The 57,316-nt window shown below is 65.5% G+C and carries 49 protein-coding genes and 2 rRNA genes (2 of these 51 running past the window's edge); 31 read left to right on the top strand and 20 right to left on the bottom strand.

Going from position 1 to position 57,316, the window contains the following annotated elements; genetic code table 11:
- The 7 genes from K5607_RS01295 to lplT form a co-directional block, all read left to right on the top strand.
- A protein-coding gene (locus tag K5607_RS01295; protein WP_221047986.1) for an efflux RND transporter permease subunit crosses the window boundary here: on the top strand, positions 1–2,980 show its 3' portion. The gene continues 65 nt to the left of window position 1, outside the view; only the last 2,980 of its 3,045 coding nucleotides appear in the window; the start codon falls outside the window, past its left edge; the stop codon is at positions 2,978–2,980.
- Between the two features lie 181 nt (positions 2,981–3,161).
- Entirely contained in the window at positions 3,162–3,755 is a 594-nt protein-coding gene (locus K5607_RS01290) for a hypothetical protein (protein WP_054773965.1), read from the top strand.
- Between the two features lie 58 nt (positions 3,756–3,813).
- Positions 3,814–5,577: a multicopper oxidase domain-containing protein gene (locus K5607_RS01285; protein ID WP_246598926.1), complete on the top strand. Its 1,764-nt coding sequence runs from the start codon at positions 3,814–3,816 to the stop codon at positions 5,575–5,577.
- 1 nt (position 5,578) lies between these two features.
- On the top strand, positions 5,579–6,568 hold the full coding sequence (locus K5607_RS01280; RefSeq protein ID WP_221047985.1) for a cupredoxin domain-containing protein: 990 nt from the start codon (positions 5,579–5,581) through the stop codon (positions 6,566–6,568).
- A gap of 93 nt (positions 6,569–6,661) precedes the next feature.
- Complete coding sequence (locus K5607_RS01275; protein WP_221047984.1) at positions 6,662–7,081, top strand: YqaA family protein; 420 nt, start codon at positions 6,662–6,664, stop codon at positions 7,079–7,081.
- Between the two features lie 8 nt (positions 7,082–7,089).
- The gene (locus K5607_RS01270; RefSeq protein WP_054774834.1) at positions 7,090–7,440 is read left to right on the top strand and encodes a nucleotide pyrophosphohydrolase; all 351 of its coding nucleotides are present in this window, start codon (positions 7,090–7,092) and stop codon (positions 7,438–7,440) included.
- Between the two features lie 73 nt (positions 7,441–7,513).
- Complete coding sequence (gene lplT, locus K5607_RS01265; RefSeq protein ID WP_221047983.1) at positions 7,514–8,710, top strand: lysophospholipid transporter LplT; 1,197 nt, start codon at positions 7,514–7,516, stop codon at positions 8,708–8,710.
- Positions 8,711–8,719: 9 nt separating this feature from the next.
- Here lplT and K5607_RS01260 read toward each other — a convergent pair whose 3' ends face one another.
- Positions 8,720–9,658 (bottom strand): LysR family transcriptional regulator, encoded by a 939-nt coding sequence (locus K5607_RS01260; protein ID WP_054774023.1) that lies wholly within the window; start codon positions 9,656–9,658, stop codon positions 8,720–8,722.
- A 277-nt stretch (positions 9,659–9,935) separates the two neighbouring features.
- Here K5607_RS01260 and tkt point away from each other — a divergent pair, with 277 nt between their 5' ends.
- Genes tkt through ccmI form a run of 5 tightly spaced genes read left to right on the top strand, consistent with a single transcriptional unit; the run spans position 9,936 to position 15,121 of the window.
- Positions 9,936–11,948: a transketolase gene (tkt, locus tag K5607_RS01255; protein ID WP_221047982.1), complete on the top strand. Its 2,013-nt coding sequence runs from the start codon at positions 9,936–9,938 to the stop codon at positions 11,946–11,948.
- A 39-nt stretch (positions 11,949–11,987) separates the two neighbouring features.
- Positions 11,988–12,860, top strand: a complete 873-nt coding sequence (locus K5607_RS01250; RefSeq protein WP_054774022.1) for a phosphoribulokinase — start codon at positions 11,988–11,990, stop codon at positions 12,858–12,860.
- Positions 12,861–12,897: 37 nt separating this feature from the next.
- Complete coding sequence (locus K5607_RS01245) at positions 12,898–13,434, top strand: DsbE family thiol:disulfide interchange protein (RefSeq protein WP_054774021.1); 537 nt, start codon at positions 12,898–12,900, stop codon at positions 13,432–13,434.
- A 2-nt stretch (positions 13,435–13,436) separates the two neighbouring features.
- Positions 13,437–13,910, top strand: coding sequence for a cytochrome c-type biogenesis protein (locus K5607_RS01240; protein WP_221048862.1), 474 nt, complete (start codon positions 13,437–13,439; stop codon positions 13,908–13,910).
- Entirely contained in the window at positions 13,907–15,121 is a 1,215-nt protein-coding gene (ccmI, locus tag K5607_RS01235) for a c-type cytochrome biogenesis protein CcmI (protein ID WP_221047981.1), read from the top strand. Before K5607_RS01240 ends, ccmI begins: the two co-directional genes overlap by 4 nt.
- A 67-nt stretch (positions 15,122–15,188) precedes the next feature.
- Here the strand turns inward: ccmI and K5607_RS01230 are convergent, their stop codons facing one another.
- From K5607_RS01230 to K5607_RS01215, 4 genes are all read right to left on the bottom strand, one after another.
- Positions 15,189–16,046 (bottom strand): hypothetical protein, encoded by an 858-nt coding sequence (locus K5607_RS01230; RefSeq protein ID WP_221047980.1) that lies wholly within the window; start codon positions 16,044–16,046, stop codon positions 15,189–15,191.
- 80 nt (positions 16,047–16,126) lie between these two features.
- The gene (locus K5607_RS01225; protein WP_425515784.1) at positions 16,127–17,134 is read right to left on the bottom strand and encodes a phytanoyl-CoA dioxygenase family protein; all 1,008 of its coding nucleotides are present in this window, start codon (positions 17,132–17,134) and stop codon (positions 16,127–16,129) included.
- A 32-nt stretch (positions 17,135–17,166) separates the two neighbouring features.
- Positions 17,167–18,330 carry an NnrS family protein gene (locus K5607_RS01220; protein ID WP_221047979.1) on the bottom strand — a complete coding sequence of 388 codons (1,164 nt, stop codon included), beginning with the start codon at positions 18,328–18,330 and terminating at the stop codon, positions 17,167–17,169.
- A gap of 10 nt (positions 18,331–18,340) precedes the next feature.
- Positions 18,341–19,468 (bottom strand): glycosyltransferase family 4 protein, encoded by a 1,128-nt coding sequence (locus tag K5607_RS01215; RefSeq protein ID WP_221047978.1) that lies wholly within the window; start codon positions 19,466–19,468, stop codon positions 18,341–18,343.
- A gap of 100 nt (positions 19,469–19,568) precedes the next feature.
- Between K5607_RS01215 and K5607_RS01210 the strand changes: the two genes are divergently transcribed.
- From K5607_RS01210 to waaF, 10 genes are all read left to right on the top strand, one after another.
- Entirely contained in the window at positions 19,569–20,981 is a 1,413-nt protein-coding gene (locus K5607_RS01210; RefSeq protein WP_221047977.1) for a lipopolysaccharide kinase InaA family protein, read from the top strand.
- Entirely contained in the window at positions 20,978–21,904 is a 927-nt protein-coding gene (locus K5607_RS01205) for a glycosyltransferase family 2 protein (RefSeq protein WP_221047976.1), read from the top strand. Before K5607_RS01210 ends, K5607_RS01205 begins: the two co-directional genes overlap by 4 nt.
- Positions 21,905–21,956: 52 nt before the next feature.
- Positions 21,957–22,886, top strand: a complete 930-nt coding sequence (locus K5607_RS01200; protein ID WP_082411691.1) for a glycosyltransferase family 2 protein — start codon at positions 21,957–21,959, stop codon at positions 22,884–22,886.
- 43 nt (positions 22,887–22,929) lie between these two features.
- Positions 22,930–24,456, top strand: coding sequence for a hypothetical protein (locus tag K5607_RS01195; RefSeq protein ID WP_221047975.1), 1,527 nt, complete (start codon positions 22,930–22,932; stop codon positions 24,454–24,456).
- A gap of 147 nt (positions 24,457–24,603) precedes the next feature.
- Positions 24,604–25,386, top strand: coding sequence for a sulfite exporter TauE/SafE family protein (locus tag K5607_RS01190; protein ID WP_054774392.1), 783 nt, complete (start codon positions 24,604–24,606; stop codon positions 25,384–25,386).
- 93 nt (positions 25,387–25,479) lie between these two features.
- Positions 25,480–28,332 carry a bifunctional [glutamate--ammonia ligase]-adenylyl-L-tyrosine phosphorylase/[glutamate--ammonia-ligase] adenylyltransferase gene (gene glnE, locus K5607_RS01185; protein ID WP_221047974.1) on the top strand — a complete coding sequence of 951 codons (2,853 nt, stop codon included), beginning with the start codon at positions 25,480–25,482 and terminating at the stop codon, positions 28,330–28,332.
- Positions 28,333–28,380: 48 nt separating this feature from the next.
- Positions 28,381–29,301 carry a branched-chain amino acid transaminase gene (locus tag K5607_RS01180; RefSeq protein ID WP_221047973.1) on the top strand — a complete coding sequence of 307 codons (921 nt, stop codon included), beginning with the start codon at positions 28,381–28,383 and terminating at the stop codon, positions 29,299–29,301.
- Between the two features lie 31 nt (positions 29,302–29,332).
- Entirely contained in the window at positions 29,333–29,521 is a 189-nt protein-coding gene (locus K5607_RS01175) for a type II toxin-antitoxin system HicA family toxin (protein WP_054774492.1), read from the top strand.
- 10 nt (positions 29,522–29,531) lie between these two features.
- Positions 29,532–29,744, top strand: a complete 213-nt coding sequence (locus K5607_RS01170) for a type II toxin-antitoxin system HicB family antitoxin (RefSeq protein WP_054774491.1) — start codon at positions 29,532–29,534, stop codon at positions 29,742–29,744.
- 17 nt (positions 29,745–29,761) lie between these two features.
- A complete protein-coding gene (gene waaF, locus K5607_RS01165) occupies positions 29,762–30,799 on the top strand; it encodes a lipopolysaccharide heptosyltransferase II (RefSeq protein ID WP_221047972.1) in 1,038 nt (345 codons plus the stop codon).
- Between the two features lie 10 nt (positions 30,800–30,809).
- Here waaF and K5607_RS18160 read toward each other — a convergent pair whose 3' ends face one another.
- The 7 genes from K5607_RS18160 to K5607_RS01130 are packed head-to-tail and all read right to left on the bottom strand — an operon-like array spanning position 30,810 to position 38,205.
- On the bottom strand, positions 30,810–31,982 hold the full coding sequence (locus K5607_RS18160) for a fused response regulator/phosphatase (protein WP_221047971.1): 1,173 nt from the start codon (positions 31,980–31,982) through the stop codon (positions 30,810–30,812).
- 2 nt (positions 31,983–31,984) lie between these two features.
- Entirely contained in the window at positions 31,985–33,034 is a 1,050-nt protein-coding gene (gene cheB, locus K5607_RS01155) for a chemotaxis-specific protein-glutamate methyltransferase CheB (protein WP_221047970.1), read from the bottom strand.
- Positions 33,031–35,319 carry a hybrid sensor histidine kinase/response regulator gene (locus K5607_RS01150; protein ID WP_246598925.1) on the bottom strand — a complete coding sequence of 763 codons (2,289 nt, stop codon included), beginning with the start codon at positions 35,317–35,319 and terminating at the stop codon, positions 33,031–33,033. The genes cheB and K5607_RS01150 overlap by 4 nt, the downstream gene beginning before the upstream one ends.
- On the bottom strand, positions 35,316–35,990 hold the full coding sequence (locus K5607_RS01145) for a chemotaxis protein CheW (RefSeq protein WP_221047968.1): 675 nt from the start codon (positions 35,988–35,990) through the stop codon (positions 35,316–35,318). Before K5607_RS01145 ends, K5607_RS01150 begins: the two co-directional genes overlap by 4 nt.
- Entirely contained in the window at positions 35,990–37,264 is a 1,275-nt protein-coding gene (locus tag K5607_RS01140; protein WP_221047967.1) for a CheR family methyltransferase, read from the bottom strand. Before K5607_RS01140 ends, K5607_RS01145 begins: the two co-directional genes overlap by 1 nt.
- A complete protein-coding gene (locus K5607_RS01135; protein ID WP_221047966.1) occupies positions 37,261–37,713 on the bottom strand; it encodes a chemotaxis protein CheW in 453 nt (150 codons plus the stop codon). The genes K5607_RS01140 and K5607_RS01135 overlap by 4 nt, the downstream gene beginning before the upstream one ends.
- A gap of 6 nt (positions 37,714–37,719) precedes the next feature.
- The gene (locus K5607_RS01130; protein WP_082411765.1) at positions 37,720–38,205 is read right to left on the bottom strand and encodes an ATP-binding protein; all 486 of its coding nucleotides are present in this window, start codon (positions 38,203–38,205) and stop codon (positions 37,720–37,722) included.
- Positions 38,206–38,336: 131 nt separating this feature from the next.
- Between K5607_RS01130 and K5607_RS01125 the strand changes: the two genes are divergently transcribed.
- The 5 genes from K5607_RS01125 to K5607_RS01105 all read left to right on the top strand — a co-directional run bounded on the left by K5607_RS01125 (position 38,337) and on the right by K5607_RS01105 (position 44,538).
- Entirely contained in the window at positions 38,337–39,044 is a 708-nt protein-coding gene (locus K5607_RS01125; RefSeq protein WP_054774694.1) for a carbonic anhydrase, read from the top strand.
- Positions 39,045–39,057: 13 nt separating this feature from the next.
- A complete protein-coding gene (locus tag K5607_RS01120) occupies positions 39,058–40,782 on the top strand; it encodes a uracil-xanthine permease family protein (RefSeq protein WP_221047965.1) in 1,725 nt (574 codons plus the stop codon).
- Between the two features lie 70 nt (positions 40,783–40,852).
- Positions 40,853–41,179: an STAS domain-containing protein gene (locus K5607_RS01115; RefSeq protein ID WP_054775003.1), complete on the top strand. Its 327-nt coding sequence runs from the start codon at positions 40,853–40,855 to the stop codon at positions 41,177–41,179.
- Complete coding sequence (locus K5607_RS01110; RefSeq protein ID WP_221047964.1) at positions 41,180–42,499, top strand: ABC transporter substrate-binding protein; 1,320 nt, start codon at positions 41,180–41,182, stop codon at positions 42,497–42,499.
- 20 nt (positions 42,500–42,519) lie between these two features.
- A complete protein-coding gene (locus K5607_RS01105) occupies positions 42,520–44,538 on the top strand; it encodes a methyl-accepting chemotaxis protein (RefSeq protein WP_246598924.1) in 2,019 nt (672 codons plus the stop codon).
- On the opposite strand, the gene K5607_RS01100 is transcribed toward K5607_RS01105, so the two are convergent.
- From K5607_RS01100 to K5607_RS01085, 4 genes are read right to left on the bottom strand one after another with little or no spacing between them, the layout of a single operon-like run.
- Positions 44,531–45,715, bottom strand: a complete 1,185-nt coding sequence (locus tag K5607_RS01100; RefSeq protein WP_221047963.1) for an MFS transporter — start codon at positions 45,713–45,715, stop codon at positions 44,531–44,533. The two genes, K5607_RS01105 and K5607_RS01100, sit on opposite strands and share 8 nt — an antisense overlap.
- Positions 45,712–47,202: an ATP-binding protein gene (locus K5607_RS01095; protein WP_221047962.1), complete on the bottom strand. Its 1,491-nt coding sequence runs from the start codon at positions 47,200–47,202 to the stop codon at positions 45,712–45,714. The genes K5607_RS01100 and K5607_RS01095 overlap by 4 nt, the downstream gene beginning before the upstream one ends.
- Positions 47,199–48,815 (bottom strand): GMC family oxidoreductase, encoded by a 1,617-nt coding sequence (locus tag K5607_RS01090; RefSeq protein ID WP_221047961.1) that lies wholly within the window; start codon positions 48,813–48,815, stop codon positions 47,199–47,201. Before K5607_RS01090 ends, K5607_RS01095 begins: the two co-directional genes overlap by 4 nt.
- Entirely contained in the window at positions 48,812–49,261 is a 450-nt protein-coding gene (locus tag K5607_RS01085; RefSeq protein ID WP_221047960.1) for a sugar dehydrogenase complex small subunit, read from the bottom strand. Before K5607_RS01085 ends, K5607_RS01090 begins: the two co-directional genes overlap by 4 nt.
- Before the next feature lie 178 nt (positions 49,262–49,439).
- Here K5607_RS01085 and waaC point away from each other — a divergent pair, with 178 nt between their 5' ends.
- Positions 49,440–50,438, top strand: coding sequence for a lipopolysaccharide heptosyltransferase I (waaC, locus tag K5607_RS01080; protein WP_221047959.1), 999 nt, complete (start codon positions 49,440–49,442; stop codon positions 50,436–50,438).
- 12 nt (positions 50,439–50,450) lie between these two features.
- Here the strand turns inward: waaC and rpiA are convergent, their stop codons facing one another.
- Positions 50,451–51,113, bottom strand: coding sequence for a ribose-5-phosphate isomerase RpiA (gene rpiA, locus K5607_RS01075; RefSeq protein WP_221047958.1), 663 nt, complete (start codon positions 51,111–51,113; stop codon positions 50,451–50,453).
- A 170-nt stretch (positions 51,114–51,283) separates the two neighbouring features.
- Between rpiA and ilvA the strand changes: the two genes are divergently transcribed.
- Entirely contained in the window at positions 51,284–52,819 is a 1,536-nt protein-coding gene (gene ilvA / locus K5607_RS01070; RefSeq protein WP_054774040.1) for a threonine ammonia-lyase, biosynthetic, read from the top strand.
- Positions 52,820–53,003: 184 nt separating this feature from the next.
- Here ilvA and K5607_RS01065 read toward each other — a convergent pair whose 3' ends face one another.
- Positions 53,004–53,519: a hypothetical protein gene (locus K5607_RS01065; RefSeq protein ID WP_221047957.1), complete on the bottom strand. Its 516-nt coding sequence runs from the start codon at positions 53,517–53,519 to the stop codon at positions 53,004–53,006.
- 325 nt (positions 53,520–53,844) lie between these two features.
- On the opposite strand from K5607_RS01065, the gene K5607_RS01060 reads away from it, so the two are divergent.
- Positions 53,845–54,498, top strand: a complete 654-nt coding sequence (locus K5607_RS01060; protein WP_221047956.1) for a DedA family protein — start codon at positions 53,845–53,847, stop codon at positions 54,496–54,498.
- Positions 54,495–55,790 (top strand): phosphoribosylamine--glycine ligase, encoded by a 1,296-nt coding sequence (gene purD, locus K5607_RS01055; protein ID WP_221047955.1) that lies wholly within the window; start codon positions 54,495–54,497, stop codon positions 55,788–55,790. Before K5607_RS01060 ends, purD begins: the two co-directional genes overlap by 4 nt.
- A gap of 120 nt (positions 55,791–55,910) precedes the next feature.
- Here the strand turns inward: purD and rrf are convergent.
- Together rrf and K5607_RS01045 are read right to left on the bottom strand one after the other, a co-directional pair.
- Positions 55,911–56,025 (bottom strand): 5S ribosomal RNA (gene rrf, locus K5607_RS01050).
- Positions 56,026–56,151: 126 nt separating this feature from the next.
- A 23S ribosomal RNA gene (locus K5607_RS01045) occupies positions 56,152–57,316 on the bottom strand (it continues 1,728 nt past the right edge of the window).

Raw genomic sequence — 57,316 nt, 5'->3', positions numbered from 1 at the left:
GCTGGTCGGACTGATGAGCTTCCTGCGCCTGCCGGTGCGCGAATATCCCGACATCGACATGCCGGTGGTATCGGTGCGCACGGTGTTCAAGGGCGCCAGCGCCGAAGTGATGGAGGAACAGGTCACCCAGACCCTGGAAGACTCCCTTTCCGGCATCGAGGGCATCAAAACCCTCAAATCCAGCAGCCGCGAAGAGGTCAGCCAGATCACCATCGAATTCAACCTGGACCGCGACGCGGACGCCGCCGCCGCCGATGTGCGCGACCGGGTGGCGCGGGTGCGGGGACAGCTGCCGGACGACATCGAAGAACCCATCATCAGCAAAATCGACGCGGACGCCCAAGCCATGTTGTGGCTGGCCTTCTCCAGCGAACGCCATTCGTCTCTGGAGCTCACCGACTTCGCCGACCGCCACATCCAGGACCGCCTGCAAACCCTGCCCGGCGTCGCCAGCGTCATCATCGGCGGCGAGCGGCGCTACGCCATGCGCCTGTGGCTGGACCGGGAGCGCATGGCGGCGCGCGGCGTGACGGTGCAGGACGTGGAGCAGGCGCTACGCAGCCGCAACGCGGAATTTCCCGGCGGACGCATCGAAAGCCGCTGGCGCGAATTCACCGTGCTCAGCCAAACCGACCTGCGCTCGGCGGAAGAATTCAACGATCTCATCATCCGCACCGACAACGGCCAGCCGGTGCGGCTCAAGGACGTGGGCCGGGCGGAACTGGGCGCCGCCGACGACCGTAACGGCGTGCGAGTCAACGGCAGTCCGGCGGTGGGCCTGGGGGTGGTCAAACAGTCCACCGCCAACGCCCTCGGGGTAGCCAGGGCGGTGAAAGACGCCCTGCCCGAAATTCGCCGCAGCCTGCCGGAAGGCGCCACGCTGAAAACGGCGTTCGACAGCTCCCTGTTCATCGAGGAATCCATCAAGGGCGTGTACCACACCCTGGCGGAATCCCTGCTGCTGGTATCCCTGGTCACTTTCGCCTTTTTACGCTCCTGGCGCGCCACGCTGATCCCCTTCGTCACCATCCCCGTGTCCCTGGTGGGAGCGTTCATTTTCATTTACGCCTTGGACTTCAGCGTCAACACCCTCACCCTGCTGGCCCTCGTGCTGGCGATCGGCTTGGTGGTGGACGACGCCATCGTCATGCTGGAAAACATCCACCGCCGCATGGAAAGCGGGCTGGGGGCGATGGAGGCCGCTTTCGAGGGTAGCCGGGAAATCGCTTTCGCCGTCATCGCCATGACCGCCACCCTGGCGGCCGTGTTCGCGCCGCTGGCCTTCATGACCGGCAAGACCGGCCGGCTGTTTTCCGAGTTCGCCCTGGCGGTGAGCTGCGCCGTGCTGGTGTCCGGCTTCGTGGCGCTGACCCTGACCCCCATGATGTGCTCGCGCCTGTTGAAACCAGGCGCCGCCCGTCACGAAACAACGCATGAAAGCCCCATGACCGAGGCTTACGGCCGGCTGCTGCGGCGCGCCTTGCGCCGTCCCGCCTGGGTAGCCGCCGGTTTTGCCGCTATCGCCGGACTGGGCGGCTGGCTGCTGCTGACCCTGCCGGCGGAGCTGTCGCCCATCGAAGACCGCAGCAACTTTTTGGCCATGCTCAGCGCGCCGGAAGGCGCCACCCTGGAGTACACCGACGGCTACGCCCGCGAAATCGAAAAACTGGTGGCGCAAATACCGGAAGCGGCCACCTCCTTCCTGGTGCTGGCGCCGGGCCGGGAAAGGCCCAATCCGGTCAACTCGGCCCTGGCCTTCGTCACCCTACAGCCCTGGGACGAACGCGAGCGCAAGCAGCAAGCCATTACGGCGGAACTGCTGCCCAAGCTCCAGAGCTTGGCCGGCGTACGGGCGTTCGCCCTCAACCCGCCGTCCTTCGGCCAGAGCTCCCGCAACCTGCCGGTGCAATTCGTGCTGCAAGCCGGCAGCTACGCGGAGCTGCAACACGCCATGGAGCAGCTGGCCGCCAAGGCGGCGACGGTGCCCGGCCTCACCAACCTGGACAACGACCTCAAGCTGGACAAGCCGCAGCTCAACGTACGCGTCGATCGCGACAAAGCGCTGGATATCGGCGTGGACATGGACGCCATCGGCACCACCTTGCAAACCTTGCTGGGCGGCCACCAAGTGACCCGCTTCAAGCGCGAAGGCACGCTGTACGACGTCATTCTGCGAGTGGAAGACCAGGAGCGCAGCAACCCCGAGGATATCGGCTTGATTTACCTGCGCGGCGGCCAGGGACAACTGACCCAGTTGAGCAATCTGGTGAGCGTCGGCGAAGGCGTGGCCCCCAAGGAATTGAACCACTTCAACCGGCTGCGTTCCGCCACCCTGAGCGCCAATATCGCGCCCGGCTTTACCTTGGGCCAATCCCTGGCCGCGTTGCACCAAGCCGCGCAGGAAGTGCTGCCGCCCGCCGTCACCACCGATTTGGACGGCCAGTCGCGCGAGTTCCAGGAATCCAGTTCGGCCATGTACCTGATGTTCTGGGCCGCCCTGGTGTTCATTTACCTGATGTTGGCGGCCCAATTCGAGAGCTTTCTCGACCCCCTCATCATCATGCTTACCGTGCCGCTGTCCATCGCCGGCGCCATGCTGTCGCTCAAGCTGACCGGCGGCACCATCAACGTCTATAGCCAGGTGGGCATGGTCATGCTGGTGGGATTGATCACCAAAAACGGCATACTCATCGTGGAGTTCGCCAACCAGCTGCGCGCCCGGGAGGGGCTGGACGCGGCCGCCGCCGTGGTGCGGTCGGCCATGTTGCGGCTGCGCCCCATCCTCATGACCTCCCTCACCATGATCCTGGGCGCCGTGCCGCTGGCTCTAGCCAGCGGCGCCGGCGCGGAAGGACGCCAGCAAATCGGCTGGGTAATCGTCGGCGGGCTGCTGCTGGGAACCGTATTAACCATGTTCGTCATTCCCGTCGTTTACAGCGTCCTGACAACGCGGCGCAGGCCAAGCGCCGCGCCGGGTTAACCACTTCCCTTGACGGGGAATGCTGTGCTAAAGTCCAAAGTCCGCACTTGGCGCTTTTTTCGGCGAGCCCACAGTTCTTTCTCGCAAGCTCCCGGAACATTTAGGGCGCATCGGTGGGGCCTGGGTGGCCTTGTCTTAAGGCGCCATCATAATTACACCTATCAATAGAGTGGGAAGAGATATGCGTAAAACCAAAACGTTCAAAAATACCCTTCTGGCTTTGGGCCTCACCGTTTCCGCCGTCCTGCCTTTCTCCAGCGCTTGGGCGCACGGCGGCGGCGCCGCGCAGGAATTCGACACCTGCCGTATCGAGGTGGGCGGCCACTGGGTGCACTTCACCGCTTACCAGCCGAACCTGAGCGGCATGGAAGAGTTCTGCGGCAACTTGCCCAGCCCCGGCCAATCCAACCTGGTAATCGACTACGAAGGCAAAGCCCTGCGCCAGATGGAAGTGGAATTCGAGCTGACCAAGGAGCCGGAAGGCACCTCCCTGGTGAAGGTTCCCATGGACAAGCACTCCAACGGCGTAATCACCACGCCGTATAACTTCCAGGCGCCCGGCAAGTACCTGGCCCACATCACCCTGGTCAACGAAGGCCAGCGTATCGACGCCCACTTGCCCATCGTGGTCGGCACCGGCCGCGACAGCGGCGGCGTCAACACCTACCTGATCGCCGCTGTAGTGCTGACGGCGCTCGGCTACGTGCTGTACCTGTCCAATGCCGGCTTCAAAGGCCTGATCGACAAGCTGCTGGGCCGCGCCAAGGAGTTCTGATCTCAATCGGCTCGGAAGCCTTCAGACAAATGACGTTGTAGCGGAATAGAGGCCGATGATGGTAAAGCAATCCTGGGGTTTTGTAGCGGCGGCGATGCTGGTGTCCATGCCGCAAGCGTGGGCGGCGGTGAGCCTGCCGCCCACGGTGAAAGTGGACGTGGGCGAAACCGAGCCCTTCTGCAACAGCGGCGCGCCGTCGGCATGGCGCGACGCGCAGACCGTGGAAGGCGTCGAAATACAGGAATCCCGGGTTTGCGACCCGGACAACCCGTCCGAAATCGCGGCCTTCGTCAAAGGCACCAACAACGTGTCCATGGAAACCCTCATGGACACCAAGCTGGCGCCCGACGCCGTCACCATGTCCAACGATACGGACGGCGACGGCGACCCCGACCTCATCGTCATCAAACTGGAAGTCATGGAGCTGAACGGCCGTTCTCCGGATTTCCCCGGCGTGGTGCCGACTTTCGACATCGCGCCGGGCATCCAGCCCGGCTTCTGGGTCTTCACACCGAAGTCCCGCGACATGTCCACGCGCGGCTTCGCCAGCCTGGACGCAAACGCCCTGCTGCGCCTGCCCTCCCCCGCCATCCGCGTGGAACAGGGCGACACGGTATGGCTGGTGTTGGAAAACACCCACTATTTCCCCCACTCCATCCATTTGCATGGCGTGGACCACCCCTTCATGGACCACGGCGGCGGCGGCAACGACGGCGTCGGCCAGACGGCCGAAATGGACGTCATGCCCGGCCAGACCAAGACCTACGTCATCAAGCCGCGTCAACCGGGCACCATGTACTACCACTGCCACGTGCAGCCCCACACCCATATCCCCATGGGCCTGGGCGGCATGTTCATCGTGGAGGAAAACCGCCCCAACAACTGGGTGCAAACATTCAACGTGGGTAATGGCCAAGTGCGCCATCCCTCCAAGGCGGTATCGGAAAAGTACGCGCAGGAATACGACCTGCACTACCAATCGGCGGACAAGGAACTGCACCAGATCATCCAGCAGTACAACGATCCGCGCCTGATCGCCCAGCAGATGAACCAGAAGTACGACATCACCGACGCCAAGGACGACTATTACATGCTCAACGGCCGCGCCTTCCCCTACGCATTGCGGGAGTCGCTCATCACCGTCGCGCCCAACCAGAAAGTGAAGCTGCGCGTGCTCAACGGCCACACCGAGACCATGGCGCTGCACATCCACGGCCACAAAGCCGTCATCACCGACTACGACGGCGTGCCGCACAATCCGGCCGCGCGCATCCAGCGGGACGTTTACGACCTGGCCCCGGCCCAGCGCCTGGACCTGGAACTGAACACCACCAACGACGGCCTCAACAGCTTCGGCTCCGGCGTGTGGATGTTCCACGACCACGTGGAAAACGCCTTCACCACCGACGGCCAGGGCGAAGGCGGCAGCATCAGCCTGGTGGTCTACAAGGATTTCCTGGACAAGGAAGGCACGCCGCAACTGCACGGCATGGACATCACGCCTTATTTCAGCAAGAAGTTCTGGAAGCGGGAAATTCCCGTCTGGCAGCACCTGAGCGTGGGCGAATCCCTCGGCCAAGCCAAGCTGGAAGGCGCCAAGGCGCAAGCCGCGCCGGCAAGCAAATCCACCCCGGCAGCGGCTAAACCGGCCGGCAAAGCCAAACCCGCCGCCGAAGCGGCGGACAACAGCTCGCCTTCGACCTTCGGCAACCTGCTCAAAGGCCTACTCTTGGGCGCGGTAGGTTACGCCGCGTATCTCAATCGCCGCAAATTGGCCGCGGCGGCGGCCCAACTGATGGCCCAGGCAAAGGGAGGCAAATAACATGATTCGACAAGCAACGGTCGGACTGGCCCTGTCCCTCGCCCTGGTCGCCCAGGCGCCGGCGAAGGAAGCCAAGCAGGAAGTCCAACTCACCGAACACGACGCCCTCATGGATCATGGCGACGGCCACCTGATGGACATGGAAGGCGGCATGATCATGGGGCAAAACAAGGACAAGCTGCCCGGCGGCTGCGATAAAGTCGCGGAAGACAAGGAAATCACCGTCAAGGCCGGCCGCAAATACTCCAAGCCCGGCTTCGTCTTCGGCTTCGACCAGAACCAATTCCAGTTCAAGCCCTGTACGCGCCTGAAGGTCAACTTCGTCAACGAAGACAACGTCCGCCACCAGTGGATGATGCACGGCCTGCCCAAGTACATTTACCAGAAAGGCATGTTCCACCTGGAGATCACCGGCCCGGCGAAAATCACCGGCACCCTGATCCTGCCCAAGGAAGACAAGACCTACCTGGTGCACTGCGATATCGCCCAGCACATGGAAAAGGGCATGAAGGCTCAGCTCAAAGTCGGCAAAGGCAGCGGCGAACTGCCCAGCATCCCGGGCCTGACCGCCAATGCGCTGCCGGACAACTACAAAGCCGACGCCCCGGCGCCGGTGCCCGCCACCGTGCTGGCGGAACAGGCGGACGCCCTGGCCGCGGCCATCAAGGCCAAGGGCGGCGATTCTGAATCCGCCCCCGGCGCCAAGAAAAGCAGCGGCGCGTCGGCCGCCGCGCCCAAGCAGAGCGGCAAGTCCGCCGACCAGGCGGCGCCCGCCGCCGGCTCCGGCGCTTGGCTGTCCGGCACCACCATCCTCGGCATCGCCATCGGCCTGTTCGGCGCGCCCTACGCTTGGGCGCGCATCCAGGCCCGTAGCCGGGGCAAGGACGTGGGCAGCTATGTGGCCGCCGCCTTCGAACTGTTGAAGGAAGCGGTGGGAACAGTGATGGACTTGGCCTTCGGCCTGGTCAGGAAATTCACCGCCAAGAAATAATGGCCGCCTGAGCCGCAAACGACAAAGCCCTCGAGCGCAAACTCGGGGGCTTTGTCGTTTTGGCCGGCAGCGCCCTTCCCGGTACGCACAGCAATGGACGACGTCAGCTCAGCCCTGGGCGGTTTATTCGCCAGCGCCTTTATCTCCGCCACCCTGGCCCCCGGCGGATCGGAAGCGGTGCTGGCCTATTTGGCGACGCAGGCCGCCTATTCGGACACCCTGCTGCTGGGCGTCGCCACAACCGGCAACACCCTGGGCGCGGTAACCACCTGGCTGATGGGCTACGCCGCAGCGCTGGGCTGGCTGCGCCGCCACGCCCCGCCCAAACAGGCAACCTTGGCGCGCATGGAGCGTTACGGCACCCCGCTATTGCTATTATCCTGGCTGCCGGTGGTGGGCGACGGCTTCTGCCTCGCGGCCGGCTGGGCGCGTTTGCCCTTTTTGCCTTGCCTGGCCGCCATGGCCGCCGGCAAAGCGGCGCGCTATGCTGCCGTACTCTGGTTGATTGACTGAGAGCGCCCATGGACATCCCCGCCCTGCAGCACCAGCTACGCCAATTCGCCGACGAACGGGATTGGCAACAATTCCACAGCCCGAAAAACCTCGCCATCGCCTTGTCGGTGGAAGCGGCCGAGCTGCTGGAACGTTTTCAATGGTTAACGGACGAACAGTCGCGCCGGCTGGCCGAAACGCCGCCGGACTACGAAGCCGTAAGGCAAGAAATGGCCGACGTGCTGATCTACCTGCTGCGGCTGGCGGACCAGTTGGGCGTGGATCTGGAACCGGCGGTGCGGGACAAAATGCGCCAAAACGCCGAGAAGTATCCCGTGCAACTGGCCAAAGGCAACGCCACCAAATACAACCGCCGTTGATGCGGCCAGTTTCAATCCAGTAACCGCGCCGATTCGCCCGGCGCCGCAACAAGACGGAACCCAGGAGACGCCCATGTCCGCCGCCAATCCCCATCCCCGACTGCTGTCGCGCGCCATGGCCGCCGTTTTGGCCGCGCAGTTCCTTTCGGCGCTGGCGGACAATGCCTTGCTGTTCGCCGCCATCGCCCTATTGAAGAGCCAACAGGCGCCCGACTGGCTGCCCCCCCTGTTGCAGGAAAGCTTCGTCATCGCCTTCGTTCTGTTGGCGCCGTTCGTGGGGCCTTTCGCCGACACCTTGCCCAAGGGCCGGGTGATGATGCTGGCCAACGGCCTCAAGTTCGCCGGCTCCGCCTCCATGCTGGCGGGCTTGCATCCCTTGCTCGCCTACAACTTGGTGGGCATCGGCGCGGCCGCCTATTCTCCGGCCAAATACGGCATCCTCAGCGAACTGGTGGAGCCGTCGCAACTGGTCAAGGCCAACAGCCTGATGGAAGGCTCCACCATCGTCGCCATACTGTCGGGGGCGGTGCTGGGAGGGCTGCTGGCCGACCGCTCGGTGGAACTGGCCCTGGCGGCGGTAACCGCCGCCTATCTGGTCGCCGCCTTGGCGAATCTACTGATTCCGCGCCTCCCCCCGGCCCACCCGCTGCAGCGATTCGCGTTCGCCGCCTTGCTGCGGGATTTCTGGACCGCCCTGACCACACTGCTACGCCACCGCGACGCGCGCTTCTCCCTGCTCGGCACCAGCATATTCTGGGGCACGGGCAGCACCCTGCGCTTTCTGCTGGTGGCCTGGGTGCCGGTGGCATTGCTGGTGAACGATAACGGCACGCCGGCCAACCTGAGCGGCGCAGTGGCCGTCGGCATCGCTTTCGGCGCGGCGGCGGCCGCGCGCTGGGTAAAACTGGAAACGGTGAACCGGGCGCTGCCGGCCGGCCTGCTGATCGGCGCGCTGATCCTGGCGTTCGCCCAACAGGCGTCGCTGGCCGCCAGTTACGGGTTGCTGTTGCTGATCGGCGCCTGCGGCGGCTTTTTCGTAGTGCCGCTCAACGCCCTGCTGCAGGAACACGGCCATGAAAGCGTGGGCAGCGGCCACGCCATCGCCGTGCAGAATTTTTTCGAGAACTTGGCGATGCTGTCCATGATCGGCATCTACGTGGCGCTGTCCCGCGCCGGATTGGCGGCTGTCGAGGCGGCCGACGCCTTCGGCGCGACCGTGCTGTTCTGCATTGGCTGGCTGACCTGGGCCAGGCTGCGCCCCGGCCGGTAAGCGCACGACCTAGGCGGGCTGGCTATCCGGCCGCTGCCACGCAGGCATGCCTTTGACGAAACGACCGGCCTCGGTGCGAACGAACTCCTTGAACGCCTGGCCCACCACCGACAGTCGCTTGCCCGAGCGGTGCACCATGTACCACTGGCGCATCAGGGGAAAGGACTCCACGTCCAGCATGGCCAATCGGCCGCTTTCCAACTCCTGCTCCACCGTATGCAGGGACACGATCCCCAGACCCAGCCCCACCTCGACGCCCTGCTTGATGGCTTCGTTGGTGTTCATTTCCATGCTGGTTCGGATCTGTACGCCCTTATCGGCGAAGAAACGCTCCACCGAGCCGCGCGTGCCGGAACCGGCCTCGCGCATGAGGAAAATCTCGTCTTTCAGGTCCGCAAGGGTAACGGGATGCTTATCCTTGAGCCGGTGATCCGCCGGCGCGATGACCACCAGCGGATTTTCCATGAAGGCCTCCGACATCAAATCGTGATCCTCCGGCGGCTGCCCCATGAGCACGATGTCGGCGTCGTTGTCTTCCAGTTGGCGTAGCAGGCCCTTGCGGTTGGTAACCTGCAAATTGATGTGGACCTTGGGATACCGACGGCGGAATTCGGCCAACAGGCGGATGGCGAAATAGTGCACCGTGCTGGCCACCGACACCTTCAAGATGCCGCCTTCCGTGCCTTTGAGCTCCTCGATGAACTGCTCCGCCTCATCCAGCTGCTGAATGATGGTGCGGCACAGCCGGTACATTTCCTCGCCGGCGGTGGTGAGGTAAATCTTTTTGCCCAACCGTTCGAACAGCGGCAGGCCGATGGTGTCCTCGAACTGCTTAATCTGCATCGACACGGCCGGCTGGGTGAGGAACAGCTCCTCGGCGGCGCGGGTAAAGCTCGAACGGCGAGCGACTCGCTCGAATACGCGGATCTGCCTTAGCGTTAGGTTCATGCCACGGTTCCTGTGCGTTGGCGTAAGGCGGCTCTTATGGAAGACTGGGGACCAGTCGGCCGACCATTATGTATAACCACTATATTATGAACCGGCCTCCCGTACCAGAACCTTGCGCCGCCCACGGCGCGACAACCCCGGTAGCCAGTGACAAAAACCAGCGAGTTTTGGATAATCCACCGTTACGATTAGGTTATGCCTGCCGCATCGGCCGCCGCCCGGCCCAAACGGGCCCGCTCCGGACACATTCACCCACCCTTGCCCACAGAGGACCATCATGCCCACGCGCCGACAACTCGCCAACGCCATCCGCGTCCTGAGCATGGACGCCGTGCAACAGGCCAACTCGGGGCATCCGGGCGCACCCATGGGCATGGCCGACATCGCCGAGGTGTTGTGGAACGACTACTTGCGCCACAACCCCGCCAACCCCCAGTGGCCGGACCGGGACCGCTTCGTGCTGTCCAACGGGCATGGTTCCATGCTCGTGTACTCCCTGCTGCACCTGACCGGCTACGACCTGCCCATCGAAGAGTTGAAGAACTTCCGCCAGCTGCACTCGAAAACGCCCGGCCACCCGGAATACGGCTACACGCCGGGCGTGGAAACCACCACCGGCCCTCTGGGCCAAGGCATTGCCAACGCCGTGGGCATGGCCCTGGCGGAACGCACCCTGGCCGGCCAGTTCAACCGTCCCGGCCACGACATCGTCGATCACTACACCTATGTGTTCCTGGGCGACGGCTGCATGATGGAAGGCATCTCCCATGAAGCCTGCTCCCTGGCCGGCTCCATGAAGCTGGGCAAGCTGATCGCTTTCTACGACGACAACAACATCTCCATCGACGGCGAAGTGCGCGGCCACGGCGACACGCCGGGCTGGTTCATGGACGACACCCCGGCCCGTTTCGAAGCCTACGGCTGGCAGGTCATCCGCAACGTGGACGGCCACGACGCCGACGCCATCCGCGACGCCATCGAAGCGGCCCGCGCCGACACCGGCCGGCCGTCGCTGATCTGCTGCAAAACCGTCATCGGCTGGGGCTCGCCGAACAAGCAGGGCAAGGAAGAGTGCCACGGCGCCGCCTTGGGCCAGGACGAAGTGGCGCTGGTGCGCCAAACCATCGGCTGGCACTTCCCCCCGTTCGAAATTCCGGTGGACATCTACGAAGGCTGGGACGCCACCGAATGCGGCGCCAAGCTGGAAACCGATTGGGACGACCGTTTCGAAAACTACCGCCGCGACTATCCCGAACTGGCAGCCGAATTCGACCGCCGCATGGCCGGCGAACTGCCCCGCGATTGGGTGGAACAATCCCGCGCCTACATCGCCAAAGTCAACGAAAAAGCGGAAACCATCGCCAGCCGCAAGGCTTCGCAAAACACCCTCAACGGCTTCGGCCCGCTGCTGCCGGAACTGTTGGGCGGTTCCGCCGACCTGGCCGGCTCCAACCTGACCCTCTGGTCCGGCTGCAAGGACGTGAACGCCCCGGGCCACGACGGCAACTACGTTTATTACGGCGTACGGGAATTCGGCATGTCCGCCATCATGAACGGCTTGGCGCTGCACGGCGGCTTCCGTCCCTACGGAGCCACCTTCCTGATGTTCTCCGAATACGCCCGCAACGCCCTGCGCATGGCGGCGCTGATGAAAGCGCCGGTGATCCACGTCTACACCCACGACTCCATCGGCCTGGGCGAAGACGGCCCCACCCACCAGCCGGTGGAGCAGACCGCCACCCTGCGCCTGATTCCCAACATGCACGTGTGGCGTCCCTGCGACGCGGTGGAATCGGCGGTGGCCTGGAAAGCCGCCGTCGAGCGTACCGACGGCCCCACCTGCCTGATTTTCTCGCGGCAAAACCTGCCCCATGCAGCACGCAGCACGGCGCAGATCGACGCCATCGCCCGCGGCGGCTACGTGCTGCGCGACTGCGACGGCACGCCCCAGGCCATCCTCATCGCCACCGGCTCCGAAGTGAGTCTGGCCCTGCAAGCCGCCGAACAATTGGCCGCCAAGGGCCGCAAAGTGCGCGTGGTTTCCATGCCCAGCACCAGCGTGTTCGAAACCCAGGACGCCGCCTACCGCGAAGCCGTGCTGCCGGCCGAGGTCACGGCGCGGGTGGCAGTGGAAGCCGGCGTGTCCGACGGCTGGCACAAATACGTGGGATTGCGGGGCCGCGTCGTCGGCCTGGACCGTTTCGGCGAATCGGCGCCGGCCGACGTATTGTTCAAGGCCTTCGGCTTTACCGTGGACGGCGTCGCGCAAGCGGTGGAAGCGGTCCTTTAATTAAAACAGCGCCGGAACCCGGCCCCTCAGGACAAAACCATGTCGAAAAAACACCCCGTCATCGCCATCACCGGCTCTTCCGGCGCCGGCACGACCACCGTCAAAGACGCCTTCCAGCACATTTGCTTTCGCCTCAAGCTGAAGGCCGCCGTGGTGGAAGGCGACAGCTTCCATCGCTACGACCGGGCGAGAATGCGCGAACTGATCGCCAAGGCCCAAGTGGAAAACAGCCATTTCAGCCACTTTTCCCTGGAAGCCAACCTGCTCAAAGACCTGGAGCAGCTATTCAAGACCTACGGCGAAACCGGCTCCGGCAAAATCCGCCATTACGTGCATAGCCACGAGGAAGGCCACCGTCTGGGCGGCCACGAGCCCGGCACCTTCACCCCCTGGCAGGACATCGAACCGAACACCGACCTGCTGTTTTACGAAGGGCTGCACGGCGCGGTGGTGGCCGAAGACGTCGACATCGCCCGCTACGCCGACCTGAAAGTGGGCGTGGTGCCTATCGTCAACCTGGAATGGATCCAAAAAATCCACCGCGACACCGCCGAGCGCGGCTACAAGCCGGAAGACGTCACCGCCACGATCCTGCGCCGCATGCACGACTACGTGAACATCATCACGCCGCAGTTTTCCCAAACGGACATCAACTTCCAGCGGGTGCCCACGGTGGACACCTCCAACCCGTTCATTTCCCGCGACATCCCCACGGCGGACGAAAGCTTCGTCATCATCCGCTTCAAGGACCCGGACCGCTTCAACCCGAACTTCCCCTACCTGCTGACCATCATCAAGGACTCCTTCATGTCGCGCCGCAACAGCATCGTGGTGCCGGGCGGAAAAGTGGGCTTGGCCATGGAGCTGATCTTCATGCCCATCATCCAGAAAATGATGGAAGAGCGCGGCTGATCGCGGGCGTGAACTACCGCAACTTGAAGAGGAAGGCATAGTGGCTCGACTGGTACCCTTGGCGATATTCGTGATTCTGGTGGTGTTCCTCGGCATCGGCCTAACCCTGGACCCCCGCGAAGTCCCCTCCCCCTTCATCGGCAAGCCGGCCCCGCCGTTCTCCCTGCCGCAAGTGGCGGACGCCGCCAAAACCCTGAGCGTCGCCGACCTGAAAGGCCGGGTGAGCCTGGTCAACGTATGGGCGTCCTGGTGCGTTTCCTGCCGGCAGGAGCACCCGGTGCTGCTGGATCTCGCCAAGCGCGGCATCGTGCCCATATACGGCCTCAACTATAAAGACGAACGCGAGGCGGCCCAGCAATGGCTGTCCCGCTTCGGCGACCCCTATGCCGCTTCGGCTTTCGACCCGGACGGCAAAACCGGCTTGGACTGGGGCGTTTACGGCGTGCCGGAAACCTTCGTGATCGACAAGCAGGGCGTCATCCGCCACAAGCACACCGGACCGGTGACGCCGCAAGCCTTGGCGGAGGACATACTGCCCCTGGTGGCGCGCTTGCAGCAGGAGGTGGCGCAGTGAAGATGCATTGGCTTGCCCTATTGTTGATCGTGCCGCTGTGGGCCGGCGCCGCCTCGATGGAACTGCGCCGCTTCGACGATCCCGCCAAGCAGGAACGCTACGAAGAGCTCATCAAGGAGCTACGCTGCCTGGTGTGCCAAAACCAAGCCCTGTCCGACTCCGATGCGGATCTGGCCAAGGACTTGCGCGACGAGGTTTACCGCATCATCCAAAGCGGCAAAACCGACCAGGAGGCGGTGGATTTCCTGGTGAGCCGCTATGGCGACTTCGTGCTCTACCGCCCGCCTTTCAAGCCGCTCACCCTGTTCCTGTGGGGCGGCCCGCTGCTGTTGCTGCTGATCGGCGCCGCGGTGCTGTGGCGGCAATGGCGCGGCCATCGCGCCGCCGCCGCGCCCGTCGCCCTCAGCGAGGCGGACAAGCAACGCCTGCAGCAGCTGCGCGCCCAAACCGATCGAATCGACGAAGACCAACCATGACCTTATTCTTTTTGCTGGCCGACTTGCTGCTGGTCGCGGCCTACCTTTTGTTTGTGCCGGCCTTGCGCGGCGCGCTGCGCGCCGCGCCCCCGCAACGGGACCAGCTGCATTTGCTCCTATACAAGCAACGCCGCCAGGAGCTGGCGCAGGAACTGGCCCAGGGCGGCTTGGAACGCGGCGCCTACGACCAGCTCTGCCAGGAACTGGACTTGCAATGGCTCGGCGAAAGCCGTCAGGAAGAAGACAAACCGGCCGGTCGGGACACCCCGGCCGCGCCAGGCCGCTGGCCGGTGCTGGCCGCACTGCTGCTGCTGCCGATCCTAGCCATCGGCCTATATAACCACCTGGGCCGGCCGGACCTGCTGGACGCGCCCACCGCCGCGCCGCCGGCGCCCGACGCCAAAGCCATGGAAGAGAACATCCAGACGCTGGCGCAGCGCTTGGAGAAAACGCCGGACGATCTGCAAGGCTGGATGCTGCTTGGGCGTTCCTACCAGGTCACCCGGCAGCCGGCCAAGGCGCAAACCGCTTACGAAAAAGCCCTGACTCTGGCGCCCGACAACTTGGACATCAAAGTCCTCTACGCCCAGGCCCTGGCGGAAGGCCAGGATAACCGCCTGCAAGGGAAACCGGCTCAAATCATCGCTGAAGTCTTAAAAGCGGACCCCGAATTTCCCCAGGGCTTGTGGATGGCCGGCTTGGCGGCGGCGGAACAAGGCGACGCCAAAGCCGCCTTGGCATACTGGCAAAAGCTGAAAGCCCTGTATCCCGCCGACAGCGAAGACGCCAAGCAGATCAGCGGCTACATGGCCATGCTGGGCGGCCAGCCCGGCGCCGAAGCGCCGGCGGAGGCTCCCAAGGCCGCGCTCAGCGTCAAGGTGAAGGTCGCCCTGGCGCCGTCCCTGGCCGATAAGGCCCACCCCGACGACACCGTCTTCATTTTCGCCAAAGCCGCCTCCGGCCCGCCCATGCCCTTGGCCATCGTGCGCAAGCAAGTGAAAGACCTGCCGCTGGAAGTGACCCTGGACGACTCCATGTCCATGGCGCCCGGCATGAACCTGTCCGCCTTCCCGCAAATCGTGCTGGGCGCGCGGGTATCCAAATCCGGCCAGGCCATGCCGTCTTCCGGCGATTTGCAGGGCTCCGGCGCCCCGACGGCGCCCGCCGCGGGTCAGACCTACAGCGTGGTCATCGACCAGGCTGTGCCTTAATACGCCCCGGCAAGCACGCCACCAACCGCCGCGCCGGTCCTGGGAGGTTGCCGGGCGCCGGCCCGGCTCAACGCTTTTTCTGCCCCTTCGCCGCCTTGGCCGGCGCGGCTTTTTCCGCATGGGCCTTGCTTTTGGCTTGCGGGGCATGACGGCTTTCGGAAACCTTGGCTTTGCCCGCCGCGCGGCGGCTTTCAGGAAGCCTGTGCTTGTCCGCTGCGCGGTGGCTTTCTTCCGCCGGCGAACGGGACGCGGCTTTTACCGGACGGCGCTCATGGGCGGGGGCCGGTTCCTGCAGGATAAAGCCTTGCACCGGCAGGTCGTCGCCCCAGGGCGCCCAGTTGCCGGTGAGAAAATCGGCCGTCATGGTTTCCGGGTCGTACTGCACCAGGGCATCCTCCTCCAGGTGGCAGCGGCGGTCGTAGTTGGTGTGGGAAACCCGCAACTTATAGGTGCCGTCCGGATTGGGGCAAACCTCTTCGACAAACAGGGTATGGCCGGTGGTGATGCGGTGGCCTTGATGGATGCCGATGGCAAGGAGGGAACCCGGTCGGGGAATGGCCGAGGTATAACCGCGCTCCTGCTCGCAGAGGAACCACTGCACCGGGCTGGTGTTGCCCAACTGGCAACTGGTCGAACCGGTGCGGCAACGGGCGTAGGGAATGCATTGCGGCTGGCACAGCGCGCCGCCGGCGTATTTCGGCGTATAGCAAGTGCCGGGCTCGACCGGATCGACCGCCTGGCATTGCTGCTCGGAACCGCTTTCCACTTTGACCTCCACCGGCGGCGGGGCTTTCCCGGCCAGTTTCGCCGCGACTTCCACGGCGCGTTGCCAGGTGGATTTGGCCGGCGCGCAGCCGGCCAATCCCAGCACCAGGCTGCAGTAAAAGACTCCGCTCAATAGCGTAAAAACAATGCGCCGATTCATGGAACTCCCTCGATGTCAGGGGGTAAAGCTTACGTGCTACGCCCGGAATTCGCCACCGCCCCGGCCGCCGCGTTCAACGCCTATCGCCACAGGGGATGGACCCCATGATCCTGGGGAAACCACTTGATGTATTGCACCACGCGAGGACGATCCGCCGTGTTGCGGCCGCTGCCGTGGGGCAAGGCGTGATGCCACAGGACGAAATCGCCGGCCGCCCCCGCCACCGGCAGCGGCCCCAGCGCCTCCAAATCCAGGTCGCGGGGATTCTGTTCCGGCGGCAGTTTCCCGAGCCACTGCGCCATCCGATGGTGAAAGCCCGGCACGCAACGGAACGCGCCCCGCTCCGCGCCGGCGTCGCTCAAATACAGCAAGCCCTGGATGCCGAATGGGATGGGCAAGGCGATGCTCACATCCCAGTGCAGCCGGCTGGGGCCGGACGTGTCCATGCCACCGCACTCCGGCCGGTTGAGGCTGCAACGATCCACCGTGGGCCACAAATCGGCCGTGCCCCACAATTGCTCGAAAGCCTTGCGGATGCGGGGCGACGCACGGTTTTTGTCCAGGGCCGGATGGCGGAACAGCGGCACCCAAAACGTGTGCTCGCCGTCGTACCAACTGGCGGGATCGGCGGCGTCCATGCCGAGAAAATCCCACACCGCCTGCTCGGCGGCGCGGCAGTCCTCGCGGGAAACCGCCTGGCGCAGCACCACATAGCCGTGCTCCCGCCAAAACGCCAGGTCGGCCTCGGACAACACCGGATCGTCGACGGCGGCGCCGGCGACGGGATAAGTCCGCGGCGGCGCTTCCCCATGGCGCCGAACCGCCTCGTTGAGTCGCTCGACCAAGGCCGACGGCGGGGCGCCGCCTATTTTGCCCGCCACCCACGCCTCGAATTCGGCGAAGGACGGGCGCTGGTGGAACAAATACTGGGCCGGCTCGACGATGCCCAAGCCCAAGCCGTGCAACAACATCTCGTCCAGCGGGCGATCGTCCTCCCCGCCCTGTCCGTTCCGCTGCGTCAGCCGATGCCAATAACGTTTCAAATGGCGCACGCCGAGGCCGCCGACTTCCATGGACGAAACCGTCACCCGCATCTCCTTATCCGTTCGAGCGGGGCCGTTTATCCCCGCCGAGGCGCCAGCAAAATCGGCGCGTAGCGCCACAGGAAAAGCCCGTAGGACACCAGCCACAGAACCGCCGACAGGCCCATCAGCGCACCGCCCACCGGCGCGATCAGGCGGAGGGCCGCACCCAAGGTCAGCAGGCAGAAAGCCGCGGTCATGGCGGGGAAAGCCTGGAGCGGCCGGCCGGTATGGCCCAGCGCGACGCGGGCGGCCACGCCCAGGATCAATGTGCCGATAGCGCCGTAGGTGAGGGCGTGCAGGCCGCTATCCACCAGCCCCACCAACTGGCGCGACACGCCCCAGCCCAGCAGGCCGAAGCCCACGGGAATCCAGCCGTAGCCCACGTGCAGCACCCACAGCAGGGGCTCGCGCCGCGCCAGCCAACCCCGCCAGCGCAGCAAACGCCACGCGTGCAGCAGGGCGGCGGCAAGTCCGGCGAAGCCGACGATCCGCTGCGTCGGCCACAGGACGAAACCCGCGGCGAAAACGGCGCCGGCCGCCACCGCCGCCAAATCCAAGCGGTCGAAAGACGGCAGCTGCACGGCGATATCCGGCCGGTTGGCGCGCAGCCAGTTTTGCGTGAAGCTGGGAATGATGCGTCCGCCGACCAGGAAAATCATGCCCAACACCAGGAACAGCCCGGCGCGCAAGGCGGCCTGCATCACCCAGTCGCCGTCCGGCGCCGCGGCGAAAAAAGCGACCTCCGCCAGCAGAAACGCCGCCAATAACGGCGCGACCTTGTAATTGCGGGCGTTGCGAGCGGCAACCACCTCCCGCGCCATCAAGCCCAGCAACCCGGCCCAGAACAGTACGCTGGCGCCGCCCCACAGCCATAATCCGTCCGGCAGGAACGCCGCCAGCCGCGCCAACAGCCATACGGCGCACAACGCCATAAGCGCGCCTCCCGCTACCGGCGGCCGCGACGTCCAAGTGGCCACGGCGGTGAGCAAAAAGCCCGCGATGGCGCCGCCGGCAAAGCCGAACAGCATTTCATGGCCGTGGCGCACCGAAGCCGGCAGGGCTGACGGCCAATCCATGAACCCGCCCAAGTACAGACCCCAACCCATCACCGCCAGCACGGCATAGACCCCGACCAGCAGAAAAAAGGGACGAAAGGCGTAGCTGAACAAGAGCGACGAATGGATGGCGGGCAACTTCATAGCGATTCTCCTAATTCTTCCGCGCCACGGTCTCAATCAAATCCGCCGCCTTTTCCGGCAAGCTGTAAAGGTCTTCCGTCCGGCCGTAAGCGATCCCGTTGCCCCCCCAAGCCTTGAGCCGCTGCGGGTCGGACAGCATCTCGGCCAATTCCCGGTTGAGCGCCGCCTGCTCGAACGGCGACGGCACCACCCGCCCGGCATTGGCCTTGAGCACATGGAAAGCGTAACCGCATATATCCGTGGTCAGCACCGGCAGGCCCGCCACCATGGCCTCCAGCAGCACGGTGCCGGTGTTTTCGGTGTAAGCCGGATGCAGCAGCAGATCCGCCCCCAGCAAAAAGCGCGGCACGTCGTCGCGGGCGCCGCAGAACACCACCCGCTTAGCGATACCCAGGGCTTGCGCCTGGCGCTGGTACGGCGCTGCATCGTCGCCGCCCACCACGAACAGCCGCGTTTTGGCGAGCACATCCTGCGGCAGCGCCGCCATAGCCAGCAAAGCGCGATCCACGCCCTTGATGCGGAAAGCGGAGGCTATCATCAAGACGACCCGTTCGTCCGGCGCCACGCCCGTGTCCCAGCGCCAGTTCTTGCGCAAAACCGCCGCATTGGGCGGCGCGATACGGTCGCGGTTGATGGGCGGCGGCAGCAAGTGAAAACGCTCGGCCGGCGTGCCGTAAGCGGCGATGAAATGGTCGATCTGGCTGGGCGCGATCATCAGCACCTCCACCCCCGCCTTGGGGGCGAACACCGCCCGTTCGAAAGCGGCGAACTGCCGATGGCGCGGCGTCAAGCGATGCAACCAGCCTTTTTCCGCCAGCCGCGCGGCGTAGCAGGGATCGGCGGCGTAATACACGTCCAGCCCCGGCAGCTTGTTGAACCCCACCACCGCATCGAAGCGCTCGGTTTTGCGAGCCTGGCGCAGCGCCCGCAGCAAGGCCAGGTTTTTGCCGTAATAGCTCAAGGCGAAGCGCGGCTTCACCACGTGCACCTGGAAGCCGGACGGCACCGCACCTTCCCAGGCCAGGGTGTAGACGTGGATTTCATGGCCCCGGTCGCGGCACAACCCGGCGATGCGGATGAAATCCCGCTGCAGGCCGCCGTAGGGGAAGTATTTGAATAAAGCGAAGGCAAGTTTCATGGGCGTATTGTACCCCCCTCCCGGGAATGCGGGCATCCCGCGCCCCCTCGAAACCGCCGCCGGTTTCCCCCCGTTGCGGCCATGCCGTAGAATGCCGCCCATGACACCTTTATTAACCATTGCCGACTTGCGCCGCGCCGGACGGGACTTGGCTGCGCCGTTCCGTTTCGCTTTGGAGGCGGTGACCTTGCCGCAGGAAATGGAAATCCTGGAAATCCACCGGTTGCTGCCGGGCAAGCGGCTGACCGCCAAGGCGCGCTGGTGCGGCTTGACGGTGCTGGTGAAGCTGTTCTTCGACCGCTCCGGCTACCAGCGCCATTGGCACAGGGAGGCAGCCGGCCTAGCGGCGATGCTGCAAGGGGGCGTCGCCACGCCGCGCATCCTCGGCCAGGCGGAAAACCGCTCGCAGCGGGCCGCCGTGGTCGTTACCGAATACCTGGCCGAGGCGCGCACCCTGGCGGACCTGCCGGACGACTCGCCCGAACGCGCTGCGGCCATGGCCGCCAGCCTGGCGCTGTTGGCGCAGATGCACGCCGCGGGCTTGGAGCAGCGCGATATCCATCCGGGCAATTTCCTATGGACCGGCGGCGGCGTCCACGCGGTGGACGGCGACAGCGTCCTGACGCATCCGGCCCCGCTGGCGGCTGCGCCGGCCCTGGAAAATCTCGCCCTGTTCCTGGCCCAGTTCACCCCGTCCCAAACGGAAGCGCTGACGCCGCTGGAACACTACGCGCCGGCGCCGGCCATCGACGCCGCCGCCCTCGATCTCGCCGTGCGGCGCCACCGCGACAACCGCTGGCGCGACTATGCCGGAAAACTGCTGCGCAACTGCACGGAAATCCGCTGCCTGGAGCGCTGGAACGGCTTTCAGGCCCTGCGCCGCGACTGCGACGACGAGCCCCTGCGCGGGTTGCTGGCCGACCCCGACCGCTATATCGCCGAGGCCGAACTGCTGAAGGACGGCAATTCCTCCACCGTGGCCCTGGTGCGCCTGCCCGGCCGCAACGTGGTGGTGAAGCGCTACAACATCAAAAACTGGCGCCATCGCCTGTCGCGCTGCTGGCGGCCCAGCCGGGCGCGGCATTCCTGGATCAACGCCCATCGCCTGCGCTTCCTCGGCATCGCCACGCCCCAACCCATCGCCTTCCTGGAACGGCGCTTCGGCCCCTGGCGCGGCACGGCCTATTACGTGGCGGAACACGTGTCCGGCGATCCGCTCGGCGCCAAGCTGACCCACAAGGCCCAGCCGAAGATCGCCGAACCGGTGGCACGGCTCATCGGCCAGTTGTTCCGCGCCCAGCTGCTGCACGGCGACATGAAGGCCAGCAACATCCTTTGCCACCACGGCCGGCCCTATGTGCTGGACCTGGACGCCATGACCTGGATCGCCAACCAGGACCGCTTCCTGCGCGCCTATGGCAACGACCGACAGCGCTTTCTCGCCAACTGGCCGGACAACAGCCCCGTGCGCCAGTGGTTCGACGCCAATTTGCCGCGGGCGGAACAGCCGTGAGCGCGCCGCTCGTCAGCATCGTCATCCCCGCCTACAACTACGCCGCCACGCTGGAGCGGGCGGCCGCATCCGCCATGGCGCAACCGGGCGAGGACTTCGACCTGTGGATCGTGGACGACGGCTCCAGCGACGACACGCCGCAAGTGGGCGCCGCCCTGGAGCAGCGCTGGCCCGGCCGCTGCCATTACCGGCGCCAGGACAACGCCGGGCCGGCGGCGGCCCGCAACCACGGACTGCGGCTGAGCGAAGGCCGCTACCTGCTGTTTTTCGACGCGGACGACGAACTGCTGCCCGACGCCCTGGAAACATTCCGCAGCGCCGTGCGGCAGCACCCCGCAGCCGGCGTGATCCTGGCCGAGCACGAATCGGTGGAAGAGAACGGCAAGACCAAGCAGCACCGGCAAAAGCCCTTGCCGGCAACGGCGCGACAGCGGCTGCGGGCCTATCTGCTGGATAAATCCCTCACCGTCAGCCACGGCTCCGTGCTGCTGCGCCGCGACGTGTTCGCCGCCTACCGTTACCCGGAACGCTTCCGCGCCGCCGAAGATCTGCCGGTGTTCGCCCACGCCCTGGTCAATTTCGACTGCGCCCTGGCGCAACGGCCCACCGCCCGCGTCCACAAGCACGCCGGCAGCCTGCGCGGCAACGCCGAGGCGGCCGCCGCCGGCAGCCTGGAGCTGGTCGAGGAAATCTTCGACCCCAAGCGCATGCCGGCCTGGGCCATGGAGTTGAAGCCGGCCTACACGGCGCGGCGGCATTTGTCCCTGTTCCGCACCCTGCTGCGGGCGCGCCGCCCCAGCGAAGCCCTGCCCCATTACCTGGCGGCGCTGCGGCTGACGCCTTTCGCCGCCCTGCGCCCCGGCTACATCGCCAAGGCGCTGCGCGCCCTGGGATATTGTCTGGCCCGGTGCCGGCGGACCTAGCCGGCGTGCCCGAACCGACAACTGGCCGAAAAAACTCGGCGGAGATTTAACGATGACGTACCCTCTCATGAGCGTGGCCATCCCGGCCTACAACCATTCGGCCTTCATCGAGGCGTGCCTGGCCTCGGTGTGCGCGCAGACCTATCCCGAGCTGGAGCTGGTGCTGATCGACGACGGCTCCCGCGACGACACCTTCGCCAAAGCGGAAGCCTTTCTCGCCCGGCACCCGGACCGTTTCCGCCGGGTGGTGCTCAAGCGCCAGGAAAACCAGGGCGTCAGCGCCACCTCCAACGCCTGCATCGAGGCTTGCCAAGGAGAATGGGTGCATTTGCTCGGCTCCGACGACATCCTTTATCCCGACAAGGCGATGACCATCCACCAGGCCATCGCCAGCTGGAACTGTCCGGAACTGGCCCTGGTGCACGCCGACGTGGACTATGTGGACGAAACCGGGCGGACGGTGACCCGCAAGCGGCAGCCCGCCCGCCCCGCGCCCGGCCCGGATTTCCATGCCTACCGCTGGCTGTTCGCCGGCAAGCATTACGTGTTCAACCCCACCATCACCCTGCGGCGCGACGCCATCCTGGCGGTCGGCGGCTTCGACAAAACCCTGCCCCTGGAAGACCTGGATTGCTGGCTGCGGCTGTCCACCCGCTACGCCGTCGCCCGCGTGCCGGAGGTGCTGGCCGGCTACCGCAAGCATCCGGGCAACGCCTCGCGCAAGCGGCTGAAAATGCTGGGGGCGCAATTCCAGACCTACGCCAAGTTCCTGTCCCGGCATCCGGGCCTGATCGAAGCCGGCGACCTGCGCCGGCATTTCCGCCAGAACCTGCGGCGGGTTTGGCGGCGCATGAAGACGCACCGGCCGGCGTTATTACCCAAAGTGGCGTGGGACGCGTTATGCTCCTGGGGGCGCACCCCGGCGGCGCAGGACTATGCTTACTACGCGGAAAAACTAAAGGAAGGCCAGGGCGGCCAATAAAGCCGCCGGCCACAACATCGCGCCAACCAAATACAATCGCCCCATGCCACGCCCTCTCCCACCTACCGAGACAACCGTTGCCGCGACGACGTGGCGGAACTGGCTGTGCTTCGCCTTCATCGCCAGCTTGGCCCTGTCCGTCTACAAGGTGTACCGGCCCAGCACCATCAACAACGATGGCCTGCTGTACCTCAGCACCGCGCAAACGTTCATAGAGCAGGGCTTCAAGGCGGCTTTCGCCCAGTTCAACTGGCCGGCGTTCCCCATGCTGATCGGCTTGACGCACCAGGCTTTCGGCATCAGTTACGAACACGCCGCCTACGGCATCAACGCCCTGTTGCTGGCGCTGCTGAGCGTCGGTTTCATGCTGCTGTACCGGGAAGTCACCGCCGGCCAAGGCCGACCGTGGGTGGCCGCGGCGGTGATTCTGGCATCGCCGCAGCTTACCGACTACCGCAGCTTCATCGTCCGCGACATCGGCTATTGGGCGCTGGGATTATGGGCGGTGCTGTGCTTCACGCGCTACTGCCGCCGGCACCGCTGGAGCGACGCGCTGGCTTGGCAGGCCTGCATCGCCGCAGCCATCGCCTTCCGCATCGAAGGCGCCGCTCTCGCCGCCTTGCTGCCGATTTATTGCCTGCTGCAGGGCGAACGGCGCGGCACAGCCTGGCTCAAGGCCAACAGCCTGTTTCTCCTGGGGGCGGCGATTCTGGCGGCCCTGCTGGCGACCGGCGCCATGCCCGCGCCCACCAATGCCCGTCTGGAACAGTTGCAGCACTTTTTGTCGCTGCCGCGCATCAGCGCCGAATTCGCCGCCAAAGCGGAAGTCATTGCCCGCCACGCCCAGACGTTTTACGCGCCGCAGGACATAGGGCCGCTGTTGGCCGGCGGCGTATTCAGCCTGCTGCTGTACAAAATCGCCTCCTGCCTGGGGTTGGCCTACGCTTCGCTGTTGTTATGGGCGTTATGGCGCGAACGCGTCCAACTGTTCCGGCAACCGGCGGTGATTTGGTACGCCGCCGCGATCACCGCCATTCCGCTGCTGGCGTTCGCCGTAAGCGACCTGTTTATATCCGGCCGCTACATGGGGCTGCTCGTTGTGCTGCTGAGCCTGCCGGCGGCCCAGTCGGCGGAGTTCCTGCTGTTCGGCAACGGGCCGGTTCTGCTCCGCCCGCGCTGGGCCGCGGTCCTGGCGCTGGTGTTGGCCGTCATGTTGCTGGACGCGTTCATCAAGACCGGCCCCACCAAGCGTTACCTGCGAAAAGCCGGCGATTGGGCCCGCGACCACTTGCCCGCCACGATCAGCCTATGCAGCGACGATCCGTCCGTGCCTTACTATGCGGGCCACGGCCGTCCCGCCGGCGGCTGCTCCGCCTTGGAATCGCTGGAGCGGAACGAGGCGGGGCAATACGGCGCATTCATGGTCAAAATAGGCCGCAAAGACCAGGAAAAGCGCGACCGCCTGCAAGCCTTGCTGGACCGCCGCGGCGACTGGGCTATCGCGGCAAAGTTCTCCAACCAAGTGGGAGACGCGGTTTATATCGTCATGCCCGCCCCGCCCCGGCCCTGACCCGATTTATTCCATATGGGAATATCTTTAAAGCCTTTTATGCTTAAGCATAAAGACACAAGCTGCTAATCTTCTCAGCCGATTCCGAAGCGCGCTGTTCACCAAAGGCTACGCATTCGGCCGTTCCCTCCTGATTAAGCAGACACCATGGATACCGCATATATTGCGTCCGGCCTCGCGGTCGGTTTTCTCGTCGGCCTCACCGGCGTCGGCGGCGGCTCGCTGATGACCCCGTTGCTGGTATTTCTGTTCGGCTTCGCCCCCACCACCGCCGTGGGCACGGATTTGCTGTTCGCCGCCATCACCAAGACCGGCGGCACCTGGGTGCACCACAAAAACCACCGCTCGGTGGAATGGAAAGTGGTGGGTTTGCTGGGGGCCGGCAGCATCCCGGCAGCCGTCGCCGTCATTTACTTGCTGGAAAAATTCGGCGCGCAAAAGCAGATCGCCGCGCTGCTGACCCACACCCTGGGCGTGGCGCTGATCCTCACCGCCGTGGCTTTGCTGTTCCGCAACCGGCTCGTCAAGGCCAGCCTGGAAATCGACTCCCACGACAGCACAGGCCGCTTTGCCCACTGGACAGCGCCGGCCACCGTCTTCACCGGCCTGGTGCTGGGGGTGCTGGTGACGCTGTCCTCGGTGGGAGCCGGCGCGCTGGGCACGGTGGCCCTGCTGTTCCTCTATCCGCGCCTGCCCACGGTGAAAATCGTCGGCACCGACCTGGCCCACGCCATTCCCCTCACCGCCGTGGCCGGCGTGGGCCATTGGCATATGGGCAACGTCGACTTCCAACTGCTGGGCAGCCTGCTGTGCGGCTCCCTGCCGGGCATTTACCTGGGCAGCAAACTCAGCGCCCGCGTTCCCGAATACGTGCTGCGGCCTATCCTGGCATCGCTGCTGCTGCTGATCGGTATCAAATTCGTTTTATAGCCCCCCGGCGGGCGGCGCGCGGCGCTTGTTCGGCGAAAGCCGCCGCCGCGCCTATAATTTGGCACTTTCCCGCCAAAGCCGACGCCATCCGCCATGCCGCAACTCCCGCCGCCCCTCTCAGAAAAAGTCGCCCGCCTGCTGGCCGACTTCCGCGAACGCGCCGACGCAACCAAGCTGCCCCTGCTGGACGCCCCAACCCTGGCCGAATCCCTGCCCCGCGTCTGGGCGGTGAGCGGCTTCGTCGCGGAAAGCTGCTTGCGCGACCCGGCGCTGCTGTTCGGCCTACTGGAGTCGGACGACTTGCTGGCCGACTCCGGCGCCGCCTATTACGGCCAGCGCCTGGCGGAAAGCCTGCCGGCCGTGGAAGACGAAACCGAGCTGCACCGTGTGCTGCGCCGCTTCCGCCGCCGGGAGATGGTGCGCATCGCCTGGCGCGACCTGGCCGGCTGGGCCGAGCTGGACGAAACCCTGGCGGACTTGTCCATGCTGGCCGAATGCTGCTTGCGCGCGGCGCTGGAATTCCTCTACGGCGCCGCCTGCACCCGCTGGGGCACGCCCACCGACAACCGCGGCCGGCCGCAAAACCTGGTGGTGCTGGGCATGGGCAAGCTGGGCGGCGGCGAGCTGAATTTTTCCTCCGACATCGACCTGATTTTTGCCTACCCCGAAGCCGGCGAGCTGCCGGACAAACGCGGCACCAGCTATCAGGAATTCTTCACCAAGCTGGCGCAAAGCCTGGTGAAGGCCCTGGACACGAACACCGAGGACGGCTTCGTGTTCCGCGTCGATACCCGGTTAAGGCCGTTCGGCGACAGCGGCCCGCTGGTGATGAATTTCGACGCCATGGAGGCTTATTACCAGGGCCAGGCGCGGGAATGGGAGCGCTACGCCATGATTAAGGCGCGGCCGGTGGCGGGCGACCTGGACGCCGGCGCCGAACTGGAGGCCATGCTCAAGCCCTTCATTTACCGGCGCTACCTGGATTACCGCGCGTTCGGCGAGCTGCGCGAGCTGAAGGCGAAGATCGCCCAGGAATTGCTGCGCAAGGACCGCACCGACAGCGTCAAGCTGGGCAAGGGCGGCATCCGCGAAATCGAGTTCATCGGCCAGGCCTTCCAGCTGCTGCGCGGCGGACGGGACAAAGCCTTGCAGGACCGCCGCATCCGCGTGGTGCTGGACGCCCTGGCGGAACGGGAATACCTGCCGGCGGAGGAAATCGCCAAGCTGCAAGCGGCCTACCGCTACCTGCGCCTGACGGAAAACCACATCCAGCAGTTGGCCGACCAGCAAACCCACGACCTGCCCAAGGACGACGAATCGCGCCTGCGCGTGGCTTACTCCATGGGCCACAGCGACTGGAACAGCTTCAAGACGGAACTCGACGAAATATTCGAGCAAGTGCACGCCTTGTTCGAACAAGTCATCGCCCCGGCGCGGGACGAGTCCGGCCAGGGCGAAGCGCGCCAAGTGTGGAGCGGCGGCGGCGACGAGGAAAGCAAAGCCGCCCTCCTGGCGGGCTTGGGCTATCCCGCGCCCCAGGAAGTCCTGGCGCTGCTGGCGGCTTTCCGCTCCGGCAGCGCGGTGGCGCGGCTCACCGCCCGCGGCGTGGCGGAACTGGACCGGCTCATGCCGCCCTTACTGCAAACGGTGGCCTCGGCGCGGGCGCCGGAAACCACGCTCAAACGCATTCTCGGCCTGCTGGAAGCGGTCGCCAAGCGCAACGTCTATTACACCCTGCTGGCGGACAATGCCGCGGTGCTGGCCCAGCTGGTGAAACTGACCGACGCCAGCCCCTGGATCGCCGCCTTGCTGGCCCAGCACCCCATCCTGCTGGACAGCCTGCTGGACGCGCGCCAGCTTTACGCGCCGCAAAAAAAAGGCGATTTGCGCAAAGAACTGGCGCGGCAACTGGCGTCGGTGGACGCCGACGACCCGGAAGACTGGATGAACCGCCTGCGCCAGTTCAAGCAGGCCCAGGTGCTGCGAGTCGCGGCGGCCGACATCATGGAGGCCATCCCGCTGATGGTGGTGAGCGACTACCTCACCGACATCGCCGAGGTGCTCATCGAGGCAGCGTTGCAAGACGCTTGGCGCCATACCGTCGCCAAGCACGGCGTGCCGCCGGGCTGCCGGCCCGAAGCGGTGGAAGGCTTCGCGGTGATCGCCTACGGCAAGCTGGGCGGCATCGAGCTAAGCTACAGCTCGGACCTGGATCTCGTGTTCCTGTTCGACGCCGAGCGGCCCGAAGCCGCCACCGACGGCCCGCGCCCGGTGACGGTGAACCAGTTCTACGCCCGCATCGTGCAGCGCATGATCCACATCCTCACCGCCAATATGCTGGCCGGCGTGCTGTACGAAGTGGACATGCGGCTGCGCCCTTCCGGCAACTCGGGCCTGTTGGTGACCAGCCTGACGGCCTTCGAGGCCTACCAGCGAGACAGCGCCTGGACCTGGGAACAACAGGCGCTGGTGCGGGCCCGCTGCGTGGCCGGCGACGCGGCGCTGGGTGAAAAATACCGGGCGGCGCGGGCCAAATCCTTGAGCCGCGAGCGCGACCGGGCGGCGTTGCAAAAAGAAGTGCGGGAAATGCGCGAAAAAATGCGCGACAACCTGGACAGCAAGGACCCGGCCGTGTTCGACCTGAAGCAGGGCTTCGGCGGTATTGCCGACATAGAGTTTATTGTACAATTCGGCACTCTCGCCCACGCCGCGCAACACCCCGCCCTGTTGGAATGGACCGACAACGTGCGTTTGTTGGAACGGCTGAGCGACGCCGGTTTCCTGTCGCGGGACGAGGCCGAATTCTTGAAACAGGCGTATGTCGGCTTCCGCGCCCAGGTTCATCGCGCGGCCCTGCAGGAGCAGGAGGCCAGGATTCCGGCCGCAGCGGCCGCCGAAACCAGAGCCCGCGTGCAAGCCATCTGGCGCAAGCTGATGGAAAGCTGATTACGCACATTATTCCCATCAATCACACTATTTCCGGGAGAACGCATCATGCTGATGGAGGACAGAGACGGGTACATTTGGCTGGACGGCGAATGGCTGCCGTGGCGCGACGCCAAAGTCCACGTACTGACCCACACCCTGCACTACGGCTGCGGCTTTTTCGAAGGCCTGCGCGCCTACAAGACCGAGCAGGGCGTAGCCATCTTCCGCCTGCGCGACCACACCGACCGCCTGTACCGCTCGGCCAAAGTCCTGCAAATGGAAATTCCCTACGACAAGGACACCCTGAACCAGGTGCAGCGCGAAGCCGTCTCCCGCAACGAACTGGAAGGCGCCTACATCCGCCCCATGTGCTTCCTCGGTTCGGAAGGCATGGGCCTGCACGCCCATAACCTGCATGTGCACGTGATGGTCGCCGCCTGGCGCTGGGGCACGTATCTGGGCCAGGAAGCCATGCACAAGGGCATCCGCGTGCACACCTCTTCCTACACCCGCAATCATGTCAACAGCCTGATGCTGAAGGCCAAGGCCAACGGCAACTACCTGAACTCCATCCTGGCCGTGCGGGAAGCCGCCGCCAACGGCTACGACGAAGCCCTGATGCTGGATCACGAAGGCTATGTGGCGGAAGGCAGCGCGGAAAACTTCTTCCTGGTGCGCAACGGCAAGATCTACACGCCGGACCTAACCTCGGCGCTGGAAGGCATCACCCGCGAAACCGTCATCACCATCGCCCGCGAACAGGGCCTGGAAGTGATCGAAAAGCGCATCACCCGCGACGAAGTGTACGTGGCTGACGAGGCCTTCTTCACCGGCACCGCGGCGGAAGTGACCCCCATCGCCGAACTGGACCGCCGCACCATCGGCAACGGCGAGCGCGGCCCCATCACCGCCAAGCTGCAATCGCTGTACTTCGACTATGTGCACGGCCGCCGCAACGACAAACCGGAGTGGTTGGATCACGTTTGAACTGAACCATCGCGAAAGGGGCAAGGATGCCATGAAGGTCAAAGAATTGATTGCCTGGATCGAGTCGGACGGTTGGACACAAGTTCGCCAAAAAGGCAGCCATCGGCAGTACCACCATCCGGCCAAGTCGGGAACGGTGACCGTATCGGGCAAGCCCAGTGTCGATGTGCCGCCGGACACACTGAACAGTGTGTTGAAACAGGCCGGTTTAAAGCCGTGAAGGAGATGCCATGCGCTATCTAGTTGTGCTTGAGGAAGGCCCGGCCAGTTTCGGCGCCTACGTGCCGGACCTGCCTGGCTGCGTCGCCGCAGGCGAATCGCGGGAGGAAGTATTGGCGCTGATCCGAGAAGCCATCGAATTCCACATCGAAGGCCTCAAAGAAGAGGGCCGCATGCTGCCTCAGCCTCATTCGTCCAGCGCATTCGTCGAAATCGCGGCCTGAAGCTCGATATTGCAACAATGCCTCCCGCCCCCCGCATCCTCATCGTCGGCCCCTCCTGGGTCGGCGACATGGTGATGGCGCAAAGCTTATTTCTAGCCCTCAAGCAGCGCCATCCCCACTGCGCCATCGACGTACTGGCGCCCGCCTGGACCTTGCCGCTGCTGCAGCGCATGCCGGAAGTGGCGCGGGGCGTCGCCATGCCCCTGGGCCACGGCCAATTCGGCTTCGGCGCGCGCCGCCAGCTGGGCTTGGAGCTGCGCGGCCGCTACGACTGGGCCATCGTGCTGCCCAACTCGTGGAAATCGGCGCTGACGCCGTTTTTCGCCAAAATCCCCAAGCGCACCGGCTATGTGGGCGAACTGCGCTACGGCTTGCTCAACGACGCCCGCAAGCTGGACAAAGCCAAGCTGCCCAAGACCGTGCAGCGCTTCGTGGCGCTGGGCTTGGAACCCGACGCGGCGCTGCCGCCGGAATGCCCGGTGCCGCGCTTGCGCGTGCCGGCCGAGGGCGTGGCGGCAGTGCGGGCCAAATTCAACGTCCCTCTCCCTGGGGGAGAGGGGACTGAAAAGGTATTGGCGCTTTGCCCCGGCGCCGAATACGGCCCGGCCAAGCGCTGGCCGGCGGCTTATTTCGCCAAGCTGGCGCGGAACAAGATGGCGCAGGGTTGGAGCGTGTGGCTGTTCGGCTCCGGCAAGGACCAGGCCGTGGCGGAAGAAATCGCCGCCGCCGCGCCCGGCTGCGTCGGCTTCGCCGGCCGCACCGACCTGGCCGAGGCGGTGGACCTGCTGTCCCTGGCCGACGCCGCGGTGAGCAACGATTCCGGCCTGATGCACGTGGCCGCCGCCCTGGAAAAGCCCTTGGTGGCGATCTACGGCTCCTCCGATCCCGGCTTCACCCCACCCCTGAACGCGCAGGCGCGCATCGTCCGCCTCGGGCTGGAATGCTCGCCCTGCTTCAAGCGCGACTGTCCCCTGGGCCATACCCGCTGCCTGACCGACATCAGCCCGGAGCAAGTCTCGGCGCAGCTGGACGCCCTGCTGCCGCCCGCGCCCTGACGGCGTCCCGTCAGGCGATAGCCACTTCCAGCAAGGCCACGTCGTCGTCGAAATCCACCTCCGGCGGCAGCAACGCGTGCATGATCTCCACCACTTGCGGCAGAGGCCGGCCGGACTCCAGCACGGCGACGAACTCCTCCAAAGTCACCAGGCTGCCATCGGGGCGATGGATTTCGTAGATGCCGTCGCTGTAGAGATACAAGCGGGCGTCGGGCGGCACCGTCGCGCTGGCGGTTTCGAACGGCATGCCGGGCATGGCGCCGATGGGCATGGCGCGGCAGCGCAACAGGGTGGTCTGGCCGCCGGCCACCAGCACGGCGGGCGGATGGCCGGCGCTGCCGTAGGTCAAGGTGCGGCTGGGGCGGTGCAGCACGCCGTACCAGAGGGTGAAGTACAGGTTGTTGTGCTTCTCCATGGCGAAGGTTTCGTTCAGCGCCCCCATCACCGAAGCCGGATCGCGGAACTCCGCCCCCGGCAAGGCGCGCCCCAGCAGCGCGTTCATGGCGCTCACCGACAGCAGCGCCGAGCCGACGCCGTGGTTGCACACGTCCAGCAGGAACACGGCGAAATGGTCGGCGTCGATGTCGAAATAGCCGAACGCATCGCCGCCCAGGGAGCTACAAGGAAAAAACTCCCAGGCGGTGCGCAAACCGCCCGCGTCCACCGGCGGCGGCAGCAGCGAGCGCACGTAGGCGGCGGCTTCCGCCAACTCGGCGGCCAGGGCCTGCTGGCTGCGCTGCAAGGCGGCATAGGCGGCGTCGCGCTGGCGGTGGGCGATGTAGGCGGCGGAGTGGTAGCGGATGCGGGCGATCAGCTCGATGCGGTCCGGCAACTTCACCAGATAATCGTTGGCACCCAGGGCGAAAGCTTCGGCCTTGGTCTGCGCCTCTTCCTTGCTGGACAGCACGATCATGGGCACCGCCGCCGTGGCGGGGTGGGCGCGGAACTGCTTCACCAGCGTCAGGCCGTCCACCTCCGGCATCACCAAATCCTGCAAAATCAGCGTCGGCTGCAAGCCGACGGCGGTTTCCACCGCATTCAGGGCGTCGGCGCTGTAGTGGAATTCGATGTCGGCCTGGTCCTGCAACATGCGTTTCACCGCTTCGCCGATGATGCGCTGGTCGTCGATCAGCAACACCACGATGCGGTGGTCGTTGGGGAGGGGGGCGGATGGCAATGTCATGGCTAACTCGCTTGCAGAGGCGGTGAATGGATGAATCCGATGCGTTCCAGCAGCCGGCCGGCGATGGCGGACAGGGGCAGCACTTCGCTGGCGGCGCCCAGCTCGGCCGCCGCCTTGGGCATGCCCCACACCACGCTGCTGGCCTGGTCCTGGGCGATGGTGAAAAAACCGGCCCGGCGCAGCGCGGCAAGCCCCGCCGCGCCGTCCCGCCCCATGCCGGTGAGCAGCACGCCGCAGCCTTCCAGCCCGGCGCCGGCCACGCTGTGGAAAAACACGTCCACCGACGGGCGGAACGCCAGGCCTTGCGGTTCCGGCGTGTAGCGCAGCCGCAGGTTCTCGTCCAGCACCAGATGCTCGTCGCCGGTGACCAGCCACACCTGGCCGGCGCGCAAGCGCTCGCCGTCGACCAGGGGCGCCACTTTCAAGGCGGTGCGCTGCCCCAGCCAGGTGGCCAGGCCGCCGGCGAAATTGCTGTCCAAATGCTGCACCGCCACCACGGCGGCGGGAAACCCCGCCGGCAGGCCGCCCAGCAATTCCGCCAGGGCGTTGGGTCCGCCGGTGGAAGCGCCGATCACCACCACCGGCGGCGGCCGCAGCCGTTCGAGGACGGCGGCGCTGGAAACACGCGGCTCGCTCGCCGCCGGAGCGGGCTTGGCCTGGGCGGTGAGGGTTTGCAGGGTGGCGATCTTGCGCAGCAACTCGCCGCCGCCGTCCAGCTTGCCGCCCGGCCCCAGCACCGGCGTGGCGACCGCGTCGAGGGCGCCGGCCCCCAAGGCTTCGTAAACCTTGGCGAAATTGCCCCGCACGCTGGCGGTCACCACCAGGATCGGGCAAGGCGATTCGGCCATGATGCGGCGCGTGGCCTCCACCCCGTCCATCACCGGCATGATCAAGTCCATCAGCACCAGATCCGGCCGCTGCGCCGCGCAAAGGCGCACCGCCTCCAGCCCGTCGGCGGCGGTCCAGCACACGTCCAGGCCGGACTCGGCCTGCAACACGCGGCGCTGGGCCTCCACCGCCAGTTTCAAATCGTTGACGATGGCGATTTTCACGCGCTATCCGCCGCCCCGATCAAGTCCCGCACCGCCTGGATCAGGCCGGCGTCCTGGAAACTGCTTTTGGTCAGGTAATAATCCGCCCCGGCCTCCAGGCCGCGCAGCCGGTCTTCCGGGCGGTCCTTGTAGGAAACGATGACCACCGGCAGCCCTTGCAGGCGCGGGTCCTGCTTGATGCGCCGCACCAGCTCGATGCCGTTCATGCGCGGCATGTCCACGTCGCTCAGCACCAGGTCGTAGCGCTGCAATTGCAGGGCGTTCCAGCCCTCCACGCCGTCCACCGCCACGTCCACTTCATAGCCGTCGTTTTCCAGCAGCTTGCGCTCCACTTCGCGCACGGTGAGGGAATCGTCCACCACCAGCACCCGCTTGCGGCGCTGAGGCGCCTCTTCCGCCTCGTCGGGCCGCCGCGCCATGGCGCGGCCGTCGTGCAGCGCCGCCGCCGAACGCAGCAAATCGTCCACGTCCAGGATCAACAGCGGCTCGCCCTGCTCGCTCAAGGCCATGGCGCCGAGGTTTGGCACTTTGCCCAGGCGGTCGTCCAAGGGGCGCACCACCAGCTCGCACTCGCCCAGCAGGCCGTCCACCGCCAGGGCGTAACGCTGCCAGCCGCCGGCGATGAACACCAGGGTCAGCTCTTCCGCCACGGGAACCGCGGACTCCCGCCCCAACAGGGCGGCGGCCGACACCACGGCGACGTTGTCGCCGTCCCAGCGGCAGTAATGATGGCCTTCCATGCTGCGCAATTCGCTGCAAGCCAAGCGCCCGGCCCGCTCGATGCGCGCCAGGGGCAAAGCGAAGACCTCGCCGGCGATGCGCGCCAGCAACACTCGCAGCACGGAACGGGTGACCGGCAGTTGCAGTTGGAAACGGGTGCCCTTGCCCGCCGCCGAGCTGACCCGCAAAGCGCCGCCGCAGGCGTGCACCATGGTCTGCACCACGTCCAGCCCCACGCCCCGACCGGAAATGTCGCTCACCTGGTCGCGGGTGCTGAAACCGGGCAGGAACAGGAAATCGTACAACTCCTCCGGACTGAGCCGCTGCGCCAGTTCGGCCTCGGCCAAGCCCCGCTCCACCACCCGTAGGCGTAGCCGCTCCAGGTCGATGCCGCGCCCGTCGTCGCTCACGGTGACGGTCAGGCGGCCGCTGCGGTGGTGAGCCTCCAGGCGCAACAGCGCCTCGGCCGGCTTGCCGGCGGCCAAGCGCTCCTCCGGCGTTTCGATGCCGTGATCCAGGGCGTTGCGCAGCAGATGGTTAAGAGGCGCTTCCAGCCTTTCCAAAATGTCCCGGTCCACCCGCGTGGCGCGTCCGGCGATGTGCAACTGCACCTGCTTGCCCAACTGGCGCGCCAGGTCCCGCACCAGCCGGGGGAAGCCGGCCACCCCGTCGGCGAAAGGCCGCATGCGGCCGGCCAGCACGGTGCGGTACAGCCGTTCCGAGCGGTAAGTGCCGCGGCTGACGAAGTCGTCCAGCAGGCTGCTGTGCTCGTCCAGGGCGTGGCGCAATTCCAGCAGCAGCGTTTGCGCGGATTCCGCCGCCGCCGGATCGGCCGGCGGGGCTTCGGCGAGGACGCCGCTCAAGCGGCGTTGCAGGCGCTTCAGGTTCTGCACCGAGCGGGCGCAGGGCTCCAGCCGGTGGGTTTCCACCAGGGTTTCCGAGGCGTAGGCCACCAATTGGTCGAGAATGTCGGCGGTGATTTTGACCGAGCGCTCGTTGGCCGTGGGTTCTTCCGCCGGAGCGGCGATGCTCCCCTCTTCCGCCGGCGGGGAAGCGACGAGAGGGCTGGGAGCCGGTAGGGGAGAGGGTAAAGGCGACTCAAAGGCCACAGCTTTTGCATCCCCCTCACCCCGCCCCTCTCCCTGGGGGAGAGGGAGAGGCTCAGCCTCCACAGCCAACGCGCCGATGCGCCGCTCCCATTCCTGCGCCTCCGCCGCGTGCTGCTCCAGCCAGGCCAGCAATTCCCCATCGCCCACCTGGCTCATGCCCAACAGCCAATCCACCGCGCCCAGCAGCGCATCGACGCCGGCGGCGTCCAAACGCACCCGGCCGGCGCCGGCCGCCACCAGCACATCCTCCATAACGTGGGCGATCTGCACCGCCGCGTTCAAATCCAGCACCCGCGCCGCGCCTTTGATGGAGTGAGCGGCGCGCATGAGCGGTTCGATGGCCTGGGGCGTACAGCCTTGGCGCTCCAGGGACAGCAGCCCCTCCGTCAGGGCGGCGCTATGGGAAGCGACCTCCTCGCGGAACAGTTCCAGCAAAAATGCGTCGATGCCGCTCACCGCAACGCCTCCTGCAAGCGGTCCACCAGCCGTTCCACGTCCAACAGGCCGACCGGCTGGCCGCGCCATTCCAGCATGGCGGCGGTGCACACGCCGGGGGCTTTGGCCAGGTTATCCGGCGGATCCTGCAACGCGCTGCGCGGAAAGCGCACGATGCCCTGCACTTCGTCGGCGGGGAAAGTCCACAGGTGGTTGCGCGCCTGCATCACCAGCAGGCGCGGGAACGCCCGGCGGGAATCTTCGGCAGCGGATTGCCGGCGCAAATCCAGCAGGTGCTCCAAGGTGAAGCACAGCCGCAGCTCGCCGCCGTCGTTGATAAGGCCGAGGAAGTGCCGGTTGCTGCGGAACGGCACCGACCGCACCGGCACTGGCGCCAGGCTGGTGGCGAAGTGGGCGGCGGGCAGCGCCAGCCAGGCGTCGGCGATACGGAACAGCATCAGCCGCAGGGCGTCCGCGTCCAAGACGGGCTTGGGCTCCGCCAGCCGGGCGGTCCATTCCGCACGGTAATCCTCCGGCACAGGCCGATCCAGCAAGCGCCGTCCCGCCGCGTGGTAGACCGGGCAATTGCGGCAGTGGATGTGCTCGGCCAGATCCGGACAGCTGCGGTCGCCGTGGATGCCGATCCGTTTCCAGCAGGCTTCGTCGGCCAAGATCTGCGGTTCGGCGGCCATCAAGCGGCTCCCTGGCGGGCCAAGCGCTCGCGCAAGCGGGCGGCTTCGGCCTGGTTGCCCTGGCGTTCCAGCAACAAAGCCAGGTGGGCGAGGCTTTCGCCGTGGCCCGGATCCAAATAAAGCGCGCGGCGCCAATGGCCGGCGGCCTCGTCCTCTTGCCGGCGGGCGGCGCAGACCACGCCCAGCAGCGCATGCAAATCGGCGTTCAGGGGCGCGCGGGCGGCGTGCTCCAACAACAGCTGCCGGGCGTCGTCGTAAGAGCCCCGGTCGGCCAGGGCGCGGGCTTCCGCCAGCGGTTCGGCGACGGCCGCTGCCGCACGACCCGTCGCCGTTTCCACGCCGTCCTTGCGGAGGGGAGCGCCAGTATCCGGGGCCAAGGATGCCGCCGGTTTCCGCGCCAATTCAAGCCGCCTCGGCGCTTCCGCTGCACGGCGGGGCTCCTCCCGTCGGGCCGGCGGGACGCCGGCGCTGCCGCCATGCTGCCAGGCGAAAGCGTCCGCCGGACCGTGGCGGCGGAAGCCCGTGAGCTCGCGCGGCAGGGATTCCGCGTGGCCGAGAAACAGCAGGCCGCCGGGAACCAGCAATTCGGCGAAGCCGCCATAGAGGCCGCTGCGGGCGGCGGGCGTCAGGTAAATCAGCAGGTTGCGGCAGAACACCGCGTCGTAAGGCGCGTTGGCGCGCAGTAGATCGCGATCCAGGGCGTTGCCCAGACGGAACTCCACCATGGCCCGCAGCGGCTCGGCGACGTGGAAACTATCGGGCTCGCCCGGCTGGCAGTGGCCGGCCCAGTCGTCCAGGCTTTGGCCGCGCCAGCTGCGGCGGCGGTAAACGCCCCGCTTGGCGGCGTCGAGGGAACGCCGGCTCACGTCCAGCGCGTAGACCCGGGCATTGCCGCAATCCAGGCCGGCCTCCCGCATGCAGATGGCGATGGACCAGGCCTCCTCGCCGGTGGCGCAGGGCAGGCACAACACCCGCGCCGGCCGCCTAGCGCTGAATCGGCCGGACTTGGCCGCCAGGTATTCGCGCCACAGGGAAAACGCCGCGCCGTCGCGGAAAAACCAGGTTTCCGGCACCAGCAGCTCTTCCAGCAAGGCTTGCCGCTCGTCTTCGTCGGCCTGCCAATGGGCGGCGTAGAGCGCTTCGTCCACCAGGCGCAAAGCGCGCGACCGCGCGCGCACGGCGGTTCGCAGGGCGTGCGCGCCCAGGGCGGCGGCGTCCATGCCGACCTGGGTCTCCAGCCAGCGGCACAAATCGGCGTAGGGTAGCTCGCTCACGGCGCGGCGGCGCCGGCCAAGGCGCGCATTTCCGGCGTCAGCAGGGCTTGCCAGCGCACCAGACGGGTGACGCCGTCGTCATCCTCGAACAACACCGGCTCCAGCCAGCCCTCGTCCTGGCCGCCGGCCAAGGCCGGCAAAGCGACGCCGGCGGCGGCGCGGGTTTCCGTCACCCCTTCCGCCAGCAGCCCCAGCGCCGCCGCCTCGCCGTCGGCCGCCGGGCCGACCACGATGACGCGGCTGCTCATGGACGCGGCGCAAGGCTCGCCCAGGCGGGCCAGTTTGAGATCCAGCAGCGGCAGCCAGCGGCCCCGATAGCGGAACAAACCGACCACACCGGGAAACGCTTGTTCTACCGGACTCAGGCCGGGCAGCGGCGCCAGCTCCACCACCTGGGTGGCGGGCACGGCGTAACGCTGGGCGCCAAGGTGGAACAACAGCAGCAACATGGGCGGTTAAGGTTCAGCGGCCAGCCGTTTGACCAGGCGGGTTTGGTTGCGCCCGTCCCGATAGCTGTAGCAATGGGCATCCGCCAGCTTACGGATCAGATGGATGCCGAGTCCGCCGATGGGACGCTCGGTCAGCGCCAGGGACAGGTCCGGCTCCGCCGCGCTGAAGGGATCGAAGGCGTCGCCGTCGTCGCTGACCAGGATGTGCAAGGCGTCGGGCAGCAGCGCCAACTCCACGTCGACGGTGCCGGCGCGGCCGTCGGGATAGCCGTATTTGATGGTGTTGGTGACCAGTTCCTCCAGCACCAGGCTCACTTGCATGGACACGTCCGGCGGCACGCCGAACGTGTCGGCGAACTCGTCCACCGCGGCGGCCAACCGTTCGGTCTCGGCCATATCCAGGGCCAGCCGCAACCGCAGGCGAGGGCTGTCGGACGTATCGGCGGAGGCCGCGCCGGGCGAGGCTTGGTCGTCACAGTGCGCCATATGCATAGAGTCAGCCCTTCCTCGGTAAACGGCCGGTGCGATCCGGTTGTACTTCGTCACTCGCAGCAGGCACAATGACGCGGACCGGTATTGTTGACGATTTTATTGTACAGCCAAGCTCGGGAACGGATATAGCCATGTCGCAACCCTCCCCCAAGGACACCCTGCAACGCCTGCGCAAAGGCATCCAAGGCTTTCAGCAGCGTTACTACGCGGAACAGCCGGAAACCATGCGGCAGCTGGTGCAGCACGGCCAGCGCCCCGACACCCTGCTCATATCCTGCAGCGACTCGCGGGTGGACCCGGCCTTGCTCACCGACGCCAAGCCGGGCGAGCTGTTCGTGGTGCGCAACGTGGCCAACCTGGTGCCGCCCTACGCCCACGACGGACGCTACAACGGCATGGGCGCGGCCATCGAGTACGCCGTACGCGACCTCAACGTGCACAACATCATCGTGCTGGGCCACGCCCACTGCGGCGGCATCAAGGCGCTGCTCAACACGGTGGCGGGGCAAAAGCCGGCGCGGGAATTCATTTCCGACTGGGTATCCATGGCGGAGGACGCCTGCTGCCATTACGTCACCGACCACACCACCGGTCTCGATCCCGCGGCGGGCGGCATGCTCAGGGAAGTCTCGCTGGAATCCCTGCAACAGTATCCCTACCTGGTGGAACGCGCCGCCATCCAAGGGTCGCTGGACAACCTGCTCAGCTACCCCTGGCTGCAGGAACGGGTGGAAGCCGGCAACCTCAGCCTGCACGGCTGGTGGTTCGACCTGGAAACCGGCGACCTGTGGACCACCGACGACAGCGACCACCGGCAATTCCTGCCCGTGGTGGACTAACCCCTCCCGCCCCATGCGCAAGCCCGACAATATCCTCTACTGGACGGGGGATAAGCCGCCGCGCCAGATCGCCCTCATCCTGGCCCTGCAGCAAATGTCTTTTCTCGGCGTCTACCTGGTGGTGTCGCCTTGGTTCGGACGCATCCTGCATTTCGCGCCGGAACAATCCCTGCAGCTGATCTCGGCCACCCTGCTGGGCTCCGGCATCGGCGTCATGCTGCAAGCCGGCGGCCGCTGGGGCATCGGCTCGGGCTATTTCATCCCCTTGCAGGTCACCTCCTCCACTTTCGCCGCCCTGACCCTGGCCAAATCGGTGGGCGGCCCCGGCGCCATGTTCGGCCTGGTGAGTGCGCTGGGCCTGGCGCAACTGGCTTTCTCCCGCCTGTTCGTGCGCCTGCGGGCGGTGTTCACCGTGGAAGTGGCCGGCACCGCCGTGCTGCTGATCGGCCTGGGCCTGGGCTACAGCGGCATCAAGCTGGTGCTGGAAACCGACTCGGCGCAAGTGCCCACCCTGCACAACACCCTGGTGTGCGCCCTGACCTTGGGCACCATGGTGGTGTGCAACGTATGGTTTTCCGGCTACTTGCGGCTGTTCTCGGCTTTCCTGGGACTGTGCGCCGGCTTCGCCGCCAGCTGGTGGCTGGACATCGTGCCGCCCGAGCACTGGGAGCTGCTGCAACAAACGCCCCTGCTGCACCTGCCGCGCCCCATGCACATCGGCTGGCACTTCGACGCGGGCCTCATCCTGCCGGCGGTCATTACCGGCCTATTCCTCGCCTTGCACGGCTTCGGCGCGGTGGTGGCGGCGCAGCGCTTCAACGACGCCGATTGGAAGCGGCCGGACCTGGACCAGGTGGAACGGGGCATCCGCGCCGAAGGCCTGACCAACCTCATTTGCTCCTTACTGAACGGCCTGCCCATTACCTCCAGCGGCGGCGCCGTGGGCCTGGCGGCGGCCACCGGCTGCACCAGCCGCCACGTGGCCTACTGGCTGGGCGGCGTCATGATAACCCTGGCCTTTCTACCCAAAGCCATCGTGTTCTGGGATATCCTGCCGCAGCCGGTGGCCGGCTCCGCCATGATCTTCCTGGCCTGCTTCACCAGCCTGGCGGGCCTGCAGATGATCGCCTCGCGCCTGCTGGACAGCCGCAAAATCCTGGCGGTGGGCATCGGCTTGATCCTGGGGGTGAGCTACGAGCCGCTGAAAACCTTGCTGGAAAACGCCCCGCCCGGCCTGTTGAAAACGGTGCTGTTCTCCGGCGTCGGCCTGGGCGTCACGGCGGCGGTGCTGCTGTCGGCCCTGTTCCGCTTTCGCGACCATACCCGCGAGCGCCGCCGGCTGGACGCCAGGCACAGCTCCTTCGACGAAGTGATGGCGTTTCTGGAACAACAGGGCAAAAGCTGGGGCGCGCGGGCCGAAGTGGTGCGGCGGGCGGAATACGCCACCTGGCAGGCCTTCGAAATCCTGGCGGAACACGGCCTGGTGGACAACGCCGACGGGGAAAAGAACTGGATCGAGATCGAAACCATCTTCAACGAGTTCACGTTCAGCGTGGTGCTCCACTACACCGGCAGCACCGTGTCCCTGTCCATGCACCCTCCCAGCCACGACGAACTGCTGGCGGACGACGGCGCCGTGTTGCAAATGGCGGGCTATTTGCTGCACCGGCTGGCGGACCAGGTGCGCAGCCGCAACCAGGACCGGCGCTGCGAGTTGCGCCTGATTTTCAATGATTGAGAAAGCGCCTCCCCAAGGGGACCGTAAGCCCGCATAATGGCGGCATCAGAACGCTAGAGGAAAACCGACCATGCTCAACACCTCCACCCACAAACAAGGCGACATCCTGGTCGTCACCTTGGACGGCCGCATCGACGCCAGCAGCGCCAAGCCGTTGGAAGAGCAATTCCTGCAATGGATCGACGGCGGCGAGCATCGCCTGGTGATCGATTTTTCCGGCGTCAACTACATCAGCAGCGCCGGCTTGCGGGTGTTCCTGCTGGTGGCGAAACGGATCGGCGCGGCGGAGGGCTCGGTGAAGCTTTGCGCCTTGAACCCCACCTTGCGCGAGGTGTTCGACATCAGCGGCTTCAGCCGCTTGTTCGACATCGCCGCCACGGTGCAGGAAACCCTGTAAATGGATCGGCGGGCCCGGCTCCTGGCGCTGGCGGGCCGGCACGCCCTGCGGCGCGTGACGCAGCATCCCTATATCGCGGGCGCCGCGCTGCTGCTGGCGGCCGGCGCGGCGGGATGGTCGCTGTGGAACTCGGCCCAACAGCCGCCCATCAAACTGGGCATCGTCCACGCCCTCAGCGGCCCCATGGACATCAGCGAAAAGCCCATGGTGGACGCGGAGCTGTTGGCCGTGGAGGAAATCAACGCCGGCGGCGGCGTGCTGGGACAGCCCTTGGAGCCGGTGGTGGCCGACGGCGCTTCCGATCCCGCCACTTACGCCCGCCAGGTCGAAAAACTCATCACCCGCGACCAGGTCAGCGCCGTGATCGGCTGCTGGACCTCGGCCTGCCGCAAAACCGTCAAGCCGGTGGTGGAACGGCACAACCACTTGTTTATCTATCCCATGGCCTTCGAGGGCCTGGAAACCTCCCGCAACATCATCTACACCGGCGCCGCCCCCAGCCAGCAGATCATTCCCGCCGTCAAGTGGAGCTTCGACAACCTGGGCAAACGCTACGTGCTGGTGGGCTCGGACTACGTATGGCCCCACTCGGTCAACGCCATCATCCGCGACCAGCTGCAAGCCCTGGGCGGCGAAGCGGTCGGCGAAGTCTACCTGCCTTTCGGCACCCAGGACGCCTCGGAGGCCGTCGAGAAAATCCGCGAACTCAAACCGGACGCCGTCTTCAGCAGCATCGCCGGCGACACCAACCTGGCCTTCTACCGGGGCCTGCGGGAAGCCGGCCTGACCGCCAAGACCACGCCGGTGGTGTCGTTTTCCGTCAGCGAGGTGGAACTGCAGAAACTGTCGGCCGCCGACATGGTCGGGCACTATTCCGCCTGGAGCTATTTCCAGAGCATTCCCCGGCCGGAAAACGAAGCCTTCGTCCGGCGCTTCCGCGCCCGCTACGGCCAGAACCGCGTCGTCAGCGACGTGATGGAAACCGCCTATTTCAGCGTTTTATTGTGGGCGCGGGCGGTGGAGCAAGCGGGCAGCCCGGACTTGAGCCTGGTCAGCGAAACCATCCTGGGGCAAAGCATCAACGCCCCGGAGGGCATCGTCACCGTCGACCCGGCCACCCGCCACACCTGGCGCTCCTTCAACATGGGCCTGATCCGGGCCGACGGCCGCATCGAGATCGTCTGGTCCGCCGAACACCCCATCCGCCCCGTGCCTTTCCCCCGCTCGCGCACCGTCAAGCAGTGGCAGGATTTCCTGCAGGGGCTTTATACGGCCTGGCAACAGAGCTGGACCAACAACACGTCCTCCCGCAAACGCTGAAACGGGAGAAGGATTAGCCCATGCCGGCCGGCAAATTACTCCGCAGATACCACAACGCCAGCCTGGCGCAACGCATCGTCTTCTGGTTCCTGCTGATGGTGCTGGTGCCGACCCTGCTGCTGGCTTTCATCACCGACCGGCTGTCCAGCGCCTCCCTGCGCGAGAAAATCGACGAGCAGCTGATCACCCTGGTCGAAGCCAAGGCCAACCGCCTGGAAACCTACGCTTACGAGCGCACCCGCGCCGCCAGCGTGCTGGGGCGCGTGCGGCGCATCGCCAACGCCGCCATCGCCCTGCAGAACGTGGGCAAGGACACCCTGGACAAAAGCGAGCTGGAAAACGACATCCGCACGGTGGCCTATTACTTCATGGAGAACCTGGGCTTCACCAACTTCATTCTGCTGGCGCCCCAGGGCGACGTGTTGTTCCAGACGCAGGACCAGCTCCCCCTGGGCGGCAACCTGCTCAGCGGGCCGCAGCGGGACAGCGAGCTGGCCCAAGTGGTCAAACGCGCCATGACCCTGCTGGAACCGGACATTTCCAACTTCGCCATGTACCCCGGCATGGAGCAGCCCCTGGGCTTCGTCGCCGGCCCCATCGTCAGCGAAGCGGGGCGCCTGGTGGGATTGCTGGTCTTGCAATTGAACACCCAGGAAGTGTTCGAAACCTTCAACGACTACACTGGCCTGGGCCGCACCGGCTTCACCGTGGCGGCCGCCCTGGACGGCGACGAGGTGCGCATCGTCGCCCCCCTGCGCCATCACCCGGACGCCGCCTTCAACCTCTCGGTGCGGCTGGGCGACCGCAACGGCGAAATCATCCAAAAAGCGGTGCTCGGCGAACAGGGCGTCGGCGAAATGCGCAATATCGACGGCGTTCCGGGCTTCGCCGCCTGGACCTACGCGCCTTCGTTCCGCTGGGGCATCGGCGTGCAGGTCGGCCTGGACGAAGCCATGGAACTCATCGCCCAGCAGCGCCACGCCATGCTGATCCTGCTGGCCTCCATCCTGATTCCCGCCGCCCTCATCGCCCTGTTCGTCGCCCGCTCCATTTCCCGCCCCATCACCCAGGCGGTACACGCGGCGGAACAGGTGGCGGCAGGCGATTTGAGCATCCGCCTGGACAGCCACGGCGACGACGAAACCGGCAAGCTGTTGCAGGCCTTGGGACGCATGGTGGACTACCTCAACTCCCTGGTGGGCCAAGTGCAGCGCTCCACCATCGAGCTGATCTCCATCACCAACACCCTGGCCGCCATGACCCGCGCCCAAGGCGACGAAGCCACTAGCCTGGGCGCCACCACCAGCGAAATCGCCGCCGCCGCCAAGGAGATCTCCGCCACCTCGGAAGAATTGGTCAACACCATGACCGACGCCACCGAAGGGGCCGCCACCACCACGGTGCTGGCCACCAACGGCCAGGTGGGCTTGAACGAAATGGAACAGGCCATGCGCCACTTGGCCGAGGCCACCCACTCCATCTCCGGCAAGCTGGGCGCCATCAGCGACAAGGCCAACAACATCAACAGCGTCACCACCACCATCGCCAAAATCGCCGACCAGACCAACCTGCTGTCGCTGAACGCCTCCATCGAAGCGGAAAAGGCCGGCGAATACGGCCTGGGCTTCGCCGTGCTGGCGCGGGAAATCCGCCGTCTGGCCGATCAGACCGCCGTGGCCACCCTGGACATCGAGCAGATGGTGAAGGAAATGCAGGGCGCGGTGGCGGGCGGCGTCATGGAAATGGACAAATTCTCGGAACAGATGCGCGCCGGCGTGGCGGAGACCAACCGCATCAGCCGCCAGTTCGTGGAAATCATCGACCAGGTGCAGGATCTGACGCCGCGCTTCGAGGCGGTGCACGAAGGCATGCGCTCCCAATCGGCCGGCGCGCGGCAAATCAGCGATGCCATGGTGTCCCTGGCCGACAGCGCCCGCGCCTCCATCCACGCCCTGGAAGAAACCAACGGCGCCACCCAACGGCTGGAAGCCGCCATCGGCGACCTGCGCCGGGAAATCTCGATCTTCAAGCTCAGCTGACGCTTTTCAGCCGGCCCGCGCCGGCCAAGGCGGCCAGCCCCGTCAGCAGCAGCGCGCAGGCCAGCGGCCACTCGCTGCCCGGATCCATGGCGCCGACGACCGCCGAACCCGCCGCGCTGGCGCCGATTTGCAGGAATCCCAGCAGCGACGAAGCGGCGCCGGCGCGATCCCCCGCATCGGCCAGGGCATGGGCGGTGGCGAGGGGCAAGATCCAACCGAACGCCACCCCGTACAGGGCCAACCCGCCCATCGCCGCCCAAACGCAACCGGCCGACGACAACGCGCAGTCCACCCAGATCAAACCGGCCAACAAGGACAACTCCGCCGCCAACCGGACGACGACGGGGTCCCCCAAGCGGCGCTTCAGCCGGGCCGCGGTCAGGCTACCGACGGCAGTGGCCAGCGCGACGCCGGCGAAACTGTAGCCGAAGTCGATGCTGGACAGGCCGTAGCGCTCCATGAAAACCAACGGCGTGCCGACGTAGACGGCGCCGAATACGAAAAAGTACAAGATCAAGCCGCCGGCGCCGGCGCGAAAGCTGGCGGCGGCCAGCACGGCGCGAAACGCGGCGAACGGCAATAGCCCCGGCCGCCGGCCGGCGGGCACCGCGCGCGTTTCCTCCAACAGCAACAGGCCCAGCCCGCACCAGGCCAGGCCGGCGGCACCCAAGCCGTAGAAGCCGTAGCGCCAATCGGCGTGGGCGGCCACGTAGCCGCCGATGATCGGCCCCAGCACCGAAGACACGACCATCAACAGGCTCAATAGCCCGAGCAGCCGGGTCAGGGGGACGCCGTTCAGCCGGTCGCGCGCCATGGCGCGGGCGATCACCGGCGTGCCCGCCGCTCCGGCGGCCTGGGCCGCCCGCGCCAGCAGCAGCGCCGTGAAGGTCGCGGCGGCGGCCACTGCGACGCTCGCCAGCGCCAGCAGCAGCAACCCGGCCAACAAGGGCAAACGGCGACCGTAACGGTCCGACAGGGGGCCGGCCACCAGGCTGCCCACGGCGAACAACGTGAAATAAACGGTGATGGCGAGGCCGGACTGCGGAAACGGTACGTGAAAATCCTCGGCCAGCCTGGGCAGGGCCGGCAGCAGCAGGCTGTTGCCCAGCTGGCCCAAGGCGATGGCGGCGCCGTTCCAAGCCAGCCAAGCGCCGTCCTCCGGCCCGCGCGGCTTCATGACTCGTTAGGGTCCAGCCGCTGCACGTAATCCAGCATGGCCCGCCCTTCGCGGCCGGCGATGCGGATTTTGTCGTAGTCGATCACGTGGCCATTGAGCCAATGCAGCAACAGCGCGTCGCCCTGCAAAGTGCCCCCGGGAAGCATGCCGGTGACGAACCAACCCAGGCCCTCCAGCGTTCGCACCGCCCACGGGGCGGCGGGGTCGGCGAGGTTGAGGAACAGCTGCCCCACTTGGATTTTGGCGCGCTTGAAGCGGCGCATGGCGGCGCGGACATCGTCGCCGAACTGGGCGCCGGCGTGCAGCACGACGATACGGCCGCTGCCAATGTCGCTACGCACCGTGACCGACATTTCGCTATCGCTCCCGGCGGGCTCGCCGCCGGCCGCCGCCACGAACGGCAGGCCGATGCGCCGCATGATGCCGGTCAGGAATTCGGCATGGCGCCCGGGCAAATACAGCGTCGGCGTCGGCCGCTCCGCGCCTTTCATCACCATGTACAAAATGCTGCCGCGCTCGCCGGCCTTGTTGGTTTTGATCTTGTCGAAAACCACCTCGGCCGGCTGCGCGGCCAGCATCAGCCCGCTTTCCACCCAGCCGGCGCGCCGGGCGGCTTTTTGCGATGCCACGTGGGCGGTCACCGCCCCGGCGAAGGCCAGCATGAAGCCGCCAGCGGCGATTTCCCGCAAGACCAGCTCATTCAATCGGTCGAACACGCCCTGCCCCCGGTAAGCGGGCGAGGCGACGCCCGCTCCCACTTCGCAGATGGCCGGCCGCTCCTCGTGCAGGATGAGGGCGTTATGGGCGATCACCGCACCGTCCGGCAGCACGGCCACATAGGAACGCAGCTTGCCGGCCTCGTTCATGGAAGCGATGTAGTCGGGACGGTAAATCTGGTCGTTGATGTAGCTGTAGCGGTAGGCCTCGTACAGCAGCCGCACCACTTGGATGGCTTCGTCCGAACGCATGGCGCGGAATGTCGCCCCTTCGGCCGACTTGGGCTCCGCCTCCGTAGGCTTGGCCGTTTCCGGCGCCTGCGGCAGGGCAAGGCCGGCGGGCGCCCGCTTGAACAGTCGCAGTTCCTTGCCTTGCGCTCCCAACTGGTCGTACTGCTGGCGATCGGTCATTTCATGGATCAACAGCCATCCCAAGCCGCCGGCCGCCTGCTGTTCCTCGGCCGGATCGAAGGCGGCGATTTGGGCCGGATCGAAAGGGATGCCGCGATCGTGGATACGCAGTTCCATGCCGTCCGATTGATAATGGCATTCCAGGTCGAAGCTGGCCCGATCCGTCGGGGCATAGGCGTGCTGGATCACGTTAGCCGCCGCTTCTTCCGTCACCATTTCCCACTGGGTCAGGGCCGACTCGTCATAGGCGTAGCGGCTGGCGGCGGCGCGCACGAAGGCGGTGGCCACCGGCAACACGGCCAGGTCGTTGGGCAGGGTCAGGCGCAGCCGATTCCGCGGCCAGTCTAGGGCGTCGGTCATGAGCTCAGTTTTTCCTTCAACGTTTCGGCCAGGCGCAAAGCCATCGCCGCGATGGTCAAAGTCGGCGGCGACACGCCCACCGTGGGGAAGGTGGCCGCGCCCAGCAGGTAAAGATTGTCGTGGTTGTGGCAGCGCAAGTCGGCATCCACCACCGAGCTGGCGGGATCGTCGCCCATGCGCGCCGTGCCGGCGATGATGGACGTGTTCACCACGCCCTGCACTTCCGCCACCTCGGTGGCCCCCATGGCCTCCACCACTCGGCGCAGCCGCGCTTGCGAGCGGCGCAGGCCTTCCCGCGTGTAGTCGTCGATGCTCAAGCTGATGGTCGGGCGCGGCAGCCCCAGCGCGTCCCGCCGGTCGAAATCCAACGTCACGCGGTTGTTGGGGTTGGGCAACATTTCCGCCGAGCCGCCGATGGCCATTTCGCGGGACACCCGCTCCCGCAGGGCCTGGGCCAGCGCATCGCCGCGCAGCCCTTGCAAGGCCAGGGCGCTGGCCCGGTGAACCGGCCCGTTGTGGCCGTCGAAGCCGCTGTTGCTTAGGCCGGAGCCGACGGCGGCGAATTCCCGCCGCGTCGGGCCGTCGCGGAACTCCTTGAAGCCGCCGGTTTCGATAGGGCCGCGGCGGGGATAAAGCGGCTCCCGCGCCAAGGCGAAGAAGCCCGATTGCACATGCCCCATCAAATTTCGGCCGACCTGGTCGCTGCTGTTGGCCACGCCGTTGGGCGCCAGCTCGCTGCGCGACATCAGCAGCAATTTCGGCGTCTCGACGGCGTGGGCGGCCACGACGTAGAGGCTGCCGACAGCTTCGCCCCGGCTGCCGTCCGGACGCAAAAACTCCAACCGCCGGACGCGCCGCTCGCCGTCCAAGACCACCCGGTCCACCACGGCGTTGACTTCCACCCGGGCGCCGCCGGCCTCGGCGCGAGCCAGATGCACGGTGGCGTCGTATTTGGCCTGGATCGGGCAGATCGGCTGGCAGGTGCCGTTGCCGCAGCACGGCGGACGGTCATCGTAGAACACCGAATTGCGCGCCTGGGGATGGCTGCCCAGGGTCAGCCCGAACGGCTGGGCCGCCGCCGCGATTTGCCGGTCGGAATAAGTCAGCGGAATTTCCGGCAAGGGGAAATCGCTGGAGCGTTCCGGCCCGTTGGAACCGCCGCGGTCGCCGGCCACGCCCAGCTCCCGCTCCGCCCGCTCGTACCAAGGCGACAGGACGTCGGCCTCGAACGGCCAGTCCAAACCCACGCCGTAAGCGCTGCGCATGCGAAAGTCGTTGGGATACATGCGCGTCGCGGTGCCGCCGAAATGCCAAGTGGTGCCGCCCGCCACGCGCATATAAATTCCGCGAAACTTGGCCGGCCCTTTCTGCACGTAATAATCGTCCAATCGGGTTTCGTCGGGATAAGGCGCGTGGGCGGTGTTCTCGTAGGGGGACACCGACGATTTGGAACGGGAGTCGGCGAAGCGCCGCAGCGCCTCGTTGCGGTCGACGCGGGGCCCCGCTTCCAGCAGCAATACCTGGACGCCTTGGGCCACCAAGGTCGCGGCCAGCACCGAGCCGGCCACGCCGGAGCCGACGATCACCACGTCGGCGCGTAATGGATCGCTCATTGCGGCGCCTCCGCCCAATACCCGAAAGCTCCGCCGCAATAACCGGCGGGCTTGAGGAACGGCAGGGCTTTCCACGCCAGCGCGCCGGGATAGGAAATCAGCGTGTTGCCGACAAAGCCGCCGTGCCAGGCCGCCACGATGGCGTTGGCCGCGGCGTCAAGTCCGCGCTCGTGGATGGCGGCGGCCAGCCTGGCGCCGGAATAGCGCGCTGCCAGCGCCACCACCCGCGTCACGTCGTCGGCCAGGGGCGTTTGACTCAGGGCTTGGGCGATGGCCGCCGCCATTTTCGCGTCGGTGGCGTCGGGCCCGGCCAAGGCGGTGGAAGCCGCCGCGAAAGACGGCGCGCTGCGAGCGAACGCATCGAGGCTGGGCAAGGCCAGCAAAGCGGCGCTGGCGACCAAAAACCGGCGACGGCCGGCGGAGTCGATTTCGGGAACATGGGACATGGCGAAGCGAGCCTATTGTTTTCGTTGGTGGGGACCCGGCGGGGCATTATGTATAAATTGCCGGGTGGGGCTCAACCGTCGCGCGGCGTTAAGGCGGCCTCGGCCGGGAAACCGGCTAAAATAGCCGCAGCCGCTTCGCGGCCGTTCCCTCCGCTGATTCGCTGACTTCGAGACTACCGTGCGCGTCCTCATCGTTAAAACCTCGTCCCTGGGCGATTTGATCCACACGCTGCCCGCCGTAACCGACGCCGCCAAGGCCTTGCCGGGCATCCGTTTCGATTGGGTGGCGGAGGAGGCCTTTGCCGAGATTCCCGGTTGGCATCCGGCGGTGGACGACACCATTCCCATCGCCTTGCGCCGCTGGCGCAAAAATTGGCGGCAAACGCCCGCCGGCGCTGAATTGGCGGCATTTCGGCGGCGGCTGCGCGCGCGGGAATACGACCTGATTATCGACGCCCAGGGACTGCTGCTGAAAAGCGCGCTGCCGGCCCGCCTGGCCCGCGGCCCTAGCCACGGACTGGCGTGGGCATCGGCGCGGGAGCCGCTGGCGTCGCTGTTGTATCGGCACCGTCATCCGGTGCCCAAAGGCCAACACGCCATCGAAAGGGTGCGGCAACTGTTCGCCGCGGCGCTGGGTTACGTTTACGACCCCGCCGTACTGGATTACGGCCTGGATCGGCTCCGCTTCGCCGCGCCGGTGGCGGACAAGGATTACCTGGTGTTTTTGCACGGCACGTCCTGGCCCAGCAAGCGCTTGCCGACCGAACAGTGGATCGCCTTGGGACGCTTGGCGGCGGAACACGGACGCCGGGTGTACCTGCCCTGGGGCAGCGACGAAGAGAAAAAGGTGGCGGAAGCCATCGCGGCGGCCTGTTCCAACAGCCGCGTATTGCCCCGCCTAAACCTGACGCAGCTGGCCGGCCTGCTGGCGCAGTCGCACGGCGTCATCGGCGTGGATACGGGCCTGGCTCATTTGGGAGCGGCCCTGGGCGTGCCGGGCGTGGCCTTGTATACCGCCACATTCCCGGCGTTGACCGGCGCACGGGGCGTGCGCCAAAGCTGCATCGCGCTGGACGCCGGCGAAGAGCCGCCGTCCAGGGACACGCCGCATTTGCGGATACGGCGCTTGCCCGCGTTCGCGGCGGACGAAATCTGGCGCGCCGTGGCGGCGGGCTGAACCCGCGCCGCCTTAGCGCTTTTCCAGTTTGCGCACGCCGTTGGGGCCGCCCAGCAACACGACGTCGGCCGGACGCCAAGCGAACAAGCCGTTGGTGATCACACCGGGGATGTTGTTGATGGTCTGCTCCATTTCTTTGGGATTGAGAATGGTCAGATTGTGCACGTCGAGGATCACGTTGCCGTTGTCGGTGACGACGTTTTCGCGCCACACCGGCTGGCCGCCCAGCTTGACCAGTTCCCGCGCCACGTAGCTGCGCGACATGGGGATGACTTCCACCGGCAGGGGGAACTTGCCCAACACGTCGACCGCCTTGCTTTCGTCCGCGATGCAGATGAACTGACGGCTGGCCGCGCCGATGATTTTTTCACGGGTCAACGCGCCGCCGCCGCCTTTGAGCATCTGGAAGTGGGGATTCACTTCGTCGGCGCCGTCGATGTATACCTCCAGCGGGCCGGTATCGTTCAAATCCAGCACGGGAATGCCGACTTTCTTCAGGCGCTCGGTGGTCATGACCGAACTGGAAACGGCGCCTTCGATATCGCCTTTCACGTCGGCGAGGAAGTCGATCAAATGGTTTACCGTGGAGCCGGTGCCGATGCCGAGGACGGCGTGGCCTTTGGTATACTCAAGCGCGGCTTGCGCCACGAGTTTTTTCATTTCATCGGGGGTCATGGTCGTCTCACGGAGTTGTCGGTTAAAGAACTGAAAATCATAGCTTCCGGCCCGCTCTTTGTCATGTGGGCGAGCTGGTTGCGCCAGCCTTCGCTTTATGCCGAAGTCCGGCTTCCCTCGGCACCGGCCGGGACCGCCCCGCCGCCAGCAAACAAACATTACCGGCCCCTATGCACAAATACGTCGAAAAAATCCTGCGTGCCCGCGTTTACGATGTGGCGCGGGAAACGCCGCTGGATCGCGCGCGCCAGCTCTCCTTGCGCCTCGGCAACGAGGTCTACCTCAAGCGGGAAGATTTGCAGCCGGTCTTTTCCTTCAAGCTGCGCGGCGCTTACAACAAAATCGCCCAACTGGACGAAGCGGCGCGCCGACGCGGCGTGATCGCGGCCTCGGCCGGGAACCACGCCCAGGGTGTGGCCCTGTCGGCACAGAGGCTGGGCATCAAAGCCGTCATCGTCATGCCCTGCACCACGCCGGATATCAAAGTGAACGCGGTGCGAGGCTTCGGCGGAGAGAAAGTCGAGGTGGTACTGCACGGCGACTCCTACGACGATGCCTGCGAACATGCCAAGGGCCTGGCGGCGGACACCGGCATGGCGTTTGTCCACCCATACGACGACGCCGACGTGATCGCCGGCCAGGGCACCATCGCCATGGAGGTGCTGCGCCAGTGCGGGGGCGATATCCACGCCATTTTTGTGCCGGTCGGCGGCGGCGGCTTGATAGCGGGCATCGCCGCCTACGTGAAATTCGTGCGCCCGGAAATCCGCATTATCGGCGTGGAACCGGAGGACTCGGACTGCATGGCGCGGGCGCTGCACGCCAAGCGCCGCGTAACGCTCAAGCAGGTGGGCCTGTTCGCCGACGGCGTTGCGGTAAAGCAGGCGGGCGACGAGCCGTTCCGCGTCGCGCTGCAGTGCGTGGACGACATGGTGACGGTGAGCACCGACGAAATTTGCGCCGCCATCAAAGACATCTTCGACGATACCCGCTCCATCGCCGAACCCGCGGGCGCCTTGGGCGTGGCGGGCCTCAAGAAATACGCGGCGCGGCATAAACTCCAGGGCAAGCACCTCATCGCCATCGACAGCGGCGCCAATATGAACTTCGACCGCCTGCGCCACGTGGCCGAGCGCAGTCAAGTCGGAGAGAACAAGGAAATGTTGTTGGCGGTCACCATCCCAGAGCGACCCGGCAGCTTCCTCAAATTCTGCCAATTGCTGGGCCGACGCAGCATCACCGAATTCAACTATCGCTATTTCGATCCTCGGCAAGCGCGGGTATTCGTCGGCGTGGAGCTGCGCAACGGCGAAAACGACAGGGACGAGCTGTCCAAGCTGTTGCGCGTCGAAGGCTTCGAACTCACCGACTTAACGGGCAACGAACTGGCCAAGGAACACGTGCGCTACATGGTGGGCGGCCATGCCCCCCGCTTACTGGATGAAATGGTGTACAGCTTCGAGTTTCCCGAACGGCCGGGCGCGTTGCTGGAGTTCCTCAACGCCATGCAAGGGCGCTGGAACATCAGCCTGTTCCATTACCGCAATCACGGCGCCGCCTACGGCCGGGTGCTCATGGGAGTGCAAGTGGCGCAAGGCGAGCGCAAAACGTTCAAGGCGTTTATCGAACAATGCGGTTTCGCCTATCACGATGAGACGAAAAACCCGGCGTATCGCCTGTTTGCCGGAGGCAGCGAAACGGTCTAACAGGTTGGTGGCCGCGGTCCCGCGGCGGAAGGCTTGTGGCTTACTGAACCGCAGGCGAAAAACAAACGCCCCTGGCTACGGGAATAGCCAGGGGCGTTTGTTTTTGCTTTCCCCCTCCGGCACCGCCGCGCCCCCCCTTAAGGGAAGACGCGCGACGGTCTCGTCGGAGCGAAGGCGGGTGCGCTTAACCGCGGTTTTGCAGGTAGCGAGCAACGCCGGTCAAAGCGGCCGACGCTACGCTGGCGCCGGATTCTTCGCGCGCCTTCAAATAACGGGCAACGCCGGTGGCCGCTTCTACTGCACCGCCGGTTTGCGCCAAATAACGAGCCACGCCGGTGAGTTCGGAAGAACCGGCTTGCGCAACCGGAGCGCTGTAAGCGGGCGCTTCGGCGGAACGGGAGCGCTTGCTGCTCCAGAATATCAAGCCGCCCAGACCGACGATCACCAGCCCCAGCCAGTAATTTTGGGACATGGCGTCACTGCCCTGGCTTGCGGTCTTTTCCGCTACGGCGGAGGAAACTTCCTGCTTGGAGGCGGATTGCTGAGAGGATGCGGAGGACGCAGCCAGCGGAACGTGCTTATGGCTGGCGATGTAGTCGGCGTCTTGATACAGGACTTCCGGCTTGAAATCCTCTTGATTGTTGGTGGCAGCACCCGCCATGGAACTGGCCAGCAACAGCGCCGCAAATGAAGCTCTCATCAAATTATTCTGTTTCACGTCGTTCCCCTTCTGATTCGTAACTAGCGGATGAAGCCCCGGCCCACGGTCGGGCTGGGTGTGGGCTAAAGGCCTTTCCGGATTATAAGGGCTCGCCCCATCAAATGGAATATCCGACGCCAACGGGCGCCGGCGCTCGAATCCTGGGGCGTTCCGGTGAAAACGGCGCCCCTAGCACAGGAAGGCGCCGCATGCCCGTAGCGGGGGAGCCAGCAAACTAGTCGTTCATTTTGCGGGGCTTTGACGGGATAATAAAGGAATACCGCCTCAGGGCACGCATACTCGATATAAGTGGAGCGACTTTAATTTGGATACCATTACCACCCTCGCGAACATCGTGCTCCATCTGGATCACTATCTGACCGACATTGTCCAAGGTTATGGAACCTGGACGCTGGCGATCTTGTTCGCCATTGTATTCCTCGAAACCGGCGTGGTCGTGACGCCGTTTCTCCCCGGTGACTCATTACTGTTCGCCGCCGGTACGCTGGCAGGATTCGGTGCGCTGGATATTTGGGCGTTGGCGGGCGTATTGGCTAGCGCGGCCGTGACCGGAGATGCGCTGAATTATTGGATCGGGTCGAAAATCGGCCCCCATGCGTTTTCCGGCCGCTTTCGCTGGTTAAACCAGGAACATCTGCAACGCACTCACGATTTTTATGAAAAATACGGCGGCAAGGCCGTGGTGCTCGCGCGCTTCGTGCCCATCGTCCGTACCTTCGCCCCTTTTGTCGCGGGCATCGGCAGCATGAGCTACCGTCGTTTCGCATTTTTCAACATTTTCGGCGCGCTGCTGTGGTGCGTCGTGCTGCTCGGCGGCGGTTATTTCTTTGGCAACTTGCCTGCCGTTCGCGATCATTTCTCCTTAGTCGTCATTGGTATCATCATCGTGTCATTACTTCCTGTTGGTTATGAATTGCTCCGCGGTTGGCGCGCTAGCCGCGCGAAGGCGGCAGTATGAAGGTATTAGTCGTCGGCGGCGGCGGCCGCGAACACGCGCTGGCGTGGAAAGCCGCACAATCCCCAAAAGTTAGCCGAGTCTACGTCGCGCCGGGCAATGCCGGCACGGCGCTGGAACCCAAGCTGCAGAATGTCGCCATCCCGGCCGACGCTGTCGCGGAATTGCTGCGCTTCGCCCAAGACGAGGGAGTGGACTTGACCATCGTCGGCCCTGAGGCGCCGTTGGTCAAGGGCATCGTCGACGCCTTTCGCGCGGCGGGACAGCGCTGTTTCGGCCCCACCAAGCTGGCTGCTCAATTGGAAGGCTCCAAGGCCTTTTGCAAGGACTTTTTCGCCCGTCACCACATCCCAACGGCGGAATACCAAACCTTTACCGCCATCGACGAGGCGAAAGCCTACGTCAAAGCCAAGGGCACGCCCATCGTGATCAAGGCGGACGGCTTGGCGGCCGGTAAAGGCGTGGTCATCGCTCAAGCCGAACATGAGGCGTTTGCCGCGATCGACGATATGTTGTCCGGCAACGCCTTTGGCGATGCCGGACATCGCGTCGTTATCGAGGAATTTTTACTCGGCGAGGAAGCGAGCTTTATCGTGATGGCGGACGGGATACACGCGCTCCCAATGGCCACATCCCAAGACCATAAAGCGCGGGACGACGGCGATTTGGGTCCCAATACGGGGGGAATGGGGGCTTACTCCCCCGCCCCGGTTGTCACCCAGGCCATCCACGACCGCGTCATGGCCGAGGTCATCGAGCCGACCCTGCGGGGCATGGCGGCAGAAGGAGTTCCCTACACCGGATTCCTGTACGCCGGATTGATGATAGGTCCGGACGGCGCGCCCAAGGTATTGGAATTCAACTGCCGTTTCGGCGATCCCGAAACCCAGCCCATCATGATGCGACTGCGGAGCGACTTGGTGGAATTGTGCTCGGCCGCCATAGACCAGCGATTGAACGAAGTGAGCGCGGAATGGGACGCCCGGCCTGCCTTGGGCGTGGTATTGGCGGCGGAAGGATATCCCTACGATTATCCGAAAGGCGACGCCATCAAGGGCCTACAACATCCCGCTTTAGCCGCCGCGGACTTAAAGGTGTTTCACGCGGGCACCAGCACGGTTGAGAGCGATGTACTCACCGCCGGCGGACGCGTCTTGTGCGTAAGCGCCATGGGAGATTCCGTGGCGGAAGCCCAACGCCGAGCCTACGCCGCGATTGAACATATTCAATGGCCGCACCGGTACTTCCGCAAGGACATCGGCTGGCGCGCGGTAAGGCGGGAACAGGCGGTCTGAGGGGCTGGCCCGTCGGAGTTTTTGGGCTCCGGCGGGTTACGCGGGGGAGTGCGGCGATGCCGGGTTGAACGCGGCGCATAAAAAAACCCGACCTTGAGGGGTCGGGTTTAGGGTTTAAGAGCCTGGCGGTGTCCTACTTTCACATGGATTTAACCACACTATCATCGGCGCTAAGCGGTTTCACTTCCGAGGTCGGGATGGGATCGGGTGGTTCCCGCTTGCTATGGCCACCAGGCAAAAGGGTTTAGGCCTTTAGCCTGAATTCTTTGGAAAGCCACCGGCTTGGCCGGACTATTTAGGGCTTCCAATTCTGGAAAGTTGTACGTTGTTCGCGACATGTCCCAAACGCATTGGGTGTTATATGGTCAAGCCTCACGGGCAATTAGTACACGTTAGCTGCATGCATTACTGCACTTCCACATCGTGCCTATCAACGTCGTGGTCTTCGACGGCCCTTCAGGGGGGTCAAGCCCCCAGGGAGATCTCATCTTGGGAGGGGCTTCCCGCTTAGATGCTTTCAGCGGTTATCCCGTCCGAACTTAGCTACCCGGCAGTGCCACTGGCGTGACAACCGGAACACCAGAGGTTCGTCCACTCCGGTCCTCTCGTACTAGGAGCAGCTTCCCTCAAATCTCCAACGCCCACGGCAGATAGGGACCGAACTGTCTCACGACGTTCTGAACCCAGCTCGCGTACCACTTTAAATGGCGAACAGCCATACCCTTGGGACCGGCTACAGCCCCAGGATGTGATGAGCCGACATCGAGGTGCCAAACACCGCCGTCGATATGAACTCTTGGGCGGTATCAGCCTGTTATCCCCGGAGTACCTTTTATCCGTTGAGCGATGGCCCTTCCATACAGAACCACCGGATCACTAAGACCTACTTTCGTACCTGCTCGTCGTGTCTGACTCGCAGTCAAGCGTGCTTTTGCCTTTACACTCATTGCATGATTTCCGACCATGCTGAGCACACCTTCGTGCTCCTCCGTTACTCTTTGGGAGGAGACCGCCCCAGTCAAACTACCCACCATGCACTGTCCCCAACCCGGATTACGGGTCTAGGTTAGAACTTCAAATAGGCCAGGGTGGTATTTCAAGGTTGGCTCCACGCAAACTGGCGTTCACGCTTCAAAGCCTCCCACCTATCCTACACAGGCCGATTCAAAGTCCAGTGCAAAGCTATAGTAAAGGTTCACGGGGTCTTTCCGTCTTGCCGCGGGTACACTGCATCTTCACAGCGATTTCAATTTCACTGAGTCTCGGGTGGAGACAGCGCCGCCATCGTTACGCCATTCGTGCAGGTCGGAACTTACCCGACAAGGAATTTCGCTACCTTAGGACCGTTATAGTTACGGCCGCCGTTTACCGGGGCTTCGATCAAGAGCTTCGCCTTGCGGCTGACCCCATCAATTAACCTTCCGGCACCGGGCAGGCGTCACACCCTATACGTCCACTTTCGTGTTTGCAGAGTGCTGTGTTTTTGTTAAACAGTCGCAGCGGCCTGGTCACTGCAACCCTCTTCC

The sequence above is a fragment of the Methylogaea oryzae genome, assembly GCF_019669985.1.
Lineage (GTDB): Bacteria > Pseudomonadota > Gammaproteobacteria > Methylococcales > Methylococcaceae > Methylogaea > Methylogaea oryzae.
The sequence above is the reverse complement of the archived record's forward strand: the minus strand, read 5'-3'. Positions and strand labels throughout refer to the sequence as shown.

What these genes read in the sequence shown, in the direction of transcription:
- K5607_RS01195 (WP_221047975.1), top strand. Translation starts at nt 22,930, where the DNA reads ATGCCACGCCCTCTCCCACCTACCGAGACAACCGTTGCCGCGACGACG.
- K5607_RS01190 (WP_054774392.1), top strand. Translation starts at nt 24,604, where the DNA reads ATGGATACCGCATATATTGCGTCCGGCCTCGCGGTCGGTTTTCTCGTC.
- purD (WP_221047955.1), top strand. Translation starts at nt 54,495, where the DNA reads ATGAAGGTATTAGTCGTCGGCGGCGGCGGCCGCGAACACGCGCTGGCG.
- K5607_RS01230 (WP_221047980.1), bottom strand. Translation starts at nt 16,046, where the DNA reads ATGAATCGGCGCATTGTTTTTACGCTATTGAGCGGAGTCTTTTACTGC.
- K5607_RS01285 (WP_246598926.1), top strand. Translation starts at nt 3,814, where the DNA reads ATGGTAAAGCAATCCTGGGGTTTTGTAGCGGCGGCGATGCTGGTGTCC.
- K5607_RS01215 (WP_221047978.1), bottom strand. Translation starts at nt 19,468, where the DNA reads ATGAAACTTGCCTTCGCTTTATTCAAATACTTCCCCTACGGCGGCCTG.
- ilvA (WP_054774040.1), top strand. Translation starts at nt 51,284, where the DNA reads ATGCACAAATACGTCGAAAAAATCCTGCGTGCCCGCGTTTACGATGTG.
- K5607_RS01100 (WP_221047963.1), bottom strand. Translation starts at nt 45,715, where the DNA reads ATGAAGCCGCGCGGGCCGGAGGACGGCGCTTGGCTGGCTTGGAACGGC.
- K5607_RS01180 (WP_221047973.1), top strand. Translation starts at nt 28,381, where the DNA reads ATGCTGATGGAGGACAGAGACGGGTACATTTGGCTGGACGGCGAATGG.
- K5607_RS01115 (WP_054775003.1), top strand. Translation starts at nt 40,853, where the DNA reads ATGCTCAACACCTCCACCCACAAACAAGGCGACATCCTGGTCGTCACC.
- K5607_RS01275 (WP_221047984.1), top strand. Translation starts at nt 6,662, where the DNA reads ATGGACGACGTCAGCTCAGCCCTGGGCGGTTTATTCGCCAGCGCCTTT.
- K5607_RS01170 (WP_054774491.1), top strand. Translation starts at nt 29,532, where the DNA reads ATGCGCTATCTAGTTGTGCTTGAGGAAGGCCCGGCCAGTTTCGGCGCC.
- waaF (WP_221047972.1), top strand. Translation starts at nt 29,762, where the DNA reads ATGCCTCCCGCCCCCCGCATCCTCATCGTCGGCCCCTCCTGGGTCGGC.
- K5607_RS01260 (WP_054774023.1), bottom strand. Translation starts at nt 9,658, where the DNA reads ATGAACCTAACGCTAAGGCAGATCCGCGTATTCGAGCGAGTCGCTCGC.
- K5607_RS01130 (WP_082411765.1), bottom strand. Translation starts at nt 38,205, where the DNA reads ATGCATATGGCGCACTGTGACGACCAAGCCTCGCCCGGCGCGGCCTCC.
- tkt (WP_221047982.1), top strand. Translation starts at nt 9,936, where the DNA reads ATGCCCACGCGCCGACAACTCGCCAACGCCATCCGCGTCCTGAGCATG.
- K5607_RS01065 (WP_221047957.1), bottom strand. Translation starts at nt 53,519, where the DNA reads ATGAGAGCTTCATTTGCGGCGCTGTTGCTGGCCAGTTCCATGGCGGGT.
- K5607_RS01135 (WP_221047966.1), bottom strand. Translation starts at nt 37,713, where the DNA reads ATGTTGCTGCTGTTGTTCCACCTTGGCGCCCAGCGTTACGCCGTGCCC.
- K5607_RS01240 (WP_221048862.1), top strand. Translation starts at nt 13,437, where the DNA reads ATGCATTGGCTTGCCCTATTGTTGATCGTGCCGCTGTGGGCCGGCGCC.
- ccmI (WP_221047981.1), top strand. Translation starts at nt 13,907, where the DNA reads ATGACCTTATTCTTTTTGCTGGCCGACTTGCTGCTGGTCGCGGCCTAC.
- K5607_RS01125 (WP_054774694.1), top strand. Translation starts at nt 38,337, where the DNA reads ATGTCGCAACCCTCCCCCAAGGACACCCTGCAACGCCTGCGCAAAGGC.
- K5607_RS01200 (WP_082411691.1), top strand. Translation starts at nt 21,957, where the DNA reads ATGACGTACCCTCTCATGAGCGTGGCCATCCCGGCCTACAACCATTCG.
- K5607_RS01270 (WP_054774834.1), top strand. Translation starts at nt 7,090, where the DNA reads ATGGACATCCCCGCCCTGCAGCACCAGCTACGCCAATTCGCCGACGAA.
- K5607_RS01095 (WP_221047962.1), bottom strand. Translation starts at nt 47,202, where the DNA reads ATGACCGACGCCCTAGACTGGCCGCGGAATCGGCTGCGCCTGACCCTG.
- K5607_RS01105 (WP_246598924.1), top strand. Translation starts at nt 42,520, where the DNA reads ATGCCGGCCGGCAAATTACTCCGCAGATACCACAACGCCAGCCTGGCG.
- K5607_RS01085 (WP_221047960.1), bottom strand. Translation starts at nt 49,261, where the DNA reads ATGTCCCATGTTCCCGAAATCGACTCCGCCGGCCGTCGCCGGTTTTTG.
- K5607_RS01220 (WP_221047979.1), bottom strand. Translation starts at nt 18,330, where the DNA reads ATGAAGTTGCCCGCCATCCATTCGTCGCTCTTGTTCAGCTACGCCTTT.
- K5607_RS01110 (WP_221047964.1), top strand. Translation starts at nt 41,180, where the DNA reads ATGGATCGGCGGGCCCGGCTCCTGGCGCTGGCGGGCCGGCACGCCCTG.
- K5607_RS01175 (WP_054774492.1), top strand. Translation starts at nt 29,333, where the DNA reads ATGAAGGTCAAAGAATTGATTGCCTGGATCGAGTCGGACGGTTGGACA.
- K5607_RS01210 (WP_221047977.1), top strand. Translation starts at nt 19,569, where the DNA reads ATGACACCTTTATTAACCATTGCCGACTTGCGCCGCGCCGGACGGGAC.
- rpiA (WP_221047958.1), bottom strand. Translation starts at nt 51,113, where the DNA reads ATGACCCCCGATGAAATGAAAAAACTCGTGGCGCAAGCCGCGCTTGAG.
- K5607_RS01090 (WP_221047961.1), bottom strand. Translation starts at nt 48,815, where the DNA reads ATGAGCGATCCATTACGCGCCGACGTGGTGATCGTCGGCTCCGGCGTG.
- lplT (WP_221047983.1), top strand. Translation starts at nt 7,514, where the DNA reads ATGTCCGCCGCCAATCCCCATCCCCGACTGCTGTCGCGCGCCATGGCC.
- K5607_RS01120 (WP_221047965.1), top strand. Translation starts at nt 39,058, where the DNA reads ATGCGCAAGCCCGACAATATCCTCTACTGGACGGGGGATAAGCCGCCG.
- K5607_RS01280 (WP_221047985.1), top strand. Translation starts at nt 5,579, where the DNA reads ATGATTCGACAAGCAACGGTCGGACTGGCCCTGTCCCTCGCCCTGGTC.
- glnE (WP_221047974.1), top strand. Translation starts at nt 25,480, where the DNA reads ATGCCGCAACTCCCGCCGCCCCTCTCAGAAAAAGTCGCCCGCCTGCTG.
- K5607_RS18160 (WP_221047971.1), bottom strand. Translation starts at nt 31,982, where the DNA reads ATGACATTGCCATCCGCCCCCCTCCCCAACGACCACCGCATCGTGGTG.
- K5607_RS01145 (WP_221047968.1), bottom strand. Translation starts at nt 35,990, where the DNA reads ATGGCCGCCGAACCGCAGATCTTGGCCGACGAAGCCTGCTGGAAACGG.
- K5607_RS01290 (WP_054773965.1), top strand. Translation starts at nt 3,162, where the DNA reads ATGCGTAAAACCAAAACGTTCAAAAATACCCTTCTGGCTTTGGGCCTC.
- K5607_RS01250 (WP_054774022.1), top strand. Translation starts at nt 11,988, where the DNA reads ATGTCGAAAAAACACCCCGTCATCGCCATCACCGGCTCTTCCGGCGCC.